The sequence below is a fragment of the Cupriavidus necator genome, from assembly GCF_040578825.1.
Classification (GTDB): domain Bacteria; phylum Pseudomonadota; class Gammaproteobacteria; order Burkholderiales; family Burkholderiaceae; genus Cupriavidus; species Cupriavidus necator_E.
In genome coordinates this window covers 1-57,328 of sequence record NZ_JBEFLI010000036.1, presented here as the reverse complement: position 1 = coordinate 57,328, position 57,328 = coordinate 1, and the positions used below count along the sequence as shown (strand labels likewise).

Annotated in this window: 50 protein-coding genes (1 of these 50 cut by a window edge); 34 read left to right on the top strand and 16 right to left on the bottom strand. The window is 64.8% G+C overall.

From position 1 onward, the window contains the following. The 12 genes from AB1I47_RS18640 to AB1I47_RS18585 form a co-directional block, all read left to right on the top strand. Nucleotides 1-133, top strand: the 3' portion of a protein-coding gene (locus AB1I47_RS18640; protein ID WP_354685219.1) for a DUF962 domain-containing protein. 263 nt of this gene lie to the left of the window's left edge; only the last 133 of its 396 coding nucleotides appear in the window; its start codon lies beyond the left edge, outside the window; it ends in the stop codon at nt 131-133. A 69-nt stretch (nt 134-202) separates the two neighbouring features. Further along, nucleotides 203-1,378, top strand: a complete 1,176-nt coding sequence (locus tag AB1I47_RS18635; protein WP_354685218.1) for a sensor histidine kinase — start codon at nt 203-205, stop codon at nt 1,376-1,378. Between the two features lie 100 nt (nt 1,379-1,478). Further along, on the top strand, nt 1,479-2,318 hold the full coding sequence (locus tag AB1I47_RS18630; protein WP_354685217.1) for a LytR/AlgR family response regulator transcription factor: 840 nt from the start codon (nt 1,479-1,481) through the stop codon (nt 2,316-2,318). A 133-nt stretch (nt 2,319-2,451) separates the two neighbouring features. Next, complete coding sequence (locus tag AB1I47_RS18625; protein WP_354685216.1) at nt 2,452-3,711, top strand: MFS transporter; 1,260 nt, start codon at nt 2,452-2,454, stop codon at nt 3,709-3,711. A 127-nt stretch (nt 3,712-3,838) separates the two neighbouring features. Next, on the top strand, nt 3,839-5,521 hold the full coding sequence (locus AB1I47_RS18620) for a thiamine pyrophosphate-binding protein (RefSeq protein ID WP_354685235.1): 1,683 nt from the start codon (nt 3,839-3,841) through the stop codon (nt 5,519-5,521). Nucleotides 5,522-5,568: 47 nt separating this feature from the next. Then, nucleotides 5,569-6,066, top strand: coding sequence for a ribonuclease E activity regulator RraA (gene rraA / locus AB1I47_RS18615; protein ID WP_354685215.1), 498 nt, complete (start codon nt 5,569-5,571; stop codon nt 6,064-6,066). A 2-nt stretch (nt 6,067-6,068) separates the two neighbouring features. After that, the gene (locus AB1I47_RS18610) at nt 6,069-6,485 is read left to right on the top strand and encodes a gamma-glutamylcyclotransferase family protein (protein ID WP_354685214.1); all 417 of its coding nucleotides are present in this window, start codon (nt 6,069-6,071) and stop codon (nt 6,483-6,485) included. A gap of 314 nt (nt 6,486-6,799) precedes the next feature. Continuing rightward, complete coding sequence (aceA, locus tag AB1I47_RS18605; protein ID WP_354685213.1) at nt 6,800-8,095, top strand: isocitrate lyase; 1,296 nt, start codon at nt 6,800-6,802, stop codon at nt 8,093-8,095. 385 nt (nt 8,096-8,480) lie between these two features. Continuing rightward, nucleotides 8,481-9,554, top strand: a complete 1,074-nt coding sequence (locus AB1I47_RS18600; protein ID WP_354685212.1) for a porin — start codon at nt 8,481-8,483, stop codon at nt 9,552-9,554. Between the two features lie 161 nt (nt 9,555-9,715). Further along, nucleotides 9,716-10,576, top strand: a complete 861-nt coding sequence (locus AB1I47_RS18595; RefSeq protein WP_407935867.1) for an HTD2 family dehydratase — start codon at nt 9,716-9,718, stop codon at nt 10,574-10,576. Between the two features lie 21 nt (nt 10,577-10,597). Next, on the top strand, nt 10,598-11,788 hold the full coding sequence (locus tag AB1I47_RS18590; protein ID WP_354685211.1) for a CaiB/BaiF CoA transferase family protein: 1,191 nt from the start codon (nt 10,598-10,600) through the stop codon (nt 11,786-11,788). A gap of 53 nt (nt 11,789-11,841) precedes the next feature. Then, the gene (locus AB1I47_RS18585) at nt 11,842-13,188 is read left to right on the top strand and encodes a class-II fumarase/aspartase family protein (protein WP_354685210.1); all 1,347 of its coding nucleotides are present in this window, start codon (nt 11,842-11,844) and stop codon (nt 13,186-13,188) included. 16 nt (nt 13,189-13,204) lie between these two features. On the opposite strand, the gene AB1I47_RS18580 is transcribed toward AB1I47_RS18585, so the two are convergent. Beyond that, complete coding sequence (locus AB1I47_RS18580; protein ID WP_354685209.1) at nt 13,205-14,134, bottom strand: LysR family transcriptional regulator; 930 nt, start codon at nt 14,132-14,134, stop codon at nt 13,205-13,207. Between the two features lie 145 nt (nt 14,135-14,279). Between AB1I47_RS18580 and AB1I47_RS18575 the strand changes: the two genes are divergently transcribed. From AB1I47_RS18575 to AB1I47_RS18555, 5 genes are all read left to right on the top strand, one after another. Then, nucleotides 14,280-15,251 carry a Bug family tripartite tricarboxylate transporter substrate binding protein gene (locus AB1I47_RS18575; RefSeq protein WP_354685208.1) on the top strand — a complete coding sequence of 324 codons (972 nt, stop codon included), beginning with the start codon at nt 14,280-14,282 and terminating at the stop codon, nt 15,249-15,251. Nucleotide 15,252: 1 nt separating this feature from the next. Further along, nucleotides 15,253-17,283: a 4-oxalomesaconate tautomerase gene (locus AB1I47_RS18570; RefSeq protein WP_354685207.1), complete on the top strand. Its 2,031-nt coding sequence runs from the start codon at nt 15,253-15,255 to the stop codon at nt 17,281-17,283. Between the two features lie 408 nt (nt 17,284-17,691). Further along, on the top strand, nt 17,692-19,122 hold the full coding sequence (gene tcuA / locus AB1I47_RS18565) for an FAD-dependent tricarballylate dehydrogenase TcuA (protein ID WP_354685206.1): 1,431 nt from the start codon (nt 17,692-17,694) through the stop codon (nt 19,120-19,122). Beyond that, entirely contained in the window at nt 19,106-20,317 is a 1,212-nt protein-coding gene (gene tcuB, locus AB1I47_RS18560) for a tricarballylate utilization 4Fe-4S protein TcuB (RefSeq protein WP_354685205.1), read from the top strand. The genes tcuA and tcuB overlap by 17 nt, the downstream gene beginning before the upstream one ends. Before the next feature lie 82 nt (nt 20,318-20,399). Next, the gene (locus AB1I47_RS18555) at nt 20,400-21,362 is read left to right on the top strand and encodes a Bug family tripartite tricarboxylate transporter substrate binding protein (protein WP_407935868.1); all 963 of its coding nucleotides are present in this window, start codon (nt 20,400-20,402) and stop codon (nt 21,360-21,362) included. A gap of 107 nt (nt 21,363-21,469) precedes the next feature. Here the strand turns inward: AB1I47_RS18555 and AB1I47_RS18550 are convergent, their stop codons facing one another. Beyond that, on the bottom strand, nt 21,470-22,396 hold the full coding sequence (locus tag AB1I47_RS18550; protein WP_354685203.1) for a LysR family transcriptional regulator: 927 nt from the start codon (nt 22,394-22,396) through the stop codon (nt 21,470-21,472). Nucleotides 22,397-22,679: 283 nt separating this feature from the next. On the opposite strand from AB1I47_RS18550, the gene AB1I47_RS18545 reads away from it, so the two are divergent. The 3 genes from AB1I47_RS18545 (at nt 22,680) to loiP (ending at nt 24,697) form a co-directional block, all read left to right on the top strand. After that, the gene (locus tag AB1I47_RS18545; RefSeq protein WP_354685202.1) at nt 22,680-23,111 is read left to right on the top strand and encodes a hypothetical protein; all 432 of its coding nucleotides are present in this window, start codon (nt 22,680-22,682) and stop codon (nt 23,109-23,111) included. Between the two features lie 271 nt (nt 23,112-23,382). Then, the gene (locus AB1I47_RS18540) at nt 23,383-23,694 is read left to right on the top strand and encodes a hypothetical protein (protein WP_354685201.1); all 312 of its coding nucleotides are present in this window, start codon (nt 23,383-23,385) and stop codon (nt 23,692-23,694) included. A gap of 241 nt (nt 23,695-23,935) precedes the next feature. After that, entirely contained in the window at nt 23,936-24,697 is a 762-nt protein-coding gene (loiP, locus tag AB1I47_RS18535; protein ID WP_354685200.1) for a metalloprotease LoiP, read from the top strand. A gap of 299 nt (nt 24,698-24,996) precedes the next feature. Here the strand turns inward: loiP and AB1I47_RS18530 are convergent, their stop codons facing one another. Continuing rightward, entirely contained in the window at nt 24,997-25,431 is a 435-nt protein-coding gene (locus AB1I47_RS18530; protein WP_354685199.1) for a universal stress protein, read from the bottom strand. 176 nt (nt 25,432-25,607) lie between these two features. After that, complete coding sequence (locus AB1I47_RS18525; protein ID WP_354685198.1) at nt 25,608-26,558, bottom strand: LysR family transcriptional regulator; 951 nt, start codon at nt 26,556-26,558, stop codon at nt 25,608-25,610. A gap of 260 nt (nt 26,559-26,818) precedes the next feature. Between AB1I47_RS18525 and AB1I47_RS18520 the strand changes: the two genes are divergently transcribed. Together AB1I47_RS18520 and aceB are read left to right on the top strand one after the other, a co-directional pair. Continuing rightward, nucleotides 26,819-27,520: a haloacid dehalogenase type II gene (locus tag AB1I47_RS18520; RefSeq protein WP_354685197.1), complete on the top strand. Its 702-nt coding sequence runs from the start codon at nt 26,819-26,821 to the stop codon at nt 27,518-27,520. Nucleotides 27,521-27,569: 49 nt separating this feature from the next. Beyond that, complete coding sequence (gene aceB / locus AB1I47_RS18515; RefSeq protein ID WP_354685196.1) at nt 27,570-29,156, top strand: malate synthase A; 1,587 nt, start codon at nt 27,570-27,572, stop codon at nt 29,154-29,156. A gap of 125 nt (nt 29,157-29,281) precedes the next feature. Here the strand turns inward: aceB and AB1I47_RS18510 are convergent, their stop codons facing one another. Next, nucleotides 29,282-29,620, bottom strand: coding sequence for an enolase C-terminal domain-like protein (locus AB1I47_RS18510; protein WP_354685195.1), 339 nt, complete (start codon nt 29,618-29,620; stop codon nt 29,282-29,284). 530 nt (nt 29,621-30,150) lie between these two features. Here AB1I47_RS18510 and AB1I47_RS18505 point away from each other — a divergent pair. After that, nucleotides 30,151-30,537, top strand: a complete 387-nt coding sequence (locus tag AB1I47_RS18505) for a cupin domain-containing protein (RefSeq protein WP_354685194.1) — start codon at nt 30,151-30,153, stop codon at nt 30,535-30,537. A 278-nt stretch (nt 30,538-30,815) separates the two neighbouring features. On the opposite strand, the gene AB1I47_RS18500 is transcribed toward AB1I47_RS18505, so the two are convergent. Beyond that, nucleotides 30,816-32,585 carry a PHA/PHB synthase family protein gene (locus tag AB1I47_RS18500; protein WP_407935866.1) on the bottom strand — a complete coding sequence of 590 codons (1,770 nt, stop codon included), beginning with the start codon at nt 32,583-32,585 and terminating at the stop codon, nt 30,816-30,818. 266 nt (nt 32,586-32,851) lie between these two features. Here AB1I47_RS18500 and phaZ point away from each other — a divergent pair, with 266 nt between their 5' ends. Further along, nucleotides 32,852-34,072 carry a polyhydroxyalkanoate depolymerase gene (gene phaZ / locus AB1I47_RS18495; RefSeq protein ID WP_354685193.1) on the top strand — a complete coding sequence of 407 codons (1,221 nt, stop codon included), beginning with the start codon at nt 32,852-32,854 and terminating at the stop codon, nt 34,070-34,072. Between the two features lie 61 nt (nt 34,073-34,133). Here the strand turns inward: phaZ and ppk1 are convergent, their stop codons facing one another. Beyond that, on the bottom strand, nt 34,134-36,269 hold the full coding sequence (ppk1, locus tag AB1I47_RS18490) for a polyphosphate kinase 1 (protein WP_407935865.1): 2,136 nt from the start codon (nt 36,267-36,269) through the stop codon (nt 34,134-34,136). Nucleotides 36,270-36,521: 252 nt separating this feature from the next. On the opposite strand from ppk1, the gene AB1I47_RS18485 reads away from it, so the two are divergent. Beyond that, nucleotides 36,522-36,836 carry a hypothetical protein gene (locus tag AB1I47_RS18485; RefSeq protein ID WP_354685191.1) on the top strand — a complete coding sequence of 105 codons (315 nt, stop codon included), beginning with the start codon at nt 36,522-36,524 and terminating at the stop codon, nt 36,834-36,836. Nucleotides 36,837-36,886: 50 nt separating this feature from the next. On the opposite strand, the gene AB1I47_RS18480 is transcribed toward AB1I47_RS18485, so the two are convergent. Then, nucleotides 36,887-38,647 (bottom strand): ABC transporter ATP-binding protein/permease, encoded by a 1,761-nt coding sequence (locus AB1I47_RS18480; RefSeq protein ID WP_354685190.1) that lies wholly within the window; start codon nt 38,645-38,647, stop codon nt 36,887-36,889. A gap of 39 nt (nt 38,648-38,686) precedes the next feature. Further along, the gene (locus AB1I47_RS18475) at nt 38,687-38,818 is read right to left on the bottom strand and encodes a hypothetical protein (protein WP_354685189.1); all 132 of its coding nucleotides are present in this window, start codon (nt 38,816-38,818) and stop codon (nt 38,687-38,689) included. Nucleotides 38,819-39,234: 416 nt separating this feature from the next. Between AB1I47_RS18475 and AB1I47_RS18470 the strand changes: the two genes are divergently transcribed. Next, complete coding sequence (locus tag AB1I47_RS18470) at nt 39,235-40,152, top strand: LysR family transcriptional regulator (protein ID WP_354685232.1); 918 nt, start codon at nt 39,235-39,237, stop codon at nt 40,150-40,152. 11 nt (nt 40,153-40,163) lie between these two features. Here AB1I47_RS18470 and AB1I47_RS18465 read toward each other — a convergent pair whose 3' ends face one another. Next, nucleotides 40,164-41,582, bottom strand: coding sequence for a heavy metal sensor histidine kinase (locus AB1I47_RS18465; protein WP_354685188.1), 1,419 nt, complete (start codon nt 41,580-41,582; stop codon nt 40,164-40,166). Continuing rightward, the gene (locus AB1I47_RS18460) at nt 41,579-42,262 is read right to left on the bottom strand and encodes a heavy metal response regulator transcription factor (protein WP_354685187.1); all 684 of its coding nucleotides are present in this window, start codon (nt 42,260-42,262) and stop codon (nt 41,579-41,581) included. The genes AB1I47_RS18465 and AB1I47_RS18460 overlap by 4 nt, the downstream gene beginning before the upstream one ends. A gap of 307 nt (nt 42,263-42,569) precedes the next feature. On the opposite strand from AB1I47_RS18460, the gene AB1I47_RS18455 reads away from it, so the two are divergent. The 4 genes from AB1I47_RS18455 to AB1I47_RS18440 all read left to right on the top strand — a co-directional run bounded on the left by AB1I47_RS18455 (nt 42,570) and on the right by AB1I47_RS18440 (nt 44,837). Then, the gene (locus AB1I47_RS18455; protein ID WP_354685186.1) at nt 42,570-42,920 is read left to right on the top strand and encodes a copper resistance protein CopQ; all 351 of its coding nucleotides are present in this window, start codon (nt 42,570-42,572) and stop codon (nt 42,918-42,920) included. A 238-nt stretch (nt 42,921-43,158) separates the two neighbouring features. Next, nucleotides 43,159-43,494: a hypothetical protein gene (locus AB1I47_RS18450; RefSeq protein WP_354685185.1), complete on the top strand. Its 336-nt coding sequence runs from the start codon at nt 43,159-43,161 to the stop codon at nt 43,492-43,494. Next, entirely contained in the window at nt 43,446-43,940 is a 495-nt protein-coding gene (locus AB1I47_RS18445; RefSeq protein WP_354685184.1) for an alpha/beta hydrolase, read from the top strand. Before AB1I47_RS18450 ends, AB1I47_RS18445 begins: the two co-directional genes overlap by 49 nt. A 141-nt stretch (nt 43,941-44,081) precedes the next feature. After that, nucleotides 44,082-44,837 carry a helix-turn-helix transcriptional regulator gene (locus AB1I47_RS18440; protein WP_354685183.1) on the top strand — a complete coding sequence of 252 codons (756 nt, stop codon included), beginning with the start codon at nt 44,082-44,084 and terminating at the stop codon, nt 44,835-44,837. Between the two features lie 99 nt (nt 44,838-44,936). Here the strand turns inward: AB1I47_RS18440 and AB1I47_RS18435 are convergent, their stop codons facing one another. The 4 genes from AB1I47_RS18435 to AB1I47_RS18420 form a co-directional block, all read right to left on the bottom strand. Continuing rightward, the gene (locus AB1I47_RS18435) at nt 44,937-46,397 is read right to left on the bottom strand and encodes a hypothetical protein (RefSeq protein WP_354685182.1); all 1,461 of its coding nucleotides are present in this window, start codon (nt 46,395-46,397) and stop codon (nt 44,937-44,939) included. Between the two features lie 269 nt (nt 46,398-46,666). Then, a complete protein-coding gene (locus AB1I47_RS18430; protein WP_354685181.1) occupies nt 46,667-47,977 on the bottom strand; it encodes an NAD(P)/FAD-dependent oxidoreductase in 1,311 nt (436 codons plus the stop codon). 29 nt (nt 47,978-48,006) lie between these two features. Next, a complete protein-coding gene (locus tag AB1I47_RS18425) occupies nt 48,007-49,434 on the bottom strand; it encodes a homospermidine synthase (protein ID WP_354685180.1) in 1,428 nt (475 codons plus the stop codon). 110 nt (nt 49,435-49,544) lie between these two features. Further along, a complete protein-coding gene (locus tag AB1I47_RS18420) occupies nt 49,545-50,471 on the bottom strand; it encodes a LysR family transcriptional regulator (protein WP_354685179.1) in 927 nt (308 codons plus the stop codon). Between the two features lie 104 nt (nt 50,472-50,575). Between AB1I47_RS18420 and AB1I47_RS18415 the strand changes: the two genes are divergently transcribed. The 4 genes from AB1I47_RS18415 to AB1I47_RS18400 all read left to right on the top strand — a co-directional run bounded on the left by AB1I47_RS18415 (nt 50,576) and on the right by AB1I47_RS18400 (nt 55,898). Further along, on the top strand, nt 50,576-51,550 hold the full coding sequence (locus AB1I47_RS18415) for a tripartite tricarboxylate transporter substrate binding protein (protein WP_354685178.1): 975 nt from the start codon (nt 50,576-50,578) through the stop codon (nt 51,548-51,550). A gap of 20 nt (nt 51,551-51,570) precedes the next feature. After that, nucleotides 51,571-52,989 (top strand): 3-isopropylmalate dehydratase large subunit, encoded by a 1,419-nt coding sequence (gene leuC, locus AB1I47_RS18410; RefSeq protein WP_354685177.1) that lies wholly within the window; start codon nt 51,571-51,573, stop codon nt 52,987-52,989. Then, nucleotides 52,982-53,626, top strand: coding sequence for a 3-isopropylmalate dehydratase small subunit (leuD, locus tag AB1I47_RS18405; RefSeq protein WP_354685176.1), 645 nt, complete (start codon nt 52,982-52,984; stop codon nt 53,624-53,626). Before leuC ends, leuD begins: the two co-directional genes overlap by 8 nt. An 889-nt stretch (nt 53,627-54,515) precedes the next feature. Beyond that, nucleotides 54,516-55,898, top strand: coding sequence for an MFS transporter (locus AB1I47_RS18400; protein WP_354685175.1), 1,383 nt, complete (start codon nt 54,516-54,518; stop codon nt 55,896-55,898). A 399-nt stretch (nt 55,899-56,297) separates the two neighbouring features. Here AB1I47_RS18400 and AB1I47_RS18395 read toward each other — a convergent pair. Next, on the bottom strand, nt 56,298-57,328 hold a 1,031-nt coding region (locus AB1I47_RS18395), incomplete at its 5' end, for a biotin/lipoyl-containing protein (RefSeq protein WP_354685174.1).

Genomic DNA, 57,328 nt, shown 5'->3' with positions numbered 1-57,328 from the left:
CGGCCGCATCTTCGCCGAGCAATGGATCACCTTTCCGCGCTACGTGCTGTCCGGGCAATGGTGGCGCGCGCTGACCCGCCGGCACGCCGCAGCGCCGCCGCAGGCGAACAACCCGTCGGGGCCGGGTGGATAATGCGGGCCGCGGCCGGCGCTGTCCGCCACATCACCGCCCCGCATTGCGTGAGGCCCAGTCCACGCTAACATGACCGCCATGGATCGCTGCTTCTCCACCGTCGCCACTGCCATTCCGTCCCGCCTCAACATCCTCGGGCGCGACCTGCTGTTCGTGCTGTGCATGAACACGGTGATCGCGGTGAGCCTGAACTACGGCTTCCAGACCGGCGGCACGCTCTGGCACAACTTTGTCTACAGCCAGCTGATCGGCCTGTCGATCTGGCTGCTGATCGATATCCCGCGCGTGCTGATCTGGTGGAACGACCGGCCGCGCCGCTGGCCGTTCCTGCTGCTGGCCGCGGCCGCGGTGCCCGCCGGCGTGGTGTTCGGCAGCTGGGCCACGCGGGTGACGCTGGAACTGCCGCCCAAGTCGATCGCCGAAACCGGCGACATGCTGCGCATGTGCCTGGTGGTGGGGATGCTGGCTTCGGCGTCGATGATCTACTTCTACTGGTCGCGCGAGAAGCTCGCTTACCTGGAGCGCCAGGCCGCGCTCGACGCGCTGCAGCGCGAGGAGGCCGAGAAGCAGCTTGTGCGCGCGCAACTGATGGCGCTGCAGGCCCAGATCGAGCCGCATTTCCTGTTCAATTCGCTCGCCAATCTCGACGGCCTGATCGCTACCGATCCGCCCGCCGCGCGCCAGCTCCTGCAGCGGCTGATCGGCTTCCTGCGCATGTCGCTGGCGCATACCCGCGCGGAGCAATGCACGTTGCGGCAGGAGTTCGAGCTGCTGCGCAGCTACCTGGATATCCAGGGCATGCGCTTCGGCCAGCGGCTCTCGTTTGACATCGACCTGCCGCGCGAGCTGGCAAAGGTAGAGATCCCGCCGATGCTGATCCAGCCGATTGTGGAGAACGCGGTCACGCACGGCATCGAGCCCTGCATGATCGGCGGCCATATCCGGCTGTCGGCGCGGGCCGCGGGCGACAACGCCGTGCAGGTGATCATCGCCGATACGGGCGTGGGCTTTGGCCATGCAGGGGGCAAGGGCTCGGGCCTGGGGCTGACCCATGTGCGCGAGCGGCTGGCGCGCATCTTCGGCGCGTCCGCCAGCATGCAGATGGAAGAGAACACGCCGCGCGGCGTGGTGGTGCGGCTGACGCTGCCGCTGACGCGCCCGGCGGAGGCGCCCACGATCACCCAGACTGTCACCACCGCACCGGAGCCCATGCCGGTATCGACGCAGGCCATGCCGCAGCCTTAGAACGCGCCGGCGGAATATGCCCTGACAAGAAGAACGACAGGCACCGCGCATCGCGGTGCCACCCTCAGCGCCAGGATCCAGTCCTCATTCCATCGCCCCCATGACCCCGACCCTGCTGATTGCCGACGACGAAGCGCTGCTGGCGCGCGTGCTGGAATCCGAACTGAAGTCGCTGTGGCCCGAGGCCCGTATCGTTTCCGTGGTCCACGACGGCGTGGCCGCGCTGGCGGCAGCGCGCGAGCACCAGCCGCGCGTGGCCTTCCTGGATATCCGCATGCCGGGCATGAGCGGCATGGACGTGGCGCGCGAACTGATCGAGTTCGATGTGCCGCCGCTGGTGGTCTTCGTCACCGCGTACGACCAGTTTGCGCTGGAGGCCTTCGAACGCGCCGCGGTCGACTACGTGCTCAAGCCGGTCCAGCGCGAACGGCTGGAGGCGACTGTGCAGCGGCTGAAGGAGCGGCTCCAGGGCGCTGCCAATGACGGCGCCGATGACGATACCGATACCGAAGGCGAGTCCGGCATGCTCGATACCGACCGTCTCGGGCAATTGCTGGCGCGGCTGGAGTCGCTGGAGCACGCCACCCCCGGGGCTGCCGGAACTTCCCAGCGCCAGTACCTGCGCTTTATCAAGGCGCTGGTAGGGCAGGAGGTCCGGATCATCCCGGTCGACGAGGTGATCTACCTCGAAGCCACCGACAAGTATGTCAACGTGGTGTCCAGCACCGGCGAGGCGCTGATCCGCACCAGCCTGCGCGAACTGACCCAGCAGCTCGACCCGGACCGCTTCTGGCAGGTCCACCGCGGCACCGTGGTCAACATCAACTGCGTGGCCAGCGCGGTCAACCAGTCGCTGGGCCGGTTGTCGCTGCGGCTGCGCGACCGCCCGGAACTGCTGCCGGTGGCGCGCCAGTACGCGCACCTGTTCAAGCAGATGTAGGACGACCGCCGGGCGGCGTGGGCACCACCCCGCTGCAGCCGAATGTGGTTTTCCTCTATGATGCGGGCTTCGGCCCGCGTTTTTTTGGCCGCCGCCGTCCGTCCCCCGCACAGCCACCGCCACCGCCAGCGCCATGTCCACCGCCACCCTCGAGCCCACGCGCAATTCCCTTCGTCATGACGCCCAGGTGATCGGGCTGGTAGGGCTGGCGCACGGCGTCTCTCACTTCTATCACCTGCTGCTGGCGCCGCTGTTCCCGTGGATCAAGGCGGAGTTCGGCCTGAGCTATGCCGAGCTGGGCTTGCTGATGACGGTGTTCTTTGCGGTATCGGCGGTGGTGCAGACCGCGTCGGGCTTCGTGGTCGATCGCTTCGGCGCGCGGCCGGTGCTGTTCGGCGGGCTGGCTTTCCTGGGCAGCGCGGCGCTGTTGCTGTCGGCCAGCCCGGGCTATGGCGCGCTGCTGGTGGGCGCGGCGGTGGCCGGGGTCGGCAACGGCGTATTCCATCCAGCCGACTTCACGCTGCTGAACAAGCATGTATCGCAGCCGCGGCTGGGCCATGCGTTCTCGGTGCACGGCATTTCCGGCAACCTCGGCTGGGCCGCGGCGCCACTGTTCCTGGTGACCATCGCCAACCTGGCGAGCTGGCGCATGGCGCTGGCGGCGGCCTCGGCGGTGGCCTTTATCGTGCTGGCGGTGCTGGTGGTGCTGCGCCATGTGCTGGACCCGCGCGAGATGCGCGATGCCGTGGGCCGGCCCGCGGCCAAGGCCGCCGGCGGCAGCCTGCTGGGCTTCCTGCGGCTGCCGCAGGTGTGGGTGTGCTGGGCTTTTTTCCTGCTGACCACGTTCTCCGCCGCCGGCATCCAGAGCTTTGCGCCGACCGCGCTGACCTATCTGTACGGCATGCCGTTCACGCTGGCCACCGCGTCTTACACCATCTACATGCTGTGCAGCGCCGGCGGCATGATCGTCGGGGGCTTTGCCGCCAGCCGCACCACTAACCATGACCGGCTGATCGCGGTCAGCTTCACCGTATCCGGGCTGATGGCGGTGCTGGTCGGGCTGGACCTGGTGCCGGCGCTGCTGGTGCCGGTGCTGATGGGCGTGATCGGTTTTGGCGCCGGTACCGCCGGTCCGTCGCGCGACCTGCTGGTGCGCGCCGCCGCGCCGGCGGGCGCCACCGGGCGCGTCTATGGGGTGGTCTATTCCGGGCTCGATATCGGGCTGGCATGCGGTCCGCTGTTCTTCGGCGCGCTGATGGACGCGAAGCTGCCGGGCTGGGTCTTCTTCATGATCGGCGGCTTCCAGTTGCTGTCGATCTTCACCGCGGTGACCGTGGGCAATGGTAACCGCTCGCGCAAAGGCGCCGCGGCGGCCCGGGCGGAGGCTGCCTAGCCACGACCGGGGCGCGCTGCCCACCGCTTTCCGAATTCGCTTGCCTGAGGAGGCTTCCATGTCATCGACGCCGGCCACTTCCGACCCGCACGACGGTTCCGATCGCGACACTTCGCTGCTTATCCCGATGTCAGGCGGCCATATCCTGGTCGATGCGCTGCTGGCGCATGGCGCCGGGCTGGCGTTCGGCGTGCCGGGCGAGAGCTACCTCGCGGTGCTCGACGGCTTCCACCGCCGCCGCGATCAGATCCGCTTCATCGTCTGCCGCCAGGAGGGCGGGGCGGCGGTGATGGCCGAAGCCTACGGCAAGCTGACCGGCCGCCCCGGGCTGGTCTTCTGCACGCGCGGACCGGGCGCGACCAATGCCAGCATCGGCGTGCATACCGCGTTCCAGGACTCGACGCCGATGATCGTGTTTATCGGCCAGGTCGGCACCGACTTCATGGACCGCGAGGCCTTCCAGGAGATCGACTACCGCCGCATGTTCGGCCAGATGGCCAAGTGGGTGGCGCAGATCGACCGCGTCGAACGCATTCCCGAATACATCGCGCGCGCCTACCAGACCGCCACCTCGGGCCGCCCCGGGCCGGTGGTTCTGGCGCTGCCCGAGGACATGCTGGCGCAGACCGCCACCGTGCCGCAGCTTGGCCCCTACCAGCGCGTGATGAGCTGGCCCGGCGAGCCTGAGCTGGCACGCCTGACCGAGAGGCTCAGCGCCGCTGAACGCCCCTTCGTGATCGCCGGCGGCAGCGGCTGGACCCCGCAGGCGTGCGCCGACCTGCAGGCCTTTGCCGAACACTTCGCGCTGCCGGTCGGCTGCGCCTTCCGCGGCCAGGACCTGTTCGACAACCGTCATCCCAACTATGCCGGCGATGTCGGCATCGGCATCAACCCGGCGCTGGCCGAGCGCATCCGCAATGCCGACCTGGTGCTGGCGATCGGGCCGCGGCTGGGCGAGATGACCACCGGCGGCTACACGCTGATCGCCGCGCCGCGGCCCGCGCAGACGCTGATCCATGTGCACGCCGGCGCGGAGGAACTGGGCAGCGTCTATCAGGCCGACCTGATGATCCAGGCGTCGATGCCGGCCATCGCCGCGCGCCTGGCCGGCCTGCAGCCGCCCGCCGCGCCGCGCTGGCGCGAGTGGACCGAGGCCGCGCACGCCGACTACGAACGCTACCTGCAGCCGCCGCCGTTCACGGGGCAGGGCGTCGACATGGCCGAGGTCATCCGCACGCTGGACCAGATGCTGCCCGCCGATGCCGTGGTGACCAACGGCGCCGGCAACTATGCAGGCTGGCTGCACCGCTATTTCCAATACCGCCCGTATGCGAGCGGCGCGCGCGGCCAGCTTGCGCCCACCAGCGGCGCGATGGGCTACGGCGTGCCGGCAGCAGTGGGCGCCAAGATCGCCTTCCCGCAGCGCACCGTGGTGGCGCTGGGCGGCGACGGCTGCTTCCTGATGAATGGCCAGGAACTTGCTACATCGATGCAGTACCAGGCGCCGGTGGTGTTTATCGTCGTCAATAACGGCATGTACGGCACCATCCGGATGCATCAGGAGCGCGAGTATCCGGGCCATGTGTCGGGCACCGAGCTGCAGAACCCCGACTTTGCCGCGCTGGCGCGCGCCTATGGCGCACGCGGCGAGCTCGTGACCACCACCGAGGCATTCGCGCCGGCCTTGCGCGAGGCGCTGGCCGCGCCGGTCTCGACGCTGATCGAGATCCGCGTCGACCCCGATGTGATCACGCCGCGCACCACGCTGAGCGCGATCCGCGCGCAGGCGCTCGCCAGCCATAAGCGCTGAAGCCCCCGGTACACCGAATGCTATCCATCCCATCAGGAGACCGACCGATGAAGCCTGTCACCACCGACCTGTGCGACGCCTATGAAGACCGCCTTGCCGCCGGCACCCTGCGCGTGATGGCGCCGGTGTTCCGCGCCTTTGGCAAGCAGGACGCCTTTGCCGGCCCCGCGGCCACGCTGAAGGTGTTCGAAGACAACTCGCTGGTGCGCACCGTGCTGGAAACGCCGGGCCAGGGCAGGGTGCTGGTAATCGATGGCGGCGGTTCGCTGCGCTGCGCGCTGGTGGGCGGCAACCTCGGCGTGCTGGCGCAGAAGAACGGCTGGGCCGGCATCGTCGTCAACGGCTGCATCCGCGATACCGCCGAGCTGGACGCCTGCGATCTCGGCATCCGCGCGCTCGCCGCGCATCCGCAGAAAAGCCAGAAGCGCAATATCGGCCAAAGCGAAGTCGCGCTGCAGATGCCCGGCGCCGTGGTGCGCCCCGGCAACTGGATCTATGCCGACGCCGACGGCGTGCTGGTCTCGGACGAGCAACTGGAGGGCTGAGCATGCCGCGCGTCTTTGTCTACGGCACGCTGCGCGCGGGCGAGGTCAACGACCTGAACGCCGCCGCGCAGCGCCACGGCATCACCGCGCCCACGCTGCTGGGCACGGCCACGGTGGCTGGCCGGCTGTATGACTTCGGCAGCTATCCCGGGCTGGTGCTGGACGATACGGCCGGTCAGGTGGTCGGCGATATCTACGACGTTGCCGATGCGCTGGTGCCGGTGCTCGACGAGATCGAGGAGGTCTATCCGGGCCAGGCCACGTTGTTCGTGCGTGAGGAACAAGCCGTGTTGCATCTGGGCCAGCCGGTCGGCTGCCTGCTGTATCCGGTGGCCGACTCTGCGGTGGCCGCGCTGCCCCGGATCGATAGCGGCGATTGGGTGGCCTACCGCCGGGCGCGGGATACGGCAGCGGCCTGAACCCATCACTTTTTTTCACGATGTGGAAAGATGTTTTGAACCGCAAAAATACCTGGTTTGCAGAGCACAAGGCTATTTCTCATGATGGAATATCATGTCCCGCATCGTGAAATAATTTCTCTAAGCACTTGAATTTATTGATTAAAAAAACTAAGCACTGACTGTGGATCGGGGTTGTTGCAACGCGGGACGGTTCTCTACACTCTTATATAAGACACATGACCTGAGACTTGAAAAAAGCCCCGCGGCAGCGCGGGCAGGCAAGTTGATCAAGAGATTCTCAGCCATCCCCCCAACACCTTCAGGAGAGTGATATGAACCGCCAAGAACAGATCCAGGCCCTGCAGAAAGACTGGGATACCAATCCCCGCTGGAAGGGTATCAAGCGCAACTTCACCGCTGAAGACGTCGTGCGCCTGCGTGGTTCGGTTCAGGTCGAGCACACCCTGGCGCGCCGCGGCTCCGAGAAGCTGTGGAACCTGCTGCACACCGAGCCGTTCGTCAACTCGCTGGGCGCGCTGACCGGCAACCAGGCCATGCAGCAAGTGAAGGCCGGCCTGAAGGCCATCTACCTGTCGGGCTGGCAGGTCGCCGGCGACGCCAACCTGGCCGGCGAAATGTACCCCGACCAGTCGCTGTACCCGGCCAACTCGGTGCCGCAAGTCGTCAAGCGCATCAACAACACCTTCCAGCGCGCCGACCAGATCCAGTGGAGCGAAGGCAAGGGCGACACCGACTTCTTCGCCCCGATCGTTGCCGACGCCGAAGCCGGTTTCGGCGGCGTGCTGAACGCGTTCGAACTGATGAAGTCGATGATCGAAGCGGGCGCCGCCGGCGTTCACTTCGAAGACCAGCTGGCTTCGGTGAAGAAGTGCGGCCACATGGGCGGCAAGGTGCTGGTGCCGACCCGCGAAGCCGTCGCCAAGCTGACCGCCGCGCGCCTGGCCGCCGACGTTTCGGGCGTGCCGACCCTGGTGATCGCCCGTACCGACGCCGAAGCCGCCGACCTGCTGACCTCGGACGTGGACGACAACGACAAGCCGTTCTGCACCGGCGAGCGCACCGTGGAAGGTTTCTACCGCGTGCGCAACGGCCTGGAGCAGTCGATCTCGCGTGCCCTCGCGTACGCCGAAGTCGCTGACCTGGTGTGGTGCGAAACCGGCAAGCCGGACCTCGAGTTTGCCAAGAAGTTTGCCGAAGCCGTGCACGCCAAGTTCCCGGGCAAGATGCTGGCCTACAACTGCTCGCCGTCGTTCAACTGGAAGAAGAACCTGGACGACGCCACCATCGCCAAGTTCCAGAGGGAACTGGGCGCGATGGGCTACAAGTTCCAGTTCATCACGCTGGCCGGCTTCCACTCGCTGAACTACTCGATGTTCAACCTGGCCTACGGCTACGCCCGCAACCAGATGAGCGCGTTCGTGGAACTGCAGGAAGCCGAGTTCAAGGCCGCCGAGAAGGGCTTCACCGCGGTCAAGCACCAGCGCGAAGTCGGCACCGGCTACTTCGACGCCGTGACCCAGACCATCGAAGGCGGCCAGTCATCGACGACCGCACTGAAGGGTTCCACCGAAGACGAGCAGTTCTTCGAAGACAAGAAAGTGGCCTGACTCTCCTGGTCACCGCCGCCGGGTCGTGGGGCCCGGCGGTATGGAAGGCGTGCGACCATCACGTCTTCTTTTTAGGCGCCGCGCCGTTCTCTCTCTCAGGGACGGCGCGGATTTTTATTGTGCGGCGGCTGCCGGTGATTGTGAAGAACCGGAACTGGTGCGCGAATTCGTTGGACTGCGCCTCACCGGTTGCTCACTGGTTCTGCCGGGAGCAACGCACCGCCTTTGGCTCGTTCGCCGCCAACGATGCACGGATTGCATCAATTCTTCGAAACATTGCAATTCCCCCTTTCAGCAGATCCCTCCAAACTGGCTTCGAGTCGCCACCCGCTTTGCACGGCGCAAGGTCGCGGCGAAATACCAAAACAAGCCATGGGGAGATGGAATGCATATCAAGCTGGCGCGGGGGAACCGGGCACACAGGAAGCTGGCGGCCGGAGCCGTCCTTGGCTACGTCATCGCTGGTTCCGTTCAGGCGCAGACCCCGTCCGGGGTCACCCTGTACGGCATTATCGATACCACGGTCCGCTATTCGAACAATAATGCGGGCGACAACCACCTGGCCGAATTGACCGACGGGTACTTCAACGGCTCGCGCTGGGGCATGCGCGGCAACGAGGCGCTCGGAGGAGGTCTGTCCGCCATTTTCAATCTGGAAAGCGGCTTTGATCCGACGACCGGGAGATCGTCGCAGGGTACCGCAACGGCAAACTATGGGCAGCAAAGCACGGGCGGACAGGGGCGCCTGTTCGGACGGCAGGCCTGGGTGGGGCTGAACCACGACACCCTCGGCAAGCTGACCTTTGGCCGGCAGTTCACCACGGCCTACGATGCCACGTCCCGTTTCCAGCCTAATGGGCATCCGAATCTGGACGCCATCACTATCCTCAACGGCTATACGGGGCCGCGCCAGGACAACATGGCCAAGTACCTCGGACAATGGGGCGCGCTATCGGCGGGCGCGCACTATACCTTCGGCGAGGTGGCCGGCCATATGAAGCCAAGTTCCAGCTATGGTGCCTCCCTGGGCTATAAGCAGGGCCCAGTCGACGTGGGCGGCTTCTGGCAACAGGCAAATGCGCTGACGACACCGGAGGCGAGAAAGGTATGGGGCCTGGGCGGCAATTATCAGTGGGGAATCGTCAAGCTGACCTTCGGTTATCTGAACAATCGATTTGACGCAAGTCCGACCCGCAACGATGTATTCACGGGTGGCTTTGCAGTGTCGGCCACGCGAGCCCTGACCTTATCGGTGGCGTCACATTACGACCGGCAGCGCAACGCTTCCGGTAGCCGGATCATGGTGACCGGCGTTGCCGACTACAACCTTTCAAAGCGTACGGACATTTACGCGGAGGTGGATTTCAACCGCATCAACGGCGCCTACGCGCTGCCCGCATTCATGGGCGTCAAGGGTAGCAAGGTAGGCGGCGGTATTGGATTGCGACACCGCTTCTGACTGACGCGAGCCACCGCGCTGGCGGATGGGCTTGCCGACCCGGCGATTCAATGCGCATCCCGCACCTATACATCATACCTATGCAATTCTCTCCGCCACCGCGCGCACTCACAATCTGGTGTGAGCATGGCCGGGCAAGCACGTAAGGCAAGGAGTCATCAGTGGAAGAACAGGCAATCGACCCCAAGACATGGATCGGACGCAGCGAGCAGCGGGAGGACACGGTTACCGCCGCGCCAATCGCGGCGTTGCGGGCAACGCTGGATTATCCGGCGGCAGCGCATCCGGCGGGCACCCCGCTGCCACCGCTGTGGCATTGGCTCTACTTCTTGCCCATGCATCGCCAGAGCGAGATCGGGCCGGACGGCCATGCCAGGCGCGGGGGGTTCCTGCCTCCCGTGCAGCTGCCGCGACGCATGTGGGCCGGGGGCCAGTTCGAGTTCCGCGCGCCTCTACGGGTGGGCGAGCGAATCCTGCGCACCTCGACGATCGATGAGGTCTCCGGCAAGGAGGGGCGGACCGGCAAACTGGTGTTCGTCAAGGTCCGTCACGAGGTGTGCGCGGAAGGGGCCGCGGAACCGGCCTTGGTGGAGTTCCACGACATCGTCTACCGCGACGCACAGCAGTCAGGCGAGGTGCCGGCCCCGCCCCAGGCCGCGCCGGCGAAGGCAGCGTGGCAGCGCAGGATCGTGCCGGACGATGTCCTGCTGTTCCGCTATTCGGCGCTGACCTTCAACGGGCACCGTATCCACTATGACCGCCGCTACGTGACCGAGGTCGAGGGCTACCCTGGGCTGATCGTCCACGGCCCGTTGATCGCCACGCTGCTGCTGGATCTGCTGCGGCGAGAGTTGCCCCAGGCCGACGTGGCGAGCTTTCGCTTCCGCGCGGTACGCCCGACCTTCGACCTGCATCCGTTCCAGGTCAGCGGGCAACCGCAGGCGGACGGCAAGACCATTCGCTTGTGGGCGTCCGACCATGAGGGCTGGCTGACCATGGACGCCACCGCGGTTCTTCGCTGATTTGCCTTACGGGAAAGGATGATGCAACCCCTCAAAGACCTGACTATCGTCACCTTCGAACACGCGATCGCGGCGCCGTTCGCCACGCGCCAGCTTGCCGACCTCGGTGCGCGTGTCATCAAGATCGAGCGGCCGGGCGTCGGCGACTTCGCTCGCGGGTACGACGAACGCGTTCGCGGCATGGCGTCGCATTTCGTCTGGACCAATCGCTCGAAGGAAAGCCTGACACTGGACGTCAAGCATCCGGCAGCAGCGGACGTACTAACGCGCCTGATCGAGGAGAAGGCGGACGTGGTGGTGCAGAACCTGGCGCCTGGCGCGGCAGCACGTCTTGGACTAGGCTACGACAGGCTCTCCGTGGTCAAGCCCGAATTGATCGTCTGCGACATCTCGGGCTATGGCGACGATCCCGAGCGTCCCGGGCCCTACCGCGACAAGAAGGCCTATGACCTGCTGGTGCAGAGCGAAGCTGGCTTCGTGTCCGTGACGGGAACGCCGGAAGTGCCCTGCAAGGCTGGCCCTTCGATCGCCGATATTGCCGCCGGCATGTACGCCTACACCAACATCCTGGCTGCGCTGCTGCAGCGCAGCCAGACCGGACGCGGACAGCGCATTGACATCTCGATGCTCGAGGCGCTGACGGAATGGAACTCCTATCCCCTCTACTACGCATTCGACGGCGCGGAGCCGCCGCCGCGGACCGGTGCGAGCCACGCAACCATCTATCCGTACGGACCTTTTCCGGCTGGCGACGGCGTCACAGTGATGTTGGGGCTGCAGAACGAGCGGGAGTGGGCGAGCTTCTGCCGGAACGTGCTCCAGCGGCCCGAACTCATCGAAGACCCGCGCTTTAGCTCAAATTCCAAACGCGTGGCTGAACGCACGGCGCTGCGGCAGATCATCGTGGATGCCTTTGCATCCCTGACGGGTGCGCAAGTGGTGGAGCGACTGGAGTTGGCGCAGACCGCGAATGCCCACGTCAACGACATGCAGGGCGTCTGGGAGCACCCGCAACTCAGGGCGCGCGGCCGCTGGACCGAAGTTGACTCGCCCAAGGGTGCACTGCCGGCACTATTGCCGCCGGGTACATGGAACGAAGGGCCGCGCATGGACCCGATACCGGCACTGGGCCAGCACACCGACGCTATCCTCGCGGAGCTTGGATACGCGCCCCACGAAATCGCGGCGATGCGCGCGGACAGCGTTGTATGACAGTCGCCCGGCGGGCGACGATACATCTGACATTAACGGAGAGGTAGAACACTATGGCTTCCACCATCATCGACTCGCGCATCTTTGGCGACATGTTCAGCGACGTGCGCATGCGCGAGGTGTGGTCCGACGAAAACCGAACCGCGAAGTACCTGGACATCGAGCGTGCGCTGGCAAAGGTGCAGGGTGAGCTTGGCATCATCCCGCAGGAAGCGGCCGACGAGATCGTCCGGAACTGTGAGCTCTCGCAGATTGACTGGGTGAAGCTCAAGGCCAAGACCGAGCAGATCGGTTATCCGATCATTGCGGTGGTCAACCAGATCAATGAAAACTGCCGGGACGGATTGGGCGAGTTCTGTCACTGGGGCGCCACTACCCAGGACATTACCGACACCGCGGCAGTGTTGCAGATGCGCGAGGGGCTCGCACTTGTCGAATCGGATCTCGACGACATCGCCGACGCGCTCGCAACGCTGGCGAAGAAGTATCGCGACACGCCGGTGATCGGCCGGTCCAACCTGCAGCAGGCCACGCCCATTACCTTTGGCTACAAGATGGCCAGCATTCTCGCCGGGATCGACCGCCATCGCGAGCGGCTGCAGCAACTCAAGCCGCGCGTGCTGATGGGGGAGTTTGGCGGGGCGTCAGGGACGTTGTCCTCGCTGCAGACGGGCGCGATGGAAACACAGGCGGCGCTGATGAAGGAGCTGGGGCTGGCGCAGCCGCTGATCTCCTGGCACACGGTGCGCGATACCATCGCCGAAGTCGGGGCCTTTCTCGGACTCGTCGGTGGCTCCCTCGGCAAGATCGCCATGGACGTCAAGCTGATGATGCAGACCGAGGTGGCGGAGGTGTTCGAGCCATTCGCGCCGGGGCGCGGCTCTTCGTCAACCATGCCGCAGAAGCGCAATCCGATCTCGTGCCTGTACATCCACGCCAACATCTCGGTGGCGCGGCAGCACGCGGCTGCCCTGATGGACGCCATGGTCGCCGACCACGAGCGCTCCACGGGCCCGTGGGAGATCGAATGGGTATCACTGCCAGAGATCTTCTGCCTGATTTCCGGCGCCTTGAAGCAGGCGAAGTTCGTGTTGCAGGGATTGGAGGTCGACGCCGGCCGCATGCGGGCAAATATAGACATCACGCACGGGCTGGTGATGTCCGAGGCGGTGATGATGGGTCTCGGACCGTACATTGGCCGCGAGTACGCGCATGATCTCGTCTATGACCTTTGCCGCGAGGCCATCACCGGCAACCGCCAGCTGATCGACATTCTGGCGGCCCATCCGGAAATCAGCCGCCACGTGTCGCGCGACCAGCTCGAGGCGATGTGCGATCCCGGCAACAACCTGGGGCAAGCCGGTGTGATGGTCGACCGGGTGCTGTCGAGCCGGCGCTAGGGAAGTATCGCCACCATTACCCGCCGCGCCGGCGGCCGGCGGCTTTGCGGCGCCCTGACTTTATCTCGCTAAGGAAGTCGTATAGCTGCTGGGCCGCAGGCGTCAGGGAGCGGCTCTTGCGACGTATCAGTCCGATCTTGCGCGTAACGACAGGATCGGTCAGCGGAACACTCACGAGGAGGGGGTGGTCCGGGCCCGGCATGGCGATCGATGGCACGGCGGCGATGCCAAGGCCGGCTTCCACCAGGCCCAGCGTCGTGGTGACGTGCTGGGTCTCATAGATGCTCTGCGGCAATCCTGACACGTTGGACAGCGCCTGATCCAGCAGCAGCCGGTTGCCGGAGGCCTTGCTGACCGAGATGTAGTCGTATTCGGCGAGGTCTGCCCAGGTCACGTGCCGCCGCTTCGCGATCGGATGATCGCGGCGGCAGGCTGCGACGAACCGTTCCTCCAGCAAAGGGCTGAACTCGATATCCGGCTCCTGTCCCCCCACGAAGTTGATCCCGAAGTCCGCTTCGCTGCGCGACACCGCTGACAGCACCTCGTTCGCGCTGGCATCCAGGATCTTGACCCGGATCTTTGGATACTGCGCGTGGTAGCGCGAGATGACCTGCGACAGGAAGTAATAGACCGTGGACGGCACGCAAGCGATGGTCACTTCCCCCATGCGGGTAGTCGTCACGCCCCGTATGCCAAGCAGCGTCTGGTCCAGTTCGTCGAGTATCTCCTTTACCTTGCGGTCGAATTCCCGACCCACAGTCGTCAGACTCACACGCCGGGTGGTGCGGTCCAGCAGGCGCACACCCAGCGCCTCTTCAAGCTTGTCGATGCGTCGGCTGAAGGCGGGCTGGGACACATTGAGGGAAGCGGCCGCCTTGCGGAAGCTGTTCAGTTCGGCCACCGCGCGAAATGCCTGCAGATCGTTGAGGTTGAAGTTGATGGTCATTTGCGTTTTCTCCGTGCATTGTCACTGATGCTCAGTGTGCATCAATTGATCCTAAAAACTCAATTCACTAAATAGCGGGAAACGACGACGATACGTATGCGGCCACGCAGGCCGACGACAGAACGACATGAGACGGAGCAGACAGATGCAATCAACCAAGCGACTTTTCCTCGGCAGCCTTGTCATCGCGGCGGCGCTCGGGAGTACTGGCGCCCTGGGGGCCTACCCGGAAAAGCGAATCACACTGGTCGTGCCCACTGCGGCGGGTGGCGCCAACGACGCCATGGCGCGCGTGGTCGGCCAGGCCATGTCGTCGATCCTCAAGCAAACAATCGTGGTGGAGAACAAGGCCGGAGCCAACGGGGCAATCGCAAGCGAGTTCGTGATGCGCGCACCCCCCGATGGTTACACGCTGCTGCTCGGCTACGTGGCCACGCATGCGATGAACCCCGCGCTCCAGACGCTACGCTATGACCCGGTCAAGGATTTCGTGCCGGTCGGCATGGTCGGTTCTTCGGCAACCGTGATGGTGGTCAATCCGAATCTGAAGGCCACCGACGCAAAGGCGGTGGTGTCGTTGCTCAAGGCAACGCCCGGCAAACTCAGCTACGCCTCTGCCGGCAATGGGACAGCCCCTCACTTCGCAGCCGAAATGTTCAAGCTTTCTACCGGCACAAACATGCTGCATGTGCCCTACAAGGGATCAGCTCCCGCGATCAACGACACGGTGGCCGGGCAGACCCAGGTGATGTTCCCGAGCCTCTTTACCGCGTTGCCGCAGCTGAAGAACGGCAAGCTGAAGGCCGTGGGCATCGCGGGCAGCAAGCGCTCGGCGCTGATGCCGGACCTGCCGACCTTGAAGGAACAAGGTATTGCCGATGTCGACGTCTCACAGTGGTACGCCATTTTTGCGCCGGCAAATACCCCGGCACCAGTCGTCGAGACGCTGAACAAGGCGCTTAATCAGGCGCTGGCGGACAAGAGCGTGGTGCAGCGCCTGGAAGGCCAGGGCGCGGAAGTGACGGCCATGACAACCAGCCAGATGCGCACCTTCATGCAGCAGGAGCAGGTCAAGTGGAAATCGGTCGTCCAGGCCGCAAAGCTGAAGGCGGACTGAGATGAGCAAGACCATACCTTGCGTGCTGATGCGCGCCGGCACCTCACGCGGGCCGTTCTTCCTGCGGGAATGGCTGCCGCAAGGCGATGAGGCGCGCGACCAGGCGCTGATTGGCGCCATCGGCGCATCCGACCCGCTGCAACTGGATGGCGTCGGCGGTGGCAGTACGCTCAACAGCAAGGTCGCGATCGTGTCGCGATCCGCGCAACCGGGGTGCGACCTGGACTACCTCTTCGCGCAGGTCGGGGTCGGCAACTGCTCGGTGGACACGCGGCCGAACTGCGGCAATATGCTGTCCGGCGTTGCCCCTTTCGCCATCGAGCAGGGGCTGATCCCGGCGCAGCACGGATCCACCCGCGTGCGCGTTTACAACGTCAATACGGGCGCCAGGATCGATGTGACGGTACGTACGCCGGGAGGCCGGGTCAGCTATGACGGCGACACCCGGATCGACGGCGTCGCCGGCACCGGGGCGCCGATCTTGCTCGACTTCCTCGACGCGTGGGGCGCCGTGACCGGCAAGGTTTTTCCCACTGGCAATCGCATCGACCTGATCGATGGCATCGAGGTGACCTGCATCGACGCGGCCATGCCGCTGATGATTGTTCGTGCGCGCGACCTCGGGGTCAGTGGGCGCGAGGCGCCGGCCATACTCGACAATGACGCCGCGCTGCTCGAGCGCCTGGAGGCGCTGCGGTTGCGAGCCGGACAGATGATGGGGCTCGGCGATGTTTCCGACAGCGTCATTCCAAAGCCTGTGCTGGTCAGTCCCGGCGACTCGCCGGATAGCATCACGTCGCGCTACTTTACGCCGCGCAAATGCCATGCATCTCATGCCGTCACGGGCGCCATCGGCGTGGCCAGCGCCTTCGCCTTGCCCGGCACGGTCGCGAGCGAACGCCGCCGGCAGCCGGGGCGCCACGCAGTGGTGGTCTTGCATCCCGCGGGACGGATCGAGGTAGAAGTGGAGCTGGAAGGCGAGGGCGATATGGCTACTGTGGCGCGTGCCGCGCTCGTTCGCACGGCACGCAAGATCATGGACGGGCAGCTCCACCTGCCTGACTACGTCTTCTCGCGGCCAGAGCCGGCAGGCAAGGTAAGCCAGTCGTCGCGACTGAAGCCCCTGAGAATCATCGTGCCGACGCGCGCGGGTGGTGGCAACGATGCGGTGGCGCACCTTATCGGCACGCGACTCGCGCGGCTGCTAGGTCAGGAGGTAGTCATCGACAACCGTGCCGGTGCCAACGGCGGGATTGCCTGCGAGTATGTGGCAAGAGCGGTTCCAGATGGACAGACCCTGTTGCTCGGCTATGTAGGGACCCACGCGATGAATCCTGCGCTCCAGGACGTCGCGTACGATCCTGTCGGCAGCTTCGCACCGATAGGGCTGATCGGATCGTCGCCGATACTGCTGGTAGGAAATCCCGCGCAGACGCCGGCCGACCTGGGCGCACTGATCGCCAGCCTGAAGCGAGCGCCACGAAGCCTCCGATACGCTTCCGCGGGCGACGGGACGCCGCCGCACTTCGCTGCCGAGTTGTTCCAGTTGGCCACCGGCACGTCGATGCGCGGTATCACGTTCGAGGGGGCCGCACCGGCGATCGCATCGACCATCGATGGACGATCCCAGCTCATGTTCTCCAGCCTCCTGACGGCTTATCGGCCGCTGCGCGCGGGCCAGTTGCATGCACTGGCGGTCGCTGCGCCACACCGCCTTCCCGGCCTGCCAGCCGTGCCGACGCTTGCGGAACTCGGCGTCGCAGGGATGGAAATGGCGCAGTGGTACGCTCTTTTCGCGCCTGCGGGAACGCCCGCCACGAAGGTGGATGAACTGAACCACGCTTTGAGTGAAGTGCTGAAGGATCCCGAGGTCAAGGCTGGCTTCGAGAGCTATGGCGCGGTACCCGAGCCTGGCCGCCCTGAACGGCTTGCCGCACGCGTGGAGGCTGAGCTGGCACGCTGGCGGCGCGTCGTTCGGGAATCGTCCCTGGCCCCGTCGCCGGACGGCGCTGAGCCATTGCAGCCGTTTTAAGAATCGTGCTGATCCCCATGCGTGGATGGTCGACCCGGCCGACAAGTGTTTCGGCCGGCAGTACAACGTCAGCGGAATTTTCCAATCCAATCTTTCCCAGACACGTCACCATGAACGCCGCTCAGTCAGATGGCACTCGCTCGTTTGAAGCAATTCCGATGCACCGAGAGACTTCGCGGTCAGTGCCACCTTCCGGCGGGGCGTTGCCAGTTGTAGTCAAGCTTCTCCTCCAGCACGCGGAGGACGATGAGCTCCGGAACGTCGCCTTGCTTGGATACAACTGACGCTCCATCCGCCAACTTCCCCCAGCAACCCGACCCTTCACAAAAACTGAACACGCCTTAATCATCGCCATCTTTCGTCGCCACGGGGCTTTGCTTACAGTCGAGCCCACAAGGAGATTCCCCCATGAAAGATGTGCTGGTGATCGGCGGCGGCAATGCCGCGCTGTGCGCCGCGTTGATGGCGCGCGAGGCGGGTGCCTCGGTGCTGCTGCTGGAAGGCTCGCCGCGCGAATGGCGCGGCGGCAATTCGCAGCACACCCGCAACTTGCGCTGCATGCACGAGGCCCCGCAGGACGTGCTGGTTGACACCTATCCGGAAGAGGAGTACTGGCAGGACCTGCTGAAGGTGACGGGCGGCATCACCAACGAGCATCTGGCGCGCATGACGATCCGTGCCTCGTCGCGTTGCCGGAGCTGGATGCGCCGTCATGGCGTCCACTTCCAGCCGCCGCTGTCGGGAGCGCTGCATGTGGCGCGCACCAATGCCTTCTTCATGGGCGGCGGCAAGGCACTCGTCAACGCCTATTTCCGCAGTGCCGAGACACTTGGTGTCGAGATCCGCTACGACGTCCCCGTTGTTGCCATTGAGCGCGACGGCGACCGTTTCGTCGCGGCCGTGACCGCTACAGGCGAGCGCATCGAGGCCAGGACCTGCGTGCTGGCCGCCGGCGGTTTCGAGTCGAACCGGGATTGGCTGCGCGAAGCCTGGGGCAAGAATGAACGCGGCGAGTGGCCGTCGGACAACTTCCTGATCCGGGGCACGCGCTTCAACCAGGGCGTGCTGCTGCGCCATATGCTCGAGGCCGGCGCCGATGCGATCGGCGATCCGACCCAGGCCCATATGGTGGCCATCGACGCACGCGCACCGCTTTATGACGGGGGCATCTGCACGCGGATCGACTGTGTGTCGCTCGGTGTGGTCGTCAATCGCGACGGGGAACGTTTCTACGATGAAGGCGAGGACTTCTGGCCCAAGCGATATGCCATCTGGGGCCGCCTGGTTGCGCAGCAGCCGGGGCAGATCGGCTTCTCGATCATCGACCAGAAGGCCATCGGCCGCTTCATGCCGCCGGTCTTCCCGGGCACGAGCGCCGATACGCTCGACGAGCTGGCGCGCAAGCTGGGCGTGCCGGAAGCCGCCTTCGTGCGGACCGTGGAAGCCTTCAACGCCGCGTGCCGGCCCGGCACGTTCGACCACACGGTGCTGGACGATTGCGCCACGGAAGGCATCGCGCCGGCCAAGACGCACTGGGCGCGGCCGCTCGACACGCCGCCCTACGTCGGCTACGCGCTGCGCCCCGGCGTGACCTTCACTTACCTGGGCCTCAAGGTCAACGAGCGGGCGCAGGTCCACTTCGAGGGCAGGCCGAGCCCGAACCTGTTCGTTGCCGGCGAAATGATGGCCGGCAACGTGCTGGGTAAGGGCTATACCGCCGGCGTCGGCATGGCGATCGGCACGGCGTTTGGCCGCATCGCCGGCGTGAGCGCCGCGCGTGCCTGCGGTTTCCAACATCCCGATTTCGACATGGAGCAGTCCAATGCCATCGCTCGCTGAGCTGGTCGATCAGGCTCGCGCCGAAGCGCAAGGCGTGGGCGGCACTGACCGACGCGTGATTCCGATCCATCCCGTATTGCCGCTGACGGCTGCCGAGGGCGAAGCCGCGCGCATCCTGCAGATCTGCAATGCCTGCCGCTATTGCGAAGGCTTCTGCGCGGTTTTCCCCGCCATGACGCGGCGGCTCGAATTTGGCCGTGCCGACGTGCACTATATGGCCAATTTGTGCCACAACTGCGGGGCCTGCCTGCATGCCTGCCAGTACGCGCCGCCGCACGAGTTCGCCGTCAACATCCCGGTAGCGATGGCGGAAGTCCGTGGCCAGACCTACCAGGACTATGCGTGGCCGCCGGTGCTCGGCAAGCTGTACCGGCGCAATGGCCTCACCTTGTCGCTGGCCCTCGCGGTCAGCCTGACACTGTTCCTGCTGATGGCCGTGGGACTCAACGGTACGCTGTGGCGTGGTCCTGCCACCGGCAATTTCTATGCGCTGTTCCCGCACAACCTGCTGGTGTCGATGTTTGCGCCGGTGTTCGGGTTTGTTGTGCTTGCGCTGGCAATGGGGGTGCGCAGGTTCTGGCGCGAAGTCACCCCCGCGACCAGCGGTGCGCCAGTGAGCGCGCCGGCGGCGGCAGAGGCCGGTGCCGCCGTGCTGCGGCTGAAATACCTCGACGGCGGCCACGGTGCCGGTTGCAACAATGCCGACGACGCCTTCACGCTTTCGCGCCGGCGTTTCCATCACCTGACGTTCTATGGCTTCCTGCTGTGCTTTGCCGCAACCGCCGTGGCGACGATCTATCACTACGCCTTCGGCTGGCACGCGCCATACGAATTGCCGAGCCTGCCCAAGGTGCTCGGTGCCGTCGGCGGCGTCAGTCTCGCGATCGGCACCGCAGGCCTCGGCTGGCTCAACCTGCAACGTCACCGTTTGCACCTCGCTCGCGGGCAGCGGCCGATGGATCTTGGCTTCATCGCCTTGCTGTTCCTGACCGCCACCAGCGGCCTGGCGCTGTGGCTGGGCCGCGGCACGCCGGCGATGGCCATCCTGTTATGCCTGCACCTGGGTGCGGTGATGGCGCTGTTCGCCACCCTGCCTTACGGCAAGTTTGCCCACGGCGTTTTTCGCAGTGCCGCGCTGTTGCGCCATGCGGTCGAGAAACGCCGGCCGAACCCGGTCGGGCTCGGGGCGGACTGATCGCCCGGGCGGCCGTTGGCCAATTCCCACCCTTTCCAGAACGACAATACGGAGACCGATTTCGATGAACCATCGACTGATCATGCGCGCTACCTTGCTGGCGGCACTCGCTTTTTCCTTTTCATCGGGCTTTGCGCAAGCGCAGCCCATCGCCGCCGGCAAGCCGGTCACGCTGGTGGTGGGCTTCGCGGCCGGCGGCGCCGCCGATGCCGCCGCGCGGCTGATCGCCAAGAAGCTCGCGGACAACCTCGGCCAGCCGGTAGTCGTCGACAACCGTGGTGGTGCCGGCGGCAATATCGCCCACCAGCTGGTGGCCCGCGGTCCGGCAGACGGCAGCATGCTGCTGTTCGGCTCGATCGGGCCGCTGACCATCGCGCCACACCTGATGAAGCTGCCCTACGATCCGTTCAAGGACCTGGCCCCGGTCTCTGGCGGCGTGAACTTTCCCAATATGCTGGTGGTGCACAAGGGCGCCGGCGTGAAGAACCTGGCCGAGTTTGTCGCGCTGGCGAAGAAGAAGGCCGGCGCCGTGGACTACGCGTCCACCGGCGCTGGCTCCGCATCCCATCTGGCCGGCGAACTGTTCAACCAGCGTGCTGGCATCGAGATGGTCCATATTCCATATAAAGGCGGTGCACCGGCACTGCAGGATCTGCTAGGCCAGCGTGTGACGTCGTACTTTGCGGCGCCGCCGACTGCGATGCCGCAGGTCGAGGCCGGCAAGCTGGTGCCGCTGGCCACCACCGGTCCGGTGCGACCGGCCTACCTGCCCAACGTCCCCACCGTGGCGGAATCCGGCTACCCCGGTTTCGAGGCGCTGAACTGGTATGCGTTCGTGGCCCCGGGAAAAACGCCGGCGCCCGTCCTCGATCGCTGGAATCAGGAGATCGTCAAGGTGCTGAACGAGGCGGACGTGAAAGACGCCCTGAACAAGCATGGGCTGACGCCGCAGCCGACCACGCGGCCAGAACTGCTTGCGTTCATGAAGAAGGAAAGCGCAAAGTGGAGCGCGATCGTCAGGGAGCGGAAGATCACGGTCGATTGACCCTATTGAGCCCGAGGATCGAACCGTCGCATCGCGTCGTGCAGAGGCGGCTGGTGGCGGATTGCGCCGGTCACGCTGACGGCGGCACTGCGGCAGCCGTCTCGATCTCAATGCTTGTGGATCGTCGCGCCGAACCACACGCCGTCGCGCACCAGGCTGCGCGCGGTCTCGGCCAGCACGACCCGCGCCGCCAGCGCAGCAGGCGACAGTTCGTCGTCGGAAAGGCTGACCAGCATGTTGTGCCGTCCGACCTGGGCGTCCACCACCAGCGAGCGGACCAACGTCGGATCATTGAGGCGCGCGGTCGCTGCGCCCGGCTGGATGGTAGCCCCGAAGCCGGCGCGCACCGCATCCATCAGCATCGAGAGGCCGTCGATCTCCACCACCACATTTGGCTTCACGCGCACACGCGCAAAAGCCGCCTCGAGCAGTGCGCGCAGACCGTGGGTGACGCTCGGCAGGATCAGCGGCAGTTCCCCCAGTTGGGCGAGCCGGGCGCGCTGGCTCGTCGGCAAGCCCGGCAAGCCTGCTGCCCCGAGCACATAGAGCTTCTCGTCGAGCAGCGGCGTCACGCTCCAGCGGCGCGCGGTCTCGGTGCGGAACACGATCGCCAGATCCAACCTGCGCGAATTGAGCATCTCGGCGAGGTGCCCGGACAGCGCCTCGACCAGGTGGACCCGCACGTCGGGATAACGCGTCGCCATTGCACGCAGCAGCGGCATGCCCAGCACCGCGGCGGTGGTCGAGGACAGACCGATGCTGACATGGCCAGACAGCCGCGCCTGCTGCGCGGCCCGTACCGCATCGTCGGCGTGGCGCAGCGTCAGCTGGGCCTGCTGCAGGAATGCAAGGCCGGCATCGGTTGGCACGACGCCCGTGGACTGGCGCTGCAGCAGGCGCGTGGATAGTTCGCGCTCGAGCCTGCTAATTTGCTGGCTGAGCGCGGAGGTCGCGAGGCCGAGCTCGAGCGCTGCCTTGCCGAAGCTGCCGAGTTCGCAGACCTTGGTGAAATAGCGGAGTTGACGCAGTTCCATGGGATATTGGGTGGCATCGCGCCACGCGACCGCCGCGGCGACGGGACACACCGTGGCGGATTGGCCGGCCGTCATTCTGTGCAGAATGCCGCGCAATGGTAGCACCCTGGTCCTCCGTCGATCGAGGAGGTCGTTCGCACCGTCTGGAACATCGGGCTGGCTGGTCCCCGAACGGCCATCCTGCATCAGCAGCGTCCTATGGTAAGGTTGGCGGCATGAGTTTAGGGACTTCAACTGGTGACGCATGGGCCGCAACTATGTGGTGTTGGGAGAGTGATGCAGCGTGAATGATGCGAAGCAGGATGCGCAGCGCACGCTGCCGACCGAGAGAGTTTCAATCAGCAGGGCTTTGCGCCTGAGCGTGCCGCCAGAGGCCAGGCCCGCGCCGGTCAACGGGAAAGACTGGCGGCGGCAGCGGAAGGAGCAATTGCAGGCCGCCCGTGCCGCTGCCAGGCAAAGGCGCGATCTGCTAAGAGCCGAAATCATGTCGGCCGTGCAAGATGTTGCCCGAGAGGAACGCACTGCTGCGCGGCTGGAAGCTGAGCGCCTGAAGGCGGAAGCCAAGACCGCGGGGACCTACGCGCGGGAGGACGCACGCGCCGCCGCCAAGTTCGAGCGCGGCCAACCAACCCGCTCGGCGTCCAAACGAAAGACGCTTGCTAACGAGAAACGCAAGCTGGTCTCTTACGCTGATCTGTTGCGGATGCGTGGGTGATCTGGTCATACCATAAAACTACCTGGCCCGGTGTCCGACTAGCGGAGTGGAAGTACTGCCACTCAGGAGGGGAGCGCCGTAGTGTGCGGAACCGGACTTGGAATCCTGTGAAGATCAGCTAACCTCCAGGCTTTTAACCTGCACGGTAATGAGGACTGGACGATGGACGCGGGAGGGCAGGCGTGCGGGACTGTATGTAGACTGGCTGCGAAAAGGTTACCGACTGCGCGAGCGCCCGGTTGGGGACACGTTAGGAGGAAGGTCACTTCCAATGCGAAAGCCAGCCGTCATTCTACTTGCCGCGACGACTCACGCCGCTCTCAGTCTTGGGGTGTTCCTGCTCGCCTTTCAGAAGGGCATGGCGCGCTTCGACGCCGGCGGGCCTACACCAATGATTGAGCAGGCGCTAAACATCGCGGTGTTCGTGCTTCACTTCCCGTTAGTGCATCTCGCGCAGGGAGCCCCAAGAGGTTGGTTCTCTGGCCTCTGGGGCTATGTGCCGATCCTGGCCAACAGTTTGCTCTGGACAGTAATGCTCGTGTATGTCTACTTTTCGCTGCGTGGAACTCGGCGAGCAACCTGAACGTTTCCAGGCGCGAGAAGCCGCCTTGGCCGAAAGGCGGACGGAGTTTCCGGATTTCCAGTCCAGCAAGAGCGCACGTAGCCCAGCCAGTTCCGGTTCCGTACAGCGATATGCGCGAAATGCAATAAATTGTCATATTCGCCGAAATGTTGCATTTGGGTGATTCCATCCGGCGCCAGGATCGCATAACGTGCCGGAGCCTTTATCGGGACTTCACGAGCCACCCATCCAGAACAACACCATGAAAGCAACTCTCTCGATCGCCAGCCTGGCCGCCGCGGCCGCGCTGCTGGCCGGCTGCGCCGGCGGCGCACCCACCAACCTGGACGGCGTGATGGCCGCCGGCACCTCGCTGGCCAAGGCCGCCACGCTCTCCGACGCCGACGTCAAGAGCCTGTCCGACCAGGCCTGCGCCGAGTCCGACAAGACCAACAAGGTCGCCGCGGCCAACAGCACCTACAACAAGCGCCTGGTCAAGATCATGAGCGGCCTGAAGGACAGCGGCGTGCCCAACGTCAACGCCAAGGTCTACCTGACCAAGGAAGTCAACGCCTGGGCCATGGCCAACGGCTGCGTGCGCGTCTACAGCGGCCTGATGGACATGATGACCGACGACGAAGTGCGCGGCGTGCTGGGCCATGAGCTGGGCCACGTGGCGCTGGGCCATACCAAGAAGGCGATGCAGGTTGCTTACACCGCTACCGCCGCTCGCGGCGCGGCAGCGGCAGCCGGCAACGGCGCGGTGGCGGCGCTGTCGCAGTCGCAACTGGGCGAGCTGGGCGAGAAGCTGATCAATGCGCAGTTCTCGCAGTCGCAGGAAAGCGCGGCCGACGATTACTCGTTCGACCTGCTGACCAAGAACAAGGCCAACACGCGCGGCCTGGTGACGGCGTTCCAGAAGCTGGCCAAGCTGGACGGCGGCAAGTCGAGCATGTTCTCGTCGCACCCGGGCTCGGAAGACCGCGCCAAGCATATCGAGCAGCGCATCAGCAAGGCTTCGTAAGCCTGGGCCGAGCCGGGGCGCGCCAGATTCAACCGTGCCCCATGTATAAAAAAGCCGACCGTGCCGGAGAGGATCCGGGACGGTCGGCTTTTTATTGGGGACGGCGCTGCAAGGCACTCGCCACCAGCTCAAGCGCGCCTCAGGTTTCGCAATCTCAGGTTTCGCAATTCGCAGCGGCGAATATGCCTGGTTCGCCTCAGGCTTGTCAGGCAGGCACAACACAACAACCAACGGTTGGGCGGCAGAAAAAAATCGCACCAGCAGGACCGGTGCGATCAGTTCTGACCATGTTCGCGTGTTCAGCGATAGACGATCACCGGGATATCGGTATGCGTCAGCACCTTCTGCGTCTCGCTGCCGAGCAACAGGCCCGAGAGCCCGCGCCGCCCATGCGACGCCATGAAGATCACGTCACAGCCATGGCGCTCGGCCGCATCGATGATGCCGAGGTAGGGCACGGCAAACGTCGTCATGTCGGCATCAAAGGTGACGCCAGCCGCGGTGGCGAGGTTTTCGACTTCCCTCAGGTAAAGCTTGGCCTGGTTCTCGATGCGGTCCTTGAAGGCCTGCGGCGCCTCGACCACGATTTCGCTGAACGGCGTGTACGGATATTCCTCCAGGCAGACATAGGCCGTGACGCGCGCGCCGATGGCCTTGGCGAGTTCCAGCCCGCCGGTGATGGCCTTCTTGGAAAGTTCCGAGCCGTCGGTGGGTAGCAGGATGTGTTGGAACATGCGGGGCTCCTTTTCTGACTAGGGATCGGGGCAGGGCCAGCCAGCCGGCATCGGGGATGCCCTGGCGCGGGGAAAGCGCCTGTCTCGAAATCCATTGTAGTCAGTGTGCCGAGTAGGGCATTGCGCAATATCAACGCAACAAAAGTGCCTCAAGGCCCTGAAAACGCCGCCCGCCCTCACTCTGCCAGCGCTTCCACCGAAGGAACGGCCGCCGCCTGCTCCGCCCGGCGCCAATAGGCGGGGTTGCCGTAGGTGTTCTTCAGGTGGTCGATAAACAGCCGCACCCGCAGCGGCAGGTGCTTGCGCTGGGGGAACACCGCGTGGATACCGATCGGCGGCGCCTGGAAGTCGTCCAGCACCGTCACCAGCCGGCCGCTGGCAATCTCGCGGCCCACCTCCCACCAAGAGCGCCACGCCAGCCCGTTGCCCTGCAGGCACCACGCATGCAGCACCGCGCCGTCCGTGCATTCCATGGTACCGCCCACCTTGACCGTGACCGCGCGCCCGTCCTCCTGGAACACCCAGCCGCGCTGCACGTTCGCGCTCGCGCCAAAGGCAAGGCAGTTGTGGCGCTGCAGATCATCCGGGGTCTTGGGGCGTCCGGCGCGCACGAGGTAGTCGGGCGAGGCCACCACCACGCGGCGCGTTTCGGCCAGGCGGATCGATACCAGGCTGGAGTCGGGCAGGTCGCCCAGCCGGATCGCGCAATCGAAGCCTTCATTGACCAGATCGACCACGCGGTCAGACAGGTCCAGCGTGATCGACACATCCGGGTGCGATTCAATAAACAGCGGCACCAGCGGCGCCACATGCTTGCGGCCATAGCCCGCCGGCGCCGTCACGCGCAGGTGGCCGCTGGCCTTGACGCCGCCGGCCGACACGCTGGCCTCGGCATTGTGCAGGTCGTTCAGGATGCGCTGACAGTCTTCCAGGAAAGCCGAGCCCTCGAAGGTCAGGGTGATCTTGCGCGTGGTGCGTACCAGCAGCTTGACGCCCAGGCGTTCTTCCAGCGCATCGATGCGGCGCCCGATGATGGCCGGCGCCACGCCCTCGGCCGCCGCCGCGGCGGACAGGCTGCCGCGTGACGCGACGGATACAAAAGTCTCCAGTTGCTTGAAATGATCCACTATGTCTGCCCGGGATGGCTCCGATTGTGCCGGTATGGTCACGCGCGGGCCAGATTTGCGCACGCGTTGTCGGCAATGGAGAGGATTTGGTGCGGAGTATCGTTTTAGTCAGCCAAGATTAGTGGTCGAAAAGTAAAAGATCAAGTGACCCGGGGCACCTTTGCCGCAGTGCAGCGTCTCCCTACAATGCCATGCATCCATTGGTGTACAGGGCCACGCAGTTGTGGTCTCTCGCCAGAGCTACCGGTTGCCAACGCCCCATGAACAAGATCCGCGCAGTCGTCTTCGATGCCTACGGCACGCTGTTCGACGTGTACTCCGTCACCGCGCGCGCGGAGCAACTGTTCCCGGGCCGCGGCGAGGCGCTGGCGCTGCTGTGGCGCGACCGCCAGATCGACTACACCCGCATCCGCACCATGGCCGCGCCCGACGGCGCGCGCTACAAGCCGTTCTGGGCGATCACCGTGGATGCGCTGCGCTACGCGGCCGAGCGCCTGAACCTGGCGCTGGACGAGGCCGCCGAAGCGCAGTTGCTCAAGGAATACGCCTGCCTGTCGGCCTTCCCGGAGAACCTGGGCGCGCTCAAGCGCCTGCGCCGCGCCGGGCTGCCGCTGGGCATCTTGTCGAACGGCAATGCCGAGATGCTCGACATCTCGGTCAAGAGCGCCGGCATGGCCGGGCTCTTCGACCACGTGCTGTCGGTGGACGCCGTGCGCCAGTACAAGACCGCGCCCGCTGCGTACGCACTGGGTCCGCTGGCCTTCGGCCTGGACGCGCAAGAGATGCTCTTTGTCTCGTCCAACGGCTGGGACGCCTGCGGCGCCGCCTGGTACGGCTACACAACTTTCTGGATCAACCGTGCCGGCCATCCGGCGGAGCGGCTCGACGTAGCCCCCTCCGGCACCGGGCACGACATGAACGACCTGCTTGAATTCGTCCGCGCCAGTGGCGTGGCGGTGTAGCAGGGCCCCAATAACCAAAGCTATCGCTATCGTTTACAGGAGAACACTGATGGCTATCACGCTGCCCGCGGGCATGAAGATTACCGGCGAAATCCTGCCGGCCTACGAAGATATCCTCACGCCGGAAGCCCTGGCCCTGGTAGACAAGCTGCACCGCGCCTTCGAGCCGCGCCGCCAGGAACTGCTGGCCGCGCGCGTGGCACGCGCCAAGCGCCTGGACGCCGGCGAGATCCCCGACTTCCTGCCGGAAACCAAGAGCATCCGCGAAGGCGACTGGAAGGTGGCCCCGGTGCCCAAGGCCCTGGAATGCCGCCGCGTGGAAATCACCGGCCCGGTCGAAGCCAAGATGGTCATCAACGCCTTCAATTCGGGCGCTGACAGCTACATGACCGACTTCGAGGATTCCAATACCCCGAACTGGCACAACCAGCTGCAAGGCCAGGTCAACCTGAAGGCCGCCGTGCGCCGCACGCTGACGCTGGAATCCAAGGGCAAGCAGTACAAGCTCAACGACAAGATCGCCACGCTGCAGGTGCGTCCGCGCGGCTGGCACCTGGATGAAAAGCACGTCACCATCGACGGCAAGCGCATCTCCGGTGGCATCTTCGACTTCGCGCTGTTCCTGTTCCACAACGCCAAGGAACAGATCGCCCGCGGCGCCGGCCCGTTCTTCTACCTGCCCAAGATGGAAAGCCATCTGGAAGCGCGCCTGTGGAACGACATCTTCGTGATGGCGCAGAACGAGATCGGCCTGCCGCAAGGCACCATCAAGGCCACCGTGCTGATCGAGACCATCCTCGCCGCGTTCGAGATGGACGAGATCCTGTATGAACTGCGCGAGCACAGCGCGGGCCTGAACGCCGGCCGCTGGGACTACATCTTCTCGTGCATCAAGAAGTTCAAGAACGACAAGAACTTCTGCCTGGCCGACCGCGCCAAGGTGACGATGACCGCGCCGTTCATGCGCTCGTACGCGCTGCTGCTGCTCAAGACCTGCCACCATCGCGGCGCCCCGGCCATCGGCGGCATGAGCGCGCTGATCCCGATCAAGAACGATCCGGAGAAGAACGCCATCGCCATGGAAGGCATCATCAGCGACAAGCGCCGCGATGCGACCGATGGTTATGACGGCGGCTGGGTGGCACACCCGGGGCTGGTCGAGCCGGCGATGAAGGAATTCGTGGCCGTGCTGGGTGACAAGCAGAACCAGTTCGAGAAGCAACGTCCGGACGTGCAGGTGAAGGGTTCCGACCTGCTGAACTTCCAGCCGGAAACGCCGATCACCGAGCATGGCCTGCGCATGAACATCAACGTCGGCATCCACTACCTGGGTGCCTGGTTGGCTGGCAACGGCTGCGTGCCGATTCACAACCTGATGGAAGATGCTGCTACGGCCGAGATTTCGCGCTCGCAAGTGTGGCAGTGGATCCGCTCGCCGAAGGGCAAGCTGGAGGATGGCACCAAGGTGACGGCTGATCTGGTGCGCAAGCTGATTCCGGAAGAGCTGGCCAAGGTGAAGGAACTGGTTGGTGGCGATACCAGGACGTATGACCGGGCTGCTGAGATTTTTGAGCAGATGTCGACGTCGGAGGAGTTTGCCGAGTTCCTGACGCTGCCGCTGTATGAGGAAGTCTGAGTTAGGGTAGGGCGTCTTCAGAGTGAAAAAACCGCAGCTTTGGCTGCGGTTTTTTCTTTGGGCTCGCAACGCCCGCCTTCGCCGTCGCGCGCGTCGCCGCCAGCGTTAGTCGTACTGAAACCGCTTCACCGCGCGCTCGTCCCACTCGATGCCTGATCCAGGTTGTTGTAGGCGAGGGGCTCCTCGAACCAGTACAGCCGCTCGTTGTCGGGGGCATGGCAGCGGCGCAGACCGTCATCAAACGACAAGCCCTGGTTGAAATCCACCATTAACTGGATCCCGTCGCCCGCCGCTTCGCGCACCGCGCGAATGGCATCGAGGTCGTCTTGCAGCTTCTCGCGGCCCAGCCGCAGCTTCAGCGCGCTGAATGCTCCCTCTGCAACGAGCGAACCAGCTTCTTCGGCAAGACCGCCCGCGTCGCTCAACCACAGCCCGTTACTGTTGTACGCCTGCACGTTGCCCACCGTCCCACCTAGCAATGCGGCAAGAGGCTGGCCTGCGGCCTTGGCGAGTGTCCCACGCGGCCATGTCGAGCCCCGCGATGGCGATCATGGTAATGCCTTCGTAGCCCAGCAGATGCACTGACCGTCTGGCGTTCTGGAAGTCATCCAGCGGTGCGATCCTGCTACCGGCCCGTGACGCTGCAAGATCCCGGATCGCAGGCATGACTTACTTCGCCGCCTGCATCAGATTTACATTTCGCTTGAACGCCTTCAGCCATCAGCTATTCTGAATGGGCATCTGCTCCGTTGCCATTGCTGGAAAATGCATTAAATCAACACCATGTTAAGGATAGCGTTAGGCGCGATATCGGGGTGTTGAGCTACATCCCCTGCTATGTCTTCTGTCGCTGGCATTTCGCATTCTCACAGTTCAAGGTTATCTTTGTATGGCGTATCACGACTAAAACGTCTTTGGTCAGGAAGTGAGGCAAGACGCTGCGAGCACTAGAGAGACAGTGCTTCACCGCCGAAAAGTTAAGAGGAGGAAGCCCATGCCAAAGCGCATAGTCCACGGATCATTTCTCGCCGCCTTATTGGCTTTGTCAGGAGGCGCGGCTATAGCACAGGATCCAGCCAAGATGGCGCCAGAGATTTATAAAGTAACGTCGGACAACCAGTATGTACGCGTGTTAGACATCCACTTGAAGCCCGGAGGCAAATCGCCAATGCACTCTCATCCCGGCTACGTGGCCGTTGCCCTAACTCCTTGCAAGGTGCGGTTTTCCACTCCTGGCGGCAAGAGTCAGGAGGCGGAATTCAAATCCGGCGAGGCGACCTGGCGTGATTCTGAGAGTCATAGTGTAGAAAACCTGGGTACGGCTGAATGCCATATTATGAATATCGAAGTGAAGAGCGCCACCAAGAAAAAGAAAAAATAGACAGAACACGTGATGCTGAATGAAGAACCGCAGCTTCGGCTGCGGTTCAGCTTTTTAACAAAGCTTGGGCTGGTCGGGGCAGTAGCGCAGCGGCTGGTTGCACCAGTGCGTTGAATGCAAGCCATCACCCTCGGTGAACGCTCCCCCTCTCCCGCGAGCGGGAGAGGGAAGCCAACCGGCAGCACGAAGCCGCTGAGCGGAAGGGCGGAACTATGGCCTCCCGCAAACCGCCCGGCACGCATGCCGGGCTTTCAACAAAGGTTGACAGTCAGACCGAGTCAACGCTGAAAAACATAGGTCCCAGGCGCGTCAGCCAGCACAGGCAAGTTACGTCCCGGTGCACCCATCGTCGGCGGCGCAACACGCTCGCCCGACGACCGGGCTTCCAGCCATTCCACCCACGCCGGCCACCACGAACCTTCGCGGAATTCGGCGCGCTCGCTCCACCGGTCCGCATGAAGGCACGGGTCTTCCGCCTTCTTGTGCGCGAACCAGTAGTGCCGGCCCGGATGCCCGGGCTCGCTGACGATGCCGGCATTGTGGCCGCCGGTGGTCAGCACAAACGTTACGTCGGTGTCGCTCAGATAGTGGATCTTGTAGACCGACGGCCAGGGCGCGATGTGATCCCATTCCGTGCCGACGGCGAAGATCGGCGCGCGGATGTTCTGGATCGCGACGGGATGTTCGTCCACCACGTACCTGCCGGCGGCGAGGTCGCTGTTCAGGAAGAGTGACCGCAGGTATTCCGAATGCATGCGGTAGGGGAGGCGAGTCGCATCGGCGTTCCAGGCGATAAGGTCGTTCATCGCGGGCGGTTCACCCATCAGGTAATGGCGGAGCAAGCGCGACCAGATCAGGTCGTTCGAGCGCAGCAGCTGGAAAGCCCCCGCCATATGGAAGGCCGGAAGGTAGCCCCGTTGCCACATCAGGCCCTCCAGCGACTCGAGCTGGCTGTGATCGATGAAAAGCTCCAGTTCTCCCGGCTCGCTGAAATCCGTCTGGGCGGCCAGCAGCGTGATGGAGGCGAGCCGTTCGTCCTCCACGTGCGCCATGGCAGCGGCGGCAATCGACAACATCGTGCCCCCGAGACAGTAGCCAATGCCATGGACCTTGCTGTTCGGCACGATGGCGCGGATGGCGCCAAGCGCCGCCATCACCCCGAGACGGCGATAGTCGTCGAGCCCGAGATTGCGATCCGCGGCGGTGACGTTGCGCCAGGAGATGCAGAACACGGTGAATCCCTGCCCGACCAGGTAGCGAATGAGTGAGTTTCCCGGCGACAGATCCAGGATGTAGAACTTCATGATCCAGGCCGGAACGATCAGCAGCGGCTCAGAATGGACAGTGTCGGTCGATGGCGCGTACTGGATCAGTTCGATCAGGTGATTCCGGTAGACGACCTTGCCGGGCGTGATCGCCACCTCTTTGCCGACCCGGAAATTCTCGGTGCCCGCTGGCGGTTCGCCGTTCAGGTTGCGGCTGAGGTCATCGAGGAAACGCTGGAATCCGTCGACGAAGCTCCGTCCGCCGGTCTGCTGGGCCCGACTGATCACTTCCGGATTGGTAAAGATGCAATTCGACGGCGAAAAGATATCCAGCGCCTGTCGCGTCGAGAACGAGACCACATTCTCGTGGTGCGGTGAGACCCCAGGTACGTCGTGCGTAGCGTTGTGCCACCATTGCTGCGTCACGAGGAATGCCTGATACCAGAGCGAGAACGGCGACTCTTGCCAGGCTTCGGCACGAAACCGCGTGTCGCCCGGAAGCGGCTCGATGCAGTTGGGTGTCTCGTCACCACTCAGGGTCCGCCGCAGGGCATGGGCTGCCAGCCGGCCCGACATCAACCACGCCCTGATGACGAGTTCAGCTTGCTTTCCAGGTGACCGGGCGAGATGGACCATCCAGTCGGAATAGGCCAGCCACAACGCAGTTGGTGAGATGCCACCCGTAGCGTTTGCCGCCATGGCGGCTGCAATGCGGTCGACCGCGCGAAACAGCTCGACCCCACCCGGTTCGTCGTGATGCGGGACCAGCGAGGTTGGCGCCACCGCTCTCGCACCAGGTCCATGGGGGGCCCTGGGTTCCCCGCCCGTTGTCGTCACTGGCTGTGGATTCTTCACGACGCGCCTCCCAACTAAGGTATGAGTGCAGCTTAGGCACACCGGATGGTGTCAGGAAAGGCCTGTGTGCCGAATCCAGCCTCGCTGACTTTGCCGGACTTGCCCGAGATCAAGGGCAATGCAGGCATGTACTTAAGCTAACCTTAGTTATAAATGTTTGGTCAGCATCCGTCCCCGCCCAACGGAGGAAATCCATGGAATCAGGTAGGCAGCGCCCCCAGCAGGCCCTGTTCAACCCGCTCGCCGTCTGGAGCGAATGGATTGGCTCGATGGCTTCCCGCGGCATATTGCAGCTTGCCGAAGCCTCGAAATCCCAGCAATTTGCGCATTACTATGGGCTCTTCCAGCAGGCCATCAAGGCATTGGGGACGCCAGCGTTTGACATAGAGCCGATTGAGTTCGACGGCTGCAGGATGCCGGTGCGAGAGTCAGTGGTGATGGAGACCGGGTTCTGCCGTTTGCGCAGCTTCACGTGCGCGCGGGGCAGGGTTGGCAAGTCGGCACGCCCCATCCTGGTTTGCGCGCCGCTGGCGGGCCACCACGCTGTGCTGATGCGCGAAGTGGTGCAATCGTTACTGCCGCATGCGGATGTCTATGTCTCCGACTGGCTGGATGCCAGGGATATTCCACCCGCCGCGGGAGATTTGCACCTGGAAGATGTCGTGTTGACGTTGCAGCACTTCATGATGGAGCTTGAGCCTGGGGAACTGGACGTGCTGGCAATCTGCCAGGCGACTGTGCCCGCCCTTGCCGCGGCCGCGCTGCTGGTTGGCGCAGGCTATCCTGAGCCGCGTTCATTGATATTGCTGGGCGGGCCCATCGATCCACGCGGTAATCCGACCCCGCTGACCCGCATGGCCGGAAGCCTGCCGCCGAGCTGGCTTGACGCCCTGGGAACGCATGTCGTGCCCTCGGGATATGCGGGGGCGGGCCGGCGAGTCTATCCAGGTTTCATGCAGTACCCCACACTGATGATGGGCCAGCCGGAGCGGCAATTCTTCCTGTTGTTCGATTACATCCATAGCCAGGGCGCAGGCGACGCGCAGGCCACACGCGAGGCCGAACGATCGATCGCACACTTTGGCGCGATGCTGGACATGCCGGCGGAATTCTTCCTGGATACGCTGCGCGTGGTATTCCAGCAGACGTTGCTGCCAAAAGGCACCTGGCGCGTGGCGGGGAGTCCGGTCCGCCCGGAGCGGTTGCGCGAGACCCGCTTGCTGACCATCGAGGGCAGTCGCGACATGATTTCCGGCGTCGGCCACACCCATGCCGCACAGAATTTATGCGTGGGCGTGCCGGCAGAGCGCCGCCGCCGGATTACCATTGCCGGCTGCGATCACTATGGATTATTTGCTGGGCCCAACTGGCGCACGGGTGTCTATCCGGCTGTCCACGATTGGCTAGCTGGCTAACTGGCTAACCGGCTAATGCCGCTGGTGCAGCCCGCCGGCACAGCCGAATAACACCGCAATGTCACGTCAAAGCCGCCAGCAACACGCTTTGCGCCGCTTCTCCGTCATGCGGTGACGTACGTTCGTAGGTACCGTCCGGCGTCATCTGCCAGGTATCGCGCCGGTCGGACAGATACGGCGTCAGACCTTCGGCGATGGCGCGTTGCTTCAGTTTCGGGTCGAGGATGGGAAAGCAGATCTCGATGCGCCGCGACAGGCTGCGCTCCATCCATTCGCCGCTGGACAGCATGACTTTCTCCGCGCCGTCATCGTGGAAGTAGTAGACGCGTGCGTGCTCGAGAAACCGGCCCATCACCGATTTCACCTGGATATTCGATGACAGTCCGGCAACGCCGGGGCGCAGCGCACAGGCGCCCCGGATAATCAGGTCGATGCGCACCCCATCACGTGAAGCGTCATACAGCGCCTGGATCAGGTCTGGCTCCAGCAACGCATTCATCTTGGCAATGATCCGACCCTTGCGGCCAGACCTGGCGTGCTCGGCCTCGCGCCGGATCGCGGCAAGCAACGCCTTCTTCAACGTAAATGGCGATTGCCAGATATGGGCCATGCTGCTGGTCTGGCCCAGGCCGGTCAGCTGGCTGAATACCTGGGCCACATCCTGCGTCAGCGAATCATTGCAGGTCAGCAGTCCAAAGTCCGTATAGGTGCGCGTGGTCTCGCTGTGATAGTTGCCGGTGCCCAGATGCGCATAGCGCCTGAGCTTGCCGCCTTCGCGCCGCAATACCAGCACCATCTTGGCGTGTGCCTTGAAACCGACAACCCCGTAGATGACATGCGCACCGGCTTCCTCAAGCTGCGCGGCCCAGCCGATATTGGCCTCTTCATCGAAGCGGGCCAGCAGCTCCACTACAACCGTGACTTCCTTGCCATTGCGGGCCGCCTCGATCAGTGCCGACAGCAGCACCGAATCATGTCCCGCCCGATAAACCGTCTGGCGGATCGCCATGACATCGGGGTCCTGCGCCGCCTGTCTGACAAAATCCACCACCGGCGCAAAGGACTGGAAGGGGTGGTGCAGCAGGATATCGCCCTCGCGGATGGCGCGGAAAATGTCCGCCTGCTCGTGCAGTCCCGGCGGCACGGCAGGGCGGAAACGCTTGTACTTCAGTTCCGGACGATCGACCTGGTCCGGCACCTGCAGCAGGCGCACCAGGTTGACCGGTCCGTTGACTGAGAACACCTCATTGGTCGACAAACCGAATTGTTCCTGCAGGAACGCCGTCATCGCCGGCGTGCAGTTATCCGCCACCTCCAGCCTGACCGTATCGCCGAGATGACGGTGCGGCAGTTCGCCTTGCAGCGCTTCGCGCAGGTTCTTGACCTCTTCCTCGTCGACAAACAGCTCGCTGTTGCGGGTCACGCGAAACTGGTAGCAGCCGCGCACTTTCATCCCGCTGAACAGCTCGCCGACATGGGCATGAAGGATGGACGACAGAAAGACGAAGCCATGCTGGCAGCCGGATATCTCGGATGGCAGGGCAATGACGCGCGGCAGTGCCCGGGGTGCCTGCACGATGGCATTGCCTGAATTGCGCCCGAACGCATCCCTGCCTTCCAGCTCCACAGCGAAATTCAGGCTCTTGTTAAGGACCCGCGGAAACGGATGCGCCGGGTCCAGGCCGATGGGGGTCAGCACCGGCATCAGCTCGGCGAAGAAGAACTCCCGGATCCATGCCGCCTGTTCAGGATTCCAGGAAGGGCGCCGCAGGAAACGGATCTCCCGCTCGGCCATGGCGGGAATCAGCACGTCATTGAACAGCCGGTATTGCCGGTCGACCAGTTCCCGCACCCGGGCGTTGAGCCTGGCGTAGACTTCCTGCGGCGTCAGCCCGTCCGGGCCGACCACCGGGGACTGGTGCAGACATTGCTCCCTGAGGCCGGCGACGCGGATTTCGTAGAACTCGTCGAGGTTGCTGCTGACGGTACACAACGCGCGCAGCCGCTCCAGCAGCGGCACGGCGGGATCCGCGGCCTGCTGCAGGACGCGGTCGAAAAATTCAAGCTGGCTCAGCTCGCGGTTGATGTACAGTTCATTGCCGTTGAGCAAGCCAACGCGTCCAGCCTGGGCATTCGTTCTGCCCGCTCCCGGAACGATCGGCAAGGTTTTTGGCATGGGATCGGATTCGTGCTTCATGATGTGAGTGACCGCGATGGTCGGTGCTCCGTCGGGGGCAATGCAGAATGCGATAGCCCGGTCGGCGAGTGCCGCATTAAATACTTGCCATCCCCGGGGAACGGAGCGCGATCCTCCCGGATTCTAGCTGGCGCCGGACTCATGTCGAGGCGACTTTGAATACTCCCTGGCTTCGCGGTCCCAGTGCGGAGTTTCCCTCCACCAAAATCTGCCGCCTGCCATGTTCCGGGCGCGTCCAAACGGAGTTGCCAAATGCCACAGGAAATGCAGTCTGCCACCGAAACCACCCCCGCCGGCCTGAAGAGCCTGATCGATCATATCGAAGAAGCCGCCACCAGTGGACAGCTCGACCCGGAATTTGTGCGCAAGCTGGGCAAGCGCATAGCCAGGGAACTGGAGGAAATGATTGCCACCACGCAATGCAGCGAAAGCGAGCTTGGGGGCCTGCAAGCGAGCATCGAGGCGCTGGTGCGTGCCGCGGACCTGAAGGAGGGCGCCAGGCTGACGAGGTCGCTGCAGCGGTTGCGGGGGCGCGAAGTGTCCGCAGGCGGGGGCAAGCCCAGCTGAATGAAATGGATGCGGGCACGAGTTCATCGGTGGCGCTGTGAGCATACGGCTCACCCGCCAAACCGATAATCCCCGCTTGCCTGCAGCGTCCACCTGCCGTCCCCGCACAACTCCAGCACCTGGTGGTGGTATTTCAGCAGGGTAGGCCGATGGCTGACGCTGACCAGCGTCGTCTGCATATCGGCCAGCAACCGGTACATGCCTTCCTCGTTGCCGATATCCAGCGCGCTGGTGGCCTCGTCCAGCATGACATAGCGGGGCTTTGCCAGCAGCACGCGTCCGATGGTCAGCCGCTGCTGCTCGCCCAGGGATAACACCTTTCCCCAGTCCACTTCCGCATCCAGCCCGCCAAACCTGCCGACGATTTCACGCAGGTTGACCCTCTCCAGCAGCTTAAGCAGTTCCTCGTCAGAAACATGGCGGACAAGGTTGTTCGGATACAGCAACTGGCTGCGCAGGCTGCCGACCACCATGTAAGGATGCTGCGGCAAGAACAGCATCTCCTGCGGCGTTGGCCGCACGATGCAGCCCGTTCCGCTGTTCCATAGCCCGGCGATCGCGCGCATCAGCGAGCTTTTGCCGCCGCCGCTGGCGCCGACGATCAGTAGCCCCTCGCCGGGATTGACCGATACACTCAGGTCGCTGACCAGCGTTCTCTCCTGGTTCGGCGTCAGCAACGTGACATGTTCCAGCGCCAGCCGGGAATCCTGGATCGATTCGATCTTGCTCGCAGGCTTGGGAAATATTGCTGCCTTGCCGGTCAAGACGGCAGAGAAGGTGTCCAGGCGATCCAGCCCGGCCACGAACCGGCTCAGGTCTTCAAAGTTGTCGACGATCACGGTCAGTGCGTTCAGCACGGCGGCAAACGCCGCGGCGGCCTGGATGGCGCGACCGACTTCCAGCTCGCCCGACAGCACGCGTGACGCGACGATGGCACTGGGCAGCACGATGGTAAGGAAGTTATAGGCGTACTGGAACAGGTTGAGATTGAGCTGCCAGTTAATCAGCCTGTTGAAGTTCTGGAAGGCTTTGGCGAAACGGCCCCGCACATTGGACGACTCCAGCGCCTCGCCGCGATAGAACGCAATCGATTCGGCGTTCTCGCGCACCCGGATCAGACTGAAACGGAAATCCGCCTCGCGCTTTAGCTGGTAGAAATTCAGGCCAATCAGCACGCGCCCGAAAAAGAACACCGTGACGAATGTGCCAGCGACGGCGTAGATCAGAAGGAAATAGACCAGCGCCCTGGAGATCGACCACAACACCGCGCTGAAGGCGATGATCTGCAGCAGCGCGCCAATGCCGATCGACAGGAAAAACAGCGATTGCCGCGTAAAGGTATTGATGTCCTCGGTGATCCGCTGATCGGGGTTGTCGATCGCGGCATTGGCATTGAGTTTGTAATATGTCCTGGCCTTGAAATATCCGTCCAGGTAGTGATCGGTGAGCCAGCGCCTCCAGAACAGGCCCAGCTTACCTCTGACGAAATAGTAAAACCCATAGATGGGTACGGCGACGATCAGGATGTAGAGACACTTTCTGATCGAGGCCCAGAAGCGATCGGCGTCTTGTGCGGCCAATGCCGAGGTGAATTCGCCGGTTTGCTCGATGAACAGGACTTCGGTTTGCGTCTGGCCCAATAGCAGCAGCACCAGCACCACCAGCATGCCACAGGCTTTCCACCGCTCCTGCGAAACCCAGTAAGGCCGGGCAATGGCCCAGTAGCGGGTCCACACGTGCCGGGATGCGCCAGTGCGTTTTCGTCGGCCCGAAGTGCTGTCCGCGACCCTCGGCTCTGGCACGACGCTCATGGTTGTCTCCAGCGCTGACCGGATTACATACTCGTCACTTCAAAGCCTGACGCGGAACACCTGCTGGCCAGCAGAAATCGTTATTGAAATATAGGCCAGCAAAATCGGTGCCTGACGGATTGCGTCACAAGCCATGGCGAAGCCCGTCATCCGAACGGGCATCGGGGACATGCATGAGTCACCTCTGCGACACGCGTTACCGGCAGGCCGGGGCGGCGGCACGCGCGATGCTGCTGCAGGCCGCGGCGCAGCGGCTCAATGTGCCGGCGGCGAGTTTGCGTACCGGGAATGGCGCGGTCGTCAACGGCATGCAGCGCATCCGCTATGGCGAACTGGCCCAGCGAATTGCTGCGACACCGCAGGCATCGTTGCCGCTGCGCCTCTCCCGACTCGAGCCGCTTGCCTACGCGCTGCTGCGCGCCGTGTTCGGCATCGTCCGCGGGGGCATAAGCGGGCCGCGGTCAGGCAATGGTGGTTGGCGCGTCGCGCAAGCGCGGCAGCGGCGCGACTGCATGAATGGCTTGACGCAGGCGCGGAAGCTGCTTCCAATCGTGGCTGACGTTCCCTCATCAACGCCACCGCCCCCTATGGACCGCTTCGACGCGCTGCAACTCTTCACCCGGATCGTGGAACTGGGCTCCTTCACCGGCGCCGCCAGCGCGCTGGAGATCCCGCGCGCCACCGCCACGCATGCCATCAAGGAACTGGAGGCGCGCGTCGGTGCGCGGCTGCTGGAGCGCACCACGCGCCAGGTGCGCCCGACGCTGGACGGGCAGGCGTTCTACGAGCGCAGCAAGCGCGTGCTGCAGGACCTGGAAGACGCCGAGACCTCGCTCAGCACGCAGGTGGCCAATCCGCGCGGCACGTTGCGGCTGGACCTGCACGGCACGCACGCGACGATGATCATCCTGCCGCGCATCGGCGAGTTCCGTGCGCGCTATCCGCATATCGACCTTGTCATCAGCAGCGGCGACCGGCTGGTCGACCTGGTCGGCGAGGGCATCGATTGCGTGGTGCGCGCGGGCCGGCCGCGGGATTCGTCGCTGGTGGCGAAGCGGCTGGCCGATATGCCTGAGGTGCTGTGCGCCAGTCCTGAATATCTGTCCGCGCATGGCACGCCGCAGCATCCGTCGGAACTGGCTAATCATGTGGGCGTGGGTTTTTTCTCGCGCAACAGCGATAACCGGTATCCGTTCACGCTGAACGTCGACGGCGAAGTGCGGGAGTTCAGGGCGCGCGGCTGGATCTCGGTCAGCGATGCGGCGTGCTATACCAGCGCGGCGCTGGCCGGTTGCGGGTTGATCCAGGTGCCGCGTTTCCGCGTGGAAGAGCACCTGCGCGCGGGGCGACTGGTGCCGGTGCTGCAGGCGTGGCCGTGTCCGGACCTGCCGGTGTCGGCGCTGTATCCGTTCCACCGCCAACTGGCGCCGCGCGTGCGCGTGTTTGTCGACTGGGTGTCGGGGCTGTATGTGGAGCGCTTCGGGCCGCTACGCGCAGCGGCCTGAAGCCTTTGCGCTTATGCCGTAGCCGGGCGCGGCAGCGGTCGTGCCGGCGCGGGCGCTTCCTGCACCGGTTCGCTGACCGGCAGCGTCATGCCGATCCGGATCGCATCCCGCTGCACCTCTGCAAACACGCTGCCGCCGTGCATGGCGGCGATCGCCTTGACGATGGCCAGCCCCAGCCCGTGGTTCTGCCGGCTGTCGCTGCGCGCGGCATCGGCGCGGTAGAAGCGGTCGAACAAGCGGCCGGGCTGGATCGCTGACAGGCGGTCCGACTCATTGTGCACCGTGACTGTCAGCGTGCCGCCGGCTTGCGCGATGGCCACCGTCACCGGCCGCCCGGGCCTGCCGTGCTGCAGGGCGTTGCTCATCAGGTTGGTCAGCGCGCGCTGCAGCAGCGAGACATTGACGCGCACCCGCGCATCGCCGGTCACGTGCAAAGTGGAGCCGGCCTCTTCAAACAGCATGTCGAGGAAGTCAGCGCTGCGGCGCACCTCCGTTGCCACCGATACCTCGACCAGGTCGCGCGCCAGCGCCCCGCGATCGGACTGCGCCAGGAACAGCATGTCGATCACGATGCGGCTCAGCCGCTCCAGGTCTTCCAGGTTCGATTGCAGGATCTCTTCGAGTTCGCCATTGCTGCGCGGCCGCGACAACGCCACCTGCGTCTGGCCGATGACATTGCCCAGCGGCGTGCGCAGTTCGTGCGCGACATCGGCGTTGAACGAGGATAGCTGCTGGTAGGCGTGCTCAAGCTTATCGAGCGAGCCGTTGAAGGCATGCACCAGCCCGTACAGCTCCCCGGGCAGATTGGCGTCGGGCAGGCGTTCAAGCTGCCTGGGGTCGAGCGCGCCGGCATGGTGCGACAGGCGTTCGATCGGCGCCAGGCCAGCCTTGGCGATGCGCCAGCCGAGCAGGCTGACGGCGATCACCCCGAGCACCGACGAGATGATCAGCGCGATGCCCAGCGTGCGGCTGGTCTGGAAGAACGCGGCCTGGTCCACCGCGACCGCCAGCGCCACCTCGGGCCGGTCCTGCAGCGCGGGGATGCGGCGCTTCAGCATCAGGAAGCGGTTGTCGCCGAACTCCACGGCCCATACATCCGGCGCGCGCGGCGTGGCCTCGGCCTCGCGCGGGAAGGGCTCGCCGTAGTCGAAGCGCGGATCGCGGCTTTCGACGAAGTAGCGCACGCTGTGGTCGGCGGGCGTCAGCGTGCGCAGCATGGCGGCAAAGCGCTCCCACTGCTGCTCGGTGCCAAGGCCTGCCGCCTTGGGGCCGGCCAGGTCGAAGCGGGCGTGGATTTCTTCGAGCTGGCGTTTTTCCAGTTCGACGCATTGCACGCGGTAGAGCACCGTGCCGGTGATGGCGAACACAAAGGCCGCCGCCAGCCCGAACATGGCGGCCAGCCGCGCCGCGATCGATCGCTGCCTGGTCATGCGATCATCCCGTCGCGATGCTCGAGCACATAGCCCATGCCGCGGATGGTATGCAGCAGCTTGGGCTCGCCGGGCCAGTCCAGCTTGGCGCGCAGCCGCTTGACCGCGACCTCGACTACGTTGGTGTTGCAGTCGAAGCAGATATCCCAGACCAGCTCGGTGATCGCGGTCTTGGACACGATCTGCGACTGCCGGCGCGCCAGCACCGACAGCAGCGTGAATTCGCGCGCGCTCAGCTCCAGGCGCCGTGTCCCGCGCGTGGCGCGCCGCGACAGCAGGTCGATGCGCAGGTCGCCCACGGTGAGCTGCGACGGCTCGGTCTGCCGGCCGCGCCGCGTCAGCACGTTCAGGCGCGCCAGCAGCTCCAGGAAGGAGAAAGGCTTTGACAGATAGTCGTCGGCGCCGGCATCAAAGGCGTTGAGCCGGTCATCGAGGTCGTCGCGCGCGGTCAGCATCAGCACCGGCGTCTGCTGCTCGCGGCGCAGCGACTTCAGCATCGATACGCCGTCCAGTGCCGGCAGCATGACGTCGAGCACGATCGCGTCATAGGGCTCGGTGCAGGCCAGGTGCAGGCCGTCCACGCCGTTGTTGGCCGTATCGACCACGTAGCCGTTCTCGGCCAGGCCGCGGCGCAGGTAGTCGACTGTCTTGATCTCATCTTCGACGAGCAGCAGTTTCATGGGTCCAAATCCTCGGAATCTAAGGAATATAGAAGATGCGTGCCGATTCAACCTGTCAAAGCTGTCAGTTATGCGGGGGCTGCACTGAAGGAGTGCAGTTTGCTGCGCGAGGATGACATGCCGTTGCGTCGGCATTGTTCAGCGTGGTGGGAAACACTGTTTTGCGACGGATTGTCGCACCCAAGGCCGGGCCGCGCCTGCCTGACAGGATTGTCAGCATCCGGACAGGGCTGCGTCGGTTGTGCTCACTAGACTCCATTCCGTGCCCGGCAGGGCTCGATTTTCCTTCACACAACGGAGTCTTATCATGACCACATTCAAGTCTTCCCCCCTGACCGACAGCGCCCGCCGCGGCGCCATGCGCTGGCCGCGCCTGCTGTGGCTACGCGCCACCACGCACCGCCGCGCCATGCTACATGCCTTGCTCCCGACATTGGTGATGATGGTGACCGCGACGCTGGCGCTGTCGGCAAAGGCGGCGCCGCGGCCGGCGGATCCTTATACCGATGGGGCGGCCACTGCGGCGAGTGCGGTTGGTGCTGCGGCAGCGAAGGGGCGTTTTGATGTTTATACCGATGGTGCCAGTGTGCAGGGGTCGCGGGATACGTTTACGGATGGGGCGCGTAGCCAGGAGCGGCCGGCGGATTCTGACGGTTGATTTGGTGGGCATGCGCGCGTGAGTTTGCGCTCTTCAAGCGCCCGCATAAATCGACCGCAAGCCGGTTCCCTCTCCCGCATGCGGGAGAGGGCACCGGCCCGTGGTAGTTCGCCCGGCGCCAGGTTGAACGACAGGTTGACCGCGGGCAGCATGCCGTGGTGCAGGATCGACACCGGCCCCGCGCCCGGCGCATCGACAGTGGCCACCGACGCCAGCGGCACCATCTCGGCCGACAGACTTGCAGCGCGGCCGCGAGCCGCTGCGACCACGCGTACAGCTCGGCGGTATCGTTGCCCTTGAGCACATACTGGTACTGCGCGCGCGGCTGGCCGGCGCCGATGTTGATGTCCTGCGCCGCGCGCAGGAAGAGCTGGATGCCGGGCACTGCCGCCAGCTTGGGCAGCAGCCGGTCGATCAGCGCGCTGGCGGAGACGTCGCGGTCGGAGCGGTCCTTCAGCACGATCCAGAAGCGGCCGTTGGCAAGCGTCTGGCTGCCGCCGGTTATGCCGACCGAATGGTTGACCAGTGCTGCTGCCAGGCCACGGCACGCGGCCGGAAGACCTGCTCGACGTGACGCTGGAGGACTGGCAGCGCGTGGTGCAGGAACAGGCCGATGCGCTGCGTCGCGACGTTGCGCAGGTCTACCTGGGCGGCTTCTCCACCGGCGCCAACCTGGCGCTCGACTATGCCTATGCGCATCCGGACGTGGCGGGACTGGTGCTGTTTTCACCGGCGGATCCGCTGTACGGCGAGCAGGGCAGCTTGCGCATCTGCTGGAACGGCCAGGACGAGCCGGCACTGATGGCGTGCGAGCGCGGCGAGCCGGTCTGGTATTCGGACTGGGGCTATCGCGAGGCCGGCAAGGTGCATGCGCGGCTCACGTTCAATCCGTATTTCGACTGGCAGGGCGAGGTGATCGCCGGTGTCATGGGTGGCTCTGATCCGCATGCCGGCGAGCCCCCGATGGAAACGCATCGCGTGCCCCGCGAAGACGACCAGGAAGGCTCGCACGCGCTGTAGCCCGGGAATTCCACCCCCTGTCGTTTCCCCCAAAAGGGGCACTCCGGCGCAGCCGTTTTTGCATACACTCGCCAGACTCACAGACCGGAGCGCACGCCACCGTCATACGCTGCGCGGACCGGTCATGCCGTCGGAGATGTCATGAAAGCCGATCCCGTCCGTGACTGGCAATACGTCGAGGCGGTGCTGGCCGCGCGCACGCCCCAGGAAGCGGCCCGGATTGCCTTGCGCGCGGCGCGCGCCATGGGCTTCAACCACCATGCCTATGTGATGAAGCAGCCTAAGCTCGGGCCGGCGAGCGACGACGATTTCGTCTGCTTCCACGATTTCTCCGCGGACTGGGCGCGGACCCGCTACGAGCCCTTGCGCGCCAGGCGGCATGAAGGCAGCGATGCGCGCGTGGAGCATGTGCGCGCCGGCATGCCGGCGACGTCATGGAATGCACTGGGGGAGGTGGACCATACGCGCAAGGATATCGGGCAGCGCGCGCGCAACCTGTTGCGCAGCGCCGGCGAGCATGGACTGAAAGCGGGGCTGACCATCCCGCTGTGGACGCCGGGCATCGACTGGGCCTTCATGACACTGACCACCGACGCCACCACGGATATGCGCGCGCTGCGCACGACGCTGGCGCCGATGAACTACTTCGCGCACTGCCTGCACTCGGCGCTGCGCCGCCTGCAAGGCGAGGCCAGCCGGCCGGTGCTGAGCCGGCGCCAGCGGGAGATCCTGCACTGGGCCGCGATCGGCAAGACCACGTGGGAAATCTCGGCGATCCTCAACATCAGCGAAAGCACGGTGTACTTTCACCTGAACGTCGCCGCCAACAAGCTCAATACGCACGGCCGCCAGGCGACCTGCGCACGCGCGGTGGCGTTGGGGCTGCTGTCGCTCTGACCCGGGTGGGTAGTCGACAGCCTGCATGCCGCCCGGCACGCAGGCCCAGGCCCCAAAGCCCACGGAAGGCTCTGGGGCCCGCAAGCGCCCACCTTGGACTCAGTTGGCCGGCGTGTAATAGCGGCTGGCGATCTTGGTACCAAGGTCGCCGATCCACTGGGTCCAGGCCAGCGCCGCATTACCCTTCTCGTTCACGGCCAGCACCGGTGCCGCCGCGTATTCGCTGTACGACTCGCCGATCACGGGCGTGCCCCACCCGGTGCCGGCTACATAGCGGTTGGTCCACAGGTCCGCGGCCGCGGTACCGTCAGGCGACTTCGTCCACGCGACAAAGGCATTGCCGGCGCCGTCCAGGCCGACGGTCGGCAGGCTCGGGCTGTGCGCGCTGGCGTCCAGCAGTACTGTGGCGGCACCCCAGGCACCGTTGGCCGGCGCCACGCTTGCCAGCAGCGCGTAGTCGTTGCGGCCCCAGGCCACGATCGCATCGCCGCGGGCATTGACCGACAGGCGCGGCTGGCTGATAAAGGCTTCGTTGGCAGGCGCCGCCACCTGGACCGTGGTCTGCCAGGCCGAGGTATAGCGCTTGGAGTACAGCGTGCTCTGCAGATTGCCATTGGCCGTATCGGACTGGCCCCACACCAGCGTGGCATTGCCGCTGCCGTCCATGGCAATGGCAGGGTAGCTGAGCGACTGGTCGATGCCGGCGTCGCGCACCAGCTCGACGGGCGCATCCCAGCTGCCGCTGGCGCTGAAGCGGCTGGTCCACAAGCTGTTGCTGGCGAGGTCGGTCAGCTCCCACACCGCCAGTGCGTCGCCCGACGGCGCCACCGCAAGCTGAGGGCGCAGGTTCTGCACGCCGACGTCGTTGGGCGTGGCGAAGGCGGTTTCCGTGCCCCAGCCGCTGCCGGCCGTGTAGCGGTTTGCCATGATCTTGAACGGGCCGAATTGCCCGTCGCGCTGCGTCCAGACGGCAATGGCGTTGCCGCTGGCATCCATGCCGACCTGCGGCTGGACCGCCATGCCCGCGCCCGACTCGATCCGCACCAGGTCGCCCCAACCTGAGGCGGGGTCGAACGAACGGCTCCAGATATCGTAGGCGCCGCTGCTGGTCAGTTGCGGCCACACCACCATGGCGCGGCCGGTGGCGCGGTCCATCGCGATATGCGCGCCGTCGGTGGCGCTGGCGGCGTCGTTCTCCAGCGGCACCGGGGCGCTCCAGCCCGAGCCGGGCACGTAGCGGCTCGCCATGACGCTGTCGTCGGCCGTGCCCGGCTCGCGCTGCAGCCAGACGGCGATGGCGTTGCCGGCGGCGTCGATGGCGACATTGACGTTGCCGGCGCCCGCTTCGCTGATGGCCGCGGGATCGCTCCAGCCTGCCGGGGTGCCGGGACCGGGGTTGCCTGGCCCCGGATTGCCCGGACCTGGGTTGCCCGGCCCCGGGTTGCCTGGCGTGCCAGGTGTGCCGGGGTTGCCGGGGTTGGGCGGCGACGCGTTGTCATCGTCCCCGCCGCACGCGGACAGCGCCGCGCAAATCGCCATAAGCAAAATCGTCTTACGCATTGAGTCTTCCCTGTCGGATATTGTTCTTCAACGACCCATTCGCGCGCCGGGGACTGGTTTCGATCCGGATTGGATTACCGCGGGTGGCCCCATGACATGGAGCCGGCGCGAATTGCCTCGGGGGAGGATAGGGAAATGCGGGCAGGGTGGAACGGGCACCCTGTTGGATTCAACAGGGTAGGGCGCGGTTATCGGGTCAGCGGGTCATCGGGGCATCGGGTCATCGGGTCATCGGCGCCCGGCGCCCGGCGCCAGTCAAGGCGGGCGCCTCAGAGCAGGTCCCGCAGCCTGTAGTACCACATCCCCAGCACCAGCGCGGGCGTACGCAACACGGCTCCGCCCGGAAAGCGGTGATGACGGATGCGCGCAAACACGTCGAAGCGTGAGGCATCGCCGCAGACGGCATCGGCAATCAGCTTGCCGGCCATGCCGGCAAACACCAGCCCGTGCCCGGAGAAGCCTTGCGCATAGTAGAGATTGGTGCCGATGCGGCCGAGGTCTGGGGCCCGGTTCATCGTGATATCGACAAAGCCGCCCCAGGCATAGTCGATCTCCAGGTCGGCCGTTTGCGGAAACACGTGGACCATGCGCGCACGAATACGCTGCACCAGGTTTTGCGGGGGCTTGGCGCTGAAGGTCTCGCCCGCGCCGAACAGCAGCCGGTTGTCGGCGCTGACGCGGAAATAATCGACGATCAGGTTGTTGTCCGATGCGGCCGCCTTGCCAGGCATCAGCGCATGGGCTGCCGCCGCATCCATGGGCTCGGTGGCGATCATATAGGTGCCGACGGGCATGATCCGCGCCTGGATCTCCGGTGCCAGGTGGTCGCCGAATTCGCCGAGGTACACATTGCCGGCCAGCACGACATGCTTGCATCGAACCTCGCCTTCGGCGGTCTTCACCACCGGCTCGCTTTCTCGTTCCACCCGGTATGCCGGTGAATTCTCGAACACCTGCACGCCGTTTTCGCGTGCCGCCGCGGATAACCCCAGGCAGTATTTCAACGGGTGAAGATGGCCGGAGTGCGGATCATAGGCACCGGCGACAAAGCGGTCGCTGCCGACATAGTCGGGCAGGCGCTGCCGCTCGATCCATTCCAGCGGGTAGCCATAGGTTTCGTGCGTATGGCACACCCATCGCTGCAATTCGCCTGCCTTGCGCTGGCGCGGCGCGAGGGTCATATAACCCTGGACGTGATCGCAGGCGATGCCGAACATGTCGATGCGTTGCCGCAGCAGGTGCAGACCCTCCACCGTGGCATTCCACGCTGCCCGGGCCGTCTCTTTCGTGCACTGCCGCTCGATCGCGTGCTCGCCTTCGGCCCCGAAGCCGACGATCGCCTGGCCCCCGTTGCGCCCCGAGGCGCCCCAGCCAATCCGGTGCGCCTCCAGCAACGCGACGCTGAACCCACGCAGGGCGAGCTCCAGCGCGCACGACAATCCCGCATAGCCGCCGCCCACGACACAGACATCGGCCCCGATGCGCCCTTGCAGCGGCTGGCACAGCGGCGGCCGGGCGACGCTGGCCTCGTAGTACGAATTTTCGATGACGCCCAGTTCCTTTTGCAGCAGCCCGGACATGGTGTTGCCCTCCGTACCAGTTGCTGCCTCTATGGAACGCGAACGTTGATGAACTGCCAGGGATCTTCGTCCGCCGGCTCGGGGAACAGCGGCGAGCGTTGCGAGAGCGGCGTCCAGTCGCCATAGACACCGACGACTTCGCCGAGGTAAGGACGCGCGATGCGCAGCACGGTCTCGAAGTCGATATCGTCGGGCTCGACCACGCCGGCCCGGGGATGTTCCAGCGCCCATGCCATCCCGCCCAGGATGGCGGCCACGACCTGCAGGCTGGTCGCGGTATTATGCGGCATCAGGCGCCGTGCGTGCGCGGTGGAAAGCCTGGACCCATACCAGTACACGCCGCGCGGATTTCCCATCAACAGCACGCCAAGCTCGTCCATGCCATCCGTAATCTCGTCGCGCAGGATCCGCTGATTGTCCTGCTTGCGCCAGCCGCGCCCGGCCAGTTCGTCGATCGACAGCACGGCGTCGTCGCAGGGACGGTATGCGTAGTGGACGGTCGGCCGGTACACGACTTCGCCGTTTTCGCGCAGCGTCAGGTGGTCGGCAATGGAAATCGATTCGCCGTGCGTGATCAGGAAACCGTGGTAGGGGCCAGCGAGCGGCGTCCAGCTGCGCACGCGCGTGGCAAAGCCCGGCCGGGTCAGATAAATGGCCGCGTCGGAGCCGAAGCCGTGACGCCGCGCGTCATCGGGCCAGTGCTGTTCATGCGTGCCCCAGCCCAGTTCGGCCGGCTGCATCCCTTCCTCGATAAAGGCGTCGACCGACCAGGTATTGACGAACTCGTTGCGGGCCTTGCGCGTCTTGCCGACCTGTGTGTCCTGTTCCGCAACGTGGATGGCGCGGATGCCGAGTTGCCGCGCCAGCGCGGCCCAGTCTTCAAAGCTCGCCAGCCGCCCGCACTCGACATCGTTGTCCGCGGCGATATTGACCAACGCCTGCTTCACGAAGGCCGACACCAGGCCCGGATTGGCCCCTTGCGTCATCAGCGCGGTAGGACCGTCGCGCTTGTCGAGCCGGAACGCCAGAACGCCTTCTCGCAACGCATAATTGCTGCGCCGCGATATCGGTGCCTGCGGATCGATCGCCGCGCCTGACCAGGGTTCGATGGAAGTGTCCAGGTAGAGCGCGCCGCGCTCCCAGCAATAACGCACCAGTGCCTCACTGGAGACATTGACGGACAGGTTCAGCACGAAATCGCCCTCGCCGACCAGAGGTTGCAGGATTTCCCGGTGGTTATCGTCCGTCAGCCCCTGTTCAACGATGTGAACACCGTATTCCGTGGCGACCGACATGTCGTTCGACGGCGGGCAAAGCACGGTAATCCTGTCTGGCGTGATGTCGATATGACGCAGCAGCATTGGCACCATTGACGTTGCGATGCTGCCGAAACCAACGATGAGCACCCGCCCGTTTATATGGCCGTATTTGGTGAAGTCTTTGGCCGGCTCGTTCATCGCACCCTCCAGACAAGAACGCCGTCGCCCCGAAGGGGATCGCGCTGCCTATGTTTCAAGCAAGGCGCATGCCAATTTTCATCAGGCAGAACTGCTGCAGGAACACCGGACTACCAGTGCCCGTCCGACCCGCCGCCGGCCCCGGCCCGATGACCGGCAAACCGGTCCAGCAGAAAGTCCGCCAGCGCCCGGACCTTGTCCGGACGATGGGTGCGCGTGGGGAAGACCAGGTAGATATCCGCTGGCGCGAACTGCCACGGCACCAGCACCCGGCGCAATGCGCCGCTGCGCAAATGCGCGGCGACGTCCCACTCCGAGCGAACAATCAGACCCTGGCCATCGAGCGCCCAGGCCAGCGCCGATTCGCCGTCGTTGGTGCTCATGGTCCCGCGGACCTTGACGGTTTCCTGCTGCGCGCCGTTGCGCAGGTGCCAGGTGCCGAAGGTCTCGTCGGCCTCGCGGATAAAGATGCAGTTGTGCCGCGCCAGCTCGCGCGGGCTTGACGGCGCGCCCATCGCTTCAAGGTATGACGGCGCGGCGCACAGCACGCGGCGGTTGTTGGCCAGCAATCTTGCGGTCAGCCGCACGTCCGGCATCTCGCCGAAATGGACCATCGCATCCAGTCCCAGCTCGACCAGGTTGAGCGGCCGGTCGCTCAGGTAGAGCTGCACCTCGACCTTGGGGTATTGGCGCGAGAACGCGGACAGCGCCGGGGCGATATGCCGGCGCCCGAATCCCAGCGTGGCACCGATCTTCAGCAATCCGTGCGGCGTGCTGCTGCTGCCGGCGATGGTGCGTTCCAGCGCCTCCATCTCCGCCAGGATCCGTGCGCCTTCCACCAGGTAGCTTTCTCCCTCCGCCGTCAGGCTGATGCGGCGCGTGGTCCGATGCAGCAGCCGGACCCCGAGCCGCGCCTCCAGCGCGGCCAGCCGCTTGCTGACCGCCGGCGGGGTGACGCCGAGTTCCTGGGCCGCGCCGGCAAGGCTTCCGTGCCGGTTGATGCAGAGGAAGAACGCGAGGTCGGAGAAGTTATCCATTAGTGAATCGTGGGAACCAAAGAAGTTACCGAGCGTGAATTATGGTTGTGGTGGTAAATGATACGATGTTTTCCATAACGATTCCTATCCCCCTGGAGACATTGATGAAACCTGTCCGCGTGGCCGCCTTGCTGGCCGCCTTTCTGTCTTGTGCCGCCACCATCGGTACCGCCGCTGCCCAGTCCTATCCGCAGCGCCCGGTCCGCCTGATCGTCCCATACGCCCCCGGCGGCAGCGCCGACATCGCCGCGCGGCTGGTTTCGGAGGCCTGGTCGAAGAGCCTTGGCGGCACCATCGTCGTCGAGAACCGTGCCGGCGCCGGCGGCAATATCGGCGTCGATGCCGTCGCCAAGGCTGCCGCCGACGGATACACGATCGGCCTGCAGACCGTGTCGCTGGCGATCAACCCGGGCCTGTTCCCGCGCATGCCGTACGACACGCTGAAGGACCTGGCGCCGATCGGCATGGTCGCGGGTTCGCAGCATGTGCTGGTGGTCAACAACAACGTGCCGGCGAAGACCCTGCCGGAACTGATCGCGGTGGCGAAGGCCAAGCCCGGCAAGCTGACCTACGGCTCCGCGGGCAATGGCAGCACGTTCCATATGTCCGCCGAACTGTTCAAGTCGGTGGCGGATGTTGCCATCGTGCATGTGCCGTATCGCGGCGGCGGCCCGGCGCTGGTCGACACCATTGCCGGGCAGGTCGACATGAGCTTCCCGGTGGTTTCGGCCGCGCAGCAGCATGTGCAGGGCGGCAAGCTGCGGGCGCTCGCGGTGACCGGTTCGAAGCGCTCGCCGCTGTTGCCCAATGTCCCGACCGCGGCCGAAGCGGGCCTGTCCGGCTACAACTTCGAAACGTGGTTCATGGTGTTCGCGCCGGCCGGCACGCCGAAGCCGGTCGTCGACCGGCTGAACACCGCGCTGAATGCCGCGCTGGCATCGCAGGCCACCCGCGACCGGATGCTCAGGGAAGGTTTCGAGCCCACGCCGACCACGCCTGACGTGGCGCGCCAGCGGCTGGAGACAGAGATGCCCATGTGGGCGAAGCTGATCAAGCAACGCGGCATCACCGCGGAATGACGCAACCAAGGCATGCAGCAATGATCCCGAGAACCCTTTACCAGAAGCTGGTCGATTCGCATACCGTTGCCAGGATCGATGCTGACAACGTGCTGTTGTATTGCGACTTGCACCTGATGAACGAGTACACCAGTCCGCAGGCGTTCGCGGGTTTGCATGAGCAAGGCCGCGAGGTGCTGGTGCCGGGGCAGAACGTCGCCGTCGTCAGCCATATCATCCCCACGCACCCGACCGCGATCCGCGTGATCGCCGATGCCGCCTCGGCGCTGCAGGCCACCAACCTGCGCGCCAACTGCGAGCGGCACGCGATCCCGCTGTTCGACACCAACGACGCGCTGCAGGGCATCGAGCACGTGGTGGCGCCTGAGCACGGCATGATCCGGCCGGGCATGGTGGTCATCTGCGGCGACAGCCATACCACCACGTACGGCGCGCTCGGCGCGCTGGGCTTCGGCATCGGCACCTCGGAGGTCGAGCATGTGCTGGCGACGCAGACGCTGGTGTACCGGATGGCCAGGACCATGCGCATCCGCGTCGACGGCAAGCTGCCGGCCGGCACCACCGCCAAGGACCTGATCCTCAGGATCATCGGCGCGATCGGGGCCCAGGGTGCGCGCGGCTATGTTGTCGAATACTGCGGATCGGCGATTCGCGACCTGAGCATCGAGGCGCGCTTCACGCTGTGCAACATGACCGTGGAAGCCGCGGCGCGCGGCGCGCTGATCGCGCCCGATGCGGCCGCGATCGACTATGTGCTGCGCCGCGCGCCGGACATCGACGGTCCGCAGCGCGACGCCGCGCTCCGCTATTGGGACACGCTGCACAGCGACGCGGGCGCCGCGTTCGACATGGACTACGTGTTCGATGCCAGCGAGATCGAGCCCTACGTGACCTGGGGCACCAGCCCGGACCAGGTGCTGCCGGTCTCCGGCCACATCCCGTTCCCGGCAGACGAGAGCGACGAGGCCGGGCAGCGCTCGGTGGAGCGCGCGCTGGCCTACACGCAACTGCAGCCCGGCGCGGCGCTGGAAGGCACCGCGATCCAGCACGTCTTTATCGGCTCGTGTACCAATGGCCGCATCGAAGACCTGCGCGCGGTGGCCAGCGTGGTGCGCGGCCGCAAGGTGGCCGCCGGCGTGCGGGCCATGGTGGTGCCGGGATCGGGCGCGGTCAAGGCGCAGGCCGAACGCGAAGGCCTTGCCGGGATCCTGACCGCCGCGGGATTCGAATGGCGGCAACCTGGCTGTTCGATGTGCCTGGCGATGAACGACGACGTGCTGGCCGACGGCGTGCGCTGTGCCTCCACCACCAACCGCAATTTCGAGGGACGGCAGGGGCGTGGCGCCATCACGCACCTGATGAGCCCGGCCATGGCCGCGGCGGCGGCCGTCACCGGAACCATCACCGACGTGCGCAAGCTGGAGATTTCCCATGTCTGACAATGCCCGCATCAGCGGCAAGGGCGCCGCCATCCGTTTCGAAAACCTGGATACCGACCAGATCATCCCCAAGCAGTTCCTGCGCGGCATCGACAAGAAGGGCCTGGACCGGGGCATCCTCTACGACCATCGCTTCGATGCAAGCGGCGCGCCGCGCCCGGACTTCGTGCTGAATCGTCCCGAATATGCCGGCACCGGCATCCTGGTGGGCGGCGCGAATTTCGGCTGCGGGTCGAGCCGCGAGCACGCCGTCTGGGGCCTGCAGCAGTTCGGCATCCGCGCCGTCATTGCGCCAAGCTTCGGCGAGATCTTCTATTCGAACGCGATGAACAACCGGCTGCTGCTGGTGATGCTGCCGCGCGAGATCGTCGAGCCACTGATGAACGATGTCGATGCGAACAGTGACAACGTCATCGACATCGATGTGCAGGCGCTGCGGGTCCGCACGTCCTCGGGCGACTATCCCTTCGAGCTGTCCGCGCGGCACCAGCGGATGTTCCTTGAGGGGCTCGACATGATCGGGCTGTCGCTGCAGCAGCGTGCGGAGATCGAGCAGTTTGCGGGGAAGTACTGGGCGGAGTTTCCGTGGACGAGGGACGTGGCGCGGCTGACGCGGGATCGATTGGATCTGGCTTAAGCCGACCTGGCTTTGGCGGCGGGGGAATGACCTGCCGTTGGCCCTGGCGGAATTTGCAACGGACCTGCGCCGGGATGCGTCGTACCAGGACCTCGCATGCTGAGGGAAGCCGTCGCAGATTTGTAATAAACGCCCGCCGTGAATTGTACTTAGAGGTATTCCTGGCGGCCTATGGCGCTAGCGCCAGCGGAGCATACTGCCCTCCAACCGAACAGAGTCGGGCCACACCCCACGGCACGATTGTTGCGGAGATCCAGTACCGGCCGCGATATCGCCGGCGGGAGGTTGGATGCGTCACCCGACTCAACCTTCCACGCGCATAAGGGCAAGTCGCGCAGCCGCGTTCGCGCCCTGCGTTTCCCTGGCGCCGATCCACCCTGGAAAAGGAGTTGTCATGAATATCGTCTGGCTTGTCGGTGCTGTGGTGATCATTCTCGCGGTACTGAGTTTCTTCGGATTGCGATAACCCTTACTGACGCGTGAAATGCGGCCGTGCAGCATCACTCGATGCGCACGGCCGTCATCGTTTGAAGCCCTAGGGAAATCCCCGGGGCGGATTGTCATTGCAGCGACAGATCGCCGCGCAGTGTTCCCCTATGCTGACGCCGAACAGTAAGCGACGTCATGCTTCCCGCCAATCCATCCCTCGCCAGGAAGGGAAGGCATTGCCGGCATGGACCGGCCAGCTCCTGAACTACGACACCACGTGAGCCTGCGGGCAATCTGCCGGCCATGCGAGCCATGGCGCACGCGCGCCGGGCAGGCGTTGTCTTGCTGTGAATGCGTACTTCTGTACCAGGAGTCCTGACGGAGCAGGACCCAGGAGTGCGATGAACACGCAGCGCGCCAATCCTGGCGCTGGCTGCACCCAGGAGACAGGAGACCACCAATGCGTCAAGTCGACATTCACAAGCTGGCCGACGAGGCCCGCTTCAATCGGTTCCACGGGCTCGTACTATTCTGGTGCGCGCTGATCATCGTCTTCGACGGCTACGACCTCGCGGTCGCCGGGATCGCGCTGCCATCGATCATGAAAGACATGGGCGTGAATGCCACGAGCGCCGGTTTTATGGTCAGCTCGGCGCTGTTCGGGATGATGGTGGGTGCCATCTTCCTGGGCACGATCGCTGACCGGATCGGCCGCCGCAAGGCCATAGCGATCTGCGTCGGACTGTTCAGCGTGTTCACCGCGGCGGCCGGCTTCACCAGCGACCCGGTGACGTTCAGCGTTACCCGGTTCCTTGCCGGCCTCGGCATCGGCGGGGTGATGCCCAACGTGGTGGCGCAGATGACGGAGTACTCACCGAAGCGCATCCGCAGCACGATGGTCACGCTGATGTTCAGCGGCTACGCGGTGGGCGGCATGCTGGCCGCGGTGCTGGGCAAGGGCCTGATCGAGACGTATGGCTGGCAATCCGTTTTTGTCGCGGCGGGACTGCCGGTGATCCTGATCCCGATGATCCTGAAGTCGCTGCCTGAATCGATGCCGTTCCTGCTCAAGTCGGGGCGGATTGACGAGCTGAAGCAAACGGTCTCGAGGCTTGAGCCGAGCTACCAGCCGCATGCGAACGACCGTTTCGCCCTGCCGGCCGAGGACAAGGCCGATGATGCGCCGATTCGCCATCTGTTCCATGATGGTCGCGGCTTCAGCACGGTCATGTTCTGGATTGCGTTCTTTATGTGCTTGTTTATGGTGTACGCGCTCAGTTCGTGGCTGGCCAAGCTGATGGCCAGCGCGGGCTACAGCCTGGGCTCGGCGCTGACCTTCGTGCTGGTGCTGAACTTTGGTGCGATCGCCGGTGCGATTGGTGGAGGCTGGCTGGCGGACCGCTTTCATATCAAGCATGTGCTGGTGGTGTTTTTTGCGCTGGCGGCGGTGTCTATCTCGCTGTTGGGCTACAAGGTTCCGACCGGTGTGCTGTACTTCCTCGTTGGCATGGCGGGCGCGACGACGATTGGCACGCAGATTCTGGCTTATGCGTATGTGGGTCAGTTCTATCCCATGGCGGTGCGTTCGACCGGTATTGGATGGGCTTCGGGGGTGGGGCGCAGTGGGGCGATCCTGGCGCCGATTGTGATTGGCGCGCTGGTGGGGATCAGTCTGCCGTTGCAGCAGAACTTCTTTGCGATCGCGGTGCCGGCGGTTGTCGCGCTGGTTGCCATCGCGTTGGTGGACCATCGGCGCTCGGCGTCGGCGCATCAGGAGGATGTCAGTGTTGAGATTCCTGAGGCGGTGGTGGTTGGGGCGCGGGCGGCGGCGGTGCGGCAGTGAGGTTTGTGGGGTAGGGCGGGCACATGCCTTGCGATATGGCGTGTTGGTCGGCGACGTCCTGCCCTCTCCCTGACCCTCTCCCGCAAGCGGGAGAGGGGACCGTCTAGCAGTAGTTCGAACGGTATCGTGCTGCGCTGGCGCTAGCTCACGAGATTAGCGACACCGCTCGCAGCAAGCTCCCCTCTCCCGCCTGCGGGAGAGGGGACCGGTCTGCGGTAATTCGAGTGGCATCGTCCTGTGCTGCCACTAGCTCACGAGATCGCGAAACCATCAGCAGCAAGCTTCCCTCTCCCACCTGCGGGAGAGGGCTAGGGTGAGGGCCGGAGCCTCAACGAAGTCCGGCCCGTCGGTATGCCCCTGCCGGCGCCCAGCGAGCAAACCGGCAGCACACAGAAGCTGTCAAGCCTCAAACGCCAGCAGTTGCGCGCCTTCTGTCACCTGCTCGCCGATGCCGTACAGCACTTCACTGACCACGCCGTCGGCCGGCGCGCTGATGGTGTGTTCCATCTTCATCGCCTCCATCACCAGCAGCGGGGCGCCGCGCGTAACCGTGCTCCCGGCCTCGACCATCACCGCGATGACCTTGCCCGGCATCGGCGCCGTCAGCTTGCCGCTTTCGCTTTCCGATTCGCCCGCATGGGCCAGCGGATCGAGCCAGGTCAGCGTGACGTGGCGACCGGCACTGAAGACGTGAAGCGTCTCGTCGTCAAGATGCACCTGTCCGTGCGCACGCCGCGTGCCAAGGTCGATGCGGATATCGTCTGCCTGGCATCGCGAGGAGAATGGCGCAGCCATGCCTGCATAGTACAGCGTGCTGCCGCGCGCATTGCTGTTCAGCGTCACGTCGAGCACCTGATCGCCATAGCCGAAGCGCAGCGCGCGCGATGCGCCACTGTTGAGCCGCCACGCGCCCCCATGGGTCCACGGCGAATGCTGGTCGGCAGCATCGATGCGGCGTTCCTTGTTTTCACGATCCAGCAGCGCGGCCACGGCCAGCGCAATGACTTCCATGCCGACTGGCGCCGGCGGCGGGAACAGGGTGTTCTCGTTGCGCTCGATCAGGCCGGTATCGAGATCGGCGGTGCGGAACGCTTCGGACGACACCAGCCGCTGAAGGAAGGCAACGTTGGTCGACAACCCCACCACGTGGTACGACGCCAGCGCCTGGCGCATCCGTGCCAGCGCCTCGTCGCGGTCCTTGCCCCAGACGATCAGCTTGGCGATCATCGGGTCGTAGAACGGACTGATGGTGTCGCCTTCGCGCACACCTGCATCGATGCGGATGCCGGCCGGGCCATGCGCATCCCCGCCGCGCATGAACTGCACCGCCGGCGGCGTGCGCAGGAAGCGCAGCGTGCCGGTGGACGGCAGGAACTGCTTGTCGGGATTCTCGGCGTAGATGCGCGCTTCCAGCGCATGGCCGTCGATGC

Bases quoted from the DNA above. Each gene is read 5' to 3' on its own strand.
- ppk1 (WP_407935865.1), bottom strand. From the start codon at position 36,269: ATGAAGCACGAATCCGATCCCATGCCAAAAACCTTGCCGATCGTTCCG.
- AB1I47_RS18505 (WP_354685194.1), top strand. From the start codon at position 30,151: ATGCCAAAGCGCATAGTCCACGGATCATTTCTCGCCGCCTTATTGGCT.
- tcuA (WP_354685206.1), top strand. From the start codon at position 17,692: ATGAAAGATGTGCTGGTGATCGGCGGCGGCAATGCCGCGCTGTGCGCC.
- AB1I47_RS18575 (WP_354685208.1), top strand. From the start codon at position 14,280: ATGCAATCAACCAAGCGACTTTTCCTCGGCAGCCTTGTCATCGCGGCG.
- AB1I47_RS18440 (WP_354685183.1), top strand. From the start codon at position 44,082: ATGAAAGCCGATCCCGTCCGTGACTGGCAATACGTCGAGGCGGTGCTG.
- AB1I47_RS18590 (WP_354685211.1), top strand. From the start codon at position 10,598: ATGCAACCCCTCAAAGACCTGACTATCGTCACCTTCGAACACGCGATC.
- AB1I47_RS18465 (WP_354685188.1), bottom strand. From the start codon at position 41,582: ATGACCAGGCAGCGATCGATCGCGGCGCGGCTGGCCGCCATGTTCGGG.
- AB1I47_RS18480 (WP_354685190.1), bottom strand. From the start codon at position 38,647: ATGAGCGTCGTGCCAGAGCCGAGGGTCGCGGACAGCACTTCGGGCCGA.
- AB1I47_RS18555 (WP_407935868.1), top strand. From the start codon at position 20,400: ATGCGCGCTACCTTGCTGGCGGCACTCGCTTTTTCCTTTTCATCGGGC.
- AB1I47_RS18420 (WP_354685179.1), bottom strand. From the start codon at position 50,471: ATGGATAACTTCTCCGACCTCGCGTTCTTCCTCTGCATCAACCGGCAC.
- phaZ (WP_354685193.1), top strand. From the start codon at position 32,852: ATGGAATCAGGTAGGCAGCGCCCCCAGCAGGCCCTGTTCAACCCGCTC.
- AB1I47_RS18470 (WP_354685232.1), top strand. From the start codon at position 39,235: ATGGACCGCTTCGACGCGCTGCAACTCTTCACCCGGATCGTGGAACTG.
- AB1I47_RS18635 (WP_354685218.1), top strand. From the start codon at position 203: ATGACCGCCATGGATCGCTGCTTCTCCACCGTCGCCACTGCCATTCCG.
- AB1I47_RS18580 (WP_354685209.1), bottom strand. From the start codon at position 14,134: ATGACCATCAACTTCAACCTCAACGATCTGCAGGCATTTCGCGCGGTG.
- AB1I47_RS18435 (WP_354685182.1), bottom strand. From the start codon at position 46,397: ATGCGTAAGACGATTTTGCTTATGGCGATTTGCGCGGCGCTGTCCGCG.
- leuC (WP_354685177.1), top strand. From the start codon at position 51,571: ATGATCCCGAGAACCCTTTACCAGAAGCTGGTCGATTCGCATACCGTT.
- AB1I47_RS18460 (WP_354685187.1), bottom strand. From the start codon at position 42,262: ATGAAACTGCTGCTCGTCGAAGATGAGATCAAGACAGTCGACTACCTG.
- AB1I47_RS18430 (WP_354685181.1), bottom strand. From the start codon at position 47,977: ATGTCCGGGCTGCTGCAAAAGGAACTGGGCGTCATCGAAAATTCGTAC.
- AB1I47_RS18600 (WP_354685212.1), top strand. From the start codon at position 8,481: ATGCATATCAAGCTGGCGCGGGGGAACCGGGCACACAGGAAGCTGGCG.
- AB1I47_RS18425 (WP_354685180.1), bottom strand. From the start codon at position 49,434: ATGAACGAGCCGGCCAAAGACTTCACCAAATACGGCCATATAAACGGG.
- AB1I47_RS18550 (WP_354685203.1), bottom strand. From the start codon at position 22,396: ATGGAACTGCGTCAACTCCGCTATTTCACCAAGGTCTGCGAACTCGGC.
- AB1I47_RS18620 (WP_354685235.1), top strand. From the start codon at position 3,839: ATGTCAGGCGGCCATATCCTGGTCGATGCGCTGCTGGCGCATGGCGCC.
- leuD (WP_354685176.1), top strand. From the start codon at position 52,982: ATGTCTGACAATGCCCGCATCAGCGGCAAGGGCGCCGCCATCCGTTTC.
- AB1I47_RS18625 (WP_354685216.1), top strand. From the start codon at position 2,452: ATGTCCACCGCCACCCTCGAGCCCACGCGCAATTCCCTTCGTCATGAC.
- aceA (WP_354685213.1), top strand. From the start codon at position 6,800: ATGAACCGCCAAGAACAGATCCAGGCCCTGCAGAAAGACTGGGATACC.
- rraA (WP_354685215.1), top strand. From the start codon at position 5,569: ATGAAGCCTGTCACCACCGACCTGTGCGACGCCTATGAAGACCGCCTT.
- tcuB (WP_354685205.1), top strand. From the start codon at position 19,106: ATGCCATCGCTCGCTGAGCTGGTCGATCAGGCTCGCGCCGAAGCGCAA.
- AB1I47_RS18530 (WP_354685199.1), bottom strand. From the start codon at position 25,431: ATGTTCCAACACATCCTGCTACCCACCGACGGCTCGGAACTTTCCAAG.
- AB1I47_RS18520 (WP_354685197.1), top strand. From the start codon at position 26,819: ATGAACAAGATCCGCGCAGTCGTCTTCGATGCCTACGGCACGCTGTTC.
- AB1I47_RS18610 (WP_354685214.1), top strand. From the start codon at position 6,069: ATGCCGCGCGTCTTTGTCTACGGCACGCTGCGCGCGGGCGAGGTCAAC.
- AB1I47_RS18400 (WP_354685175.1), top strand. From the start codon at position 54,516: ATGCGTCAAGTCGACATTCACAAGCTGGCCGACGAGGCCCGCTTCAAT.
- AB1I47_RS18585 (WP_354685210.1), top strand. From the start codon at position 11,842: ATGGCTTCCACCATCATCGACTCGCGCATCTTTGGCGACATGTTCAGC.
- AB1I47_RS18570 (WP_354685207.1), top strand. From the start codon at position 15,253: ATGAGCAAGACCATACCTTGCGTGCTGATGCGCGCCGGCACCTCACGC.
- loiP (WP_354685200.1), top strand. From the start codon at position 23,936: ATGAAAGCAACTCTCTCGATCGCCAGCCTGGCCGCCGCGGCCGCGCTG.
- AB1I47_RS18415 (WP_354685178.1), top strand. From the start codon at position 50,576: ATGAAACCTGTCCGCGTGGCCGCCTTGCTGGCCGCCTTTCTGTCTTGT.
- AB1I47_RS18485 (WP_354685191.1), top strand. From the start codon at position 36,522: ATGCCACAGGAAATGCAGTCTGCCACCGAAACCACCCCCGCCGGCCTG.
- AB1I47_RS18455 (WP_354685186.1), top strand. From the start codon at position 42,570: ATGACCACATTCAAGTCTTCCCCCCTGACCGACAGCGCCCGCCGCGGC.
- AB1I47_RS18630 (WP_354685217.1), top strand. From the start codon at position 1,479: ATGACCCCGACCCTGCTGATTGCCGACGACGAAGCGCTGCTGGCGCGC.
- AB1I47_RS18475 (WP_354685189.1), bottom strand. From the start codon at position 38,818: ATGTCCCCGATGCCCGTTCGGATGACGGGCTTCGCCATGGCTTGTGAC.
- AB1I47_RS18540 (WP_354685201.1), top strand. From the start codon at position 23,383: ATGCGAAAGCCAGCCGTCATTCTACTTGCCGCGACGACTCACGCCGCT.
- aceB (WP_354685196.1), top strand. From the start codon at position 27,570: ATGGCTATCACGCTGCCCGCGGGCATGAAGATTACCGGCGAAATCCTG.